Origin of the sequence: Paenalicyclobacillus macrosporangiidus (assembly GCF_900116805.1) — a bacterium.
Classification (GTDB): Bacteria; Bacillota; Bacilli; order Alicyclobacillales; family Alicyclobacillaceae; genus Alicyclobacillus_H; species Alicyclobacillus_H macrosporangiidus.
In genome coordinates this window covers 1-54,600 of sequence record NZ_FPBV01000017.1, presented here as the reverse complement: position 1 = coordinate 54,600, position 54,600 = coordinate 1, and the positions used below count along the sequence as shown (strand labels likewise).

General features: G+C 65.5%; 67 protein-coding genes and 1 rRNA gene (1 of these 68 only partly in view). 58 read left to right on the top strand and 10 right to left on the bottom strand.

Annotated features, from left to right (window positions below):
* Positions 1 to 632, top strand: partial view of a cytochrome c biogenesis protein gene (locus BM357_RS13725; protein WP_074954554.1) — the 3' portion only. The gene continues 67 nt to the left of window position 1, outside the view; the window shows 632 of its 699 coding nt (coding positions 68-699); its start codon lies off the left edge, out of view; the stop codon is at positions 630 to 632.
* Positions 633 to 636: 4 nt separating this feature from the next.
* Positions 637 to 816, top strand: coding sequence for a CcmD family protein (locus BM357_RS13720; RefSeq protein WP_074954551.1), 180 nt, complete (start codon positions 637 to 639; stop codon positions 814 to 816).
* Between the two features lie 72 nt (positions 817 to 888).
* Here BM357_RS13720 and BM357_RS13715 read toward each other — a convergent pair whose 3' ends face one another.
* Positions 889 to 2,226 carry a glycosyl hydrolase family 18 protein gene (locus tag BM357_RS13715; protein WP_074954549.1) on the bottom strand — a complete coding sequence of 446 codons (1,338 nt, stop codon included), beginning with the start codon at positions 2,224 to 2,226 and terminating at the stop codon, positions 889 to 891.
* 141 nt (positions 2,227 to 2,367) lie between these two features.
* On the opposite strand from BM357_RS13715, the gene BM357_RS13710 reads away from it, so the two are divergent.
* Entirely contained in the window at positions 2,368 to 3,354 is a 987-nt protein-coding gene (locus tag BM357_RS13710; RefSeq protein ID WP_175511539.1) for an MBL fold metallo-hydrolase, read from the top strand.
* 12 nt (positions 3,355 to 3,366) lie between these two features.
* Here BM357_RS13710 and BM357_RS13705 read toward each other — a convergent pair whose 3' ends face one another.
* A complete protein-coding gene (locus BM357_RS13705) occupies positions 3,367 to 4,038 on the bottom strand; it encodes a molybdenum cofactor biosynthesis protein MoaE (protein ID WP_074954543.1) in 672 nt (223 codons plus the stop codon).
* A gap of 82 nt (positions 4,039 to 4,120) precedes the next feature.
* Between BM357_RS13705 and moaC the strand changes: the two genes are divergently transcribed.
* The gene (gene moaC / locus BM357_RS13700) at positions 4,121 to 4,630 is read left to right on the top strand and encodes a cyclic pyranopterin monophosphate synthase MoaC (RefSeq protein ID WP_281245604.1); all 510 of its coding nucleotides are present in this window, start codon (positions 4,121 to 4,123) and stop codon (positions 4,628 to 4,630) included.
* 53 nt (positions 4,631 to 4,683) lie between these two features.
* On the opposite strand, the gene BM357_RS13695 is transcribed toward moaC, so the two are convergent.
* Positions 4,684 to 4,956 carry a DUF2627 family protein gene (locus tag BM357_RS13695; protein ID WP_074954540.1) on the bottom strand — a complete coding sequence of 91 codons (273 nt, stop codon included), beginning with the start codon at positions 4,954 to 4,956 and terminating at the stop codon, positions 4,684 to 4,686.
* 107 nt (positions 4,957 to 5,063) lie between these two features.
* Between BM357_RS13695 and BM357_RS13690 the strand changes: the two genes are divergently transcribed.
* The 21 genes from BM357_RS13690 (at position 5,064) to BM357_RS13590 (ending at position 27,589) form a co-directional block, all read left to right on the top strand.
* Entirely contained in the window at positions 5,064 to 7,118 is a 2,055-nt protein-coding gene (locus BM357_RS13690) for a sigma-54 interaction domain-containing protein (RefSeq protein WP_074954640.1), read from the top strand.
* Positions 7,119 to 7,367: 249 nt separating this feature from the next.
* Complete coding sequence (locus tag BM357_RS13685; RefSeq protein WP_074954537.1) at positions 7,368 to 8,477, top strand: Glu/Leu/Phe/Val family dehydrogenase; 1,110 nt, start codon at positions 7,368 to 7,370, stop codon at positions 8,475 to 8,477.
* Positions 8,470 to 9,897 carry a dihydrolipoyl dehydrogenase gene (gene lpdA, locus BM357_RS13680; protein ID WP_074954637.1) on the top strand — a complete coding sequence of 476 codons (1,428 nt, stop codon included), beginning with the start codon at positions 8,470 to 8,472 and terminating at the stop codon, positions 9,895 to 9,897. The genes BM357_RS13685 and lpdA overlap by 8 nt, the downstream gene beginning before the upstream one ends.
* A 30-nt stretch (positions 9,898 to 9,927) precedes the next feature.
* Positions 9,928 to 10,944, top strand: a complete 1,017-nt coding sequence (locus tag BM357_RS13675; protein ID WP_074954534.1) for a thiamine pyrophosphate-dependent dehydrogenase E1 component subunit alpha — start codon at positions 9,928 to 9,930, stop codon at positions 10,942 to 10,944.
* A complete protein-coding gene (locus BM357_RS13670; protein ID WP_074954531.1) occupies positions 10,934 to 11,917 on the top strand; it encodes an alpha-ketoacid dehydrogenase subunit beta in 984 nt (327 codons plus the stop codon). Before BM357_RS13675 ends, BM357_RS13670 begins: the two co-directional genes overlap by 11 nt.
* 36 nt (positions 11,918 to 11,953) lie before the next feature.
* The gene (locus tag BM357_RS13665; protein ID WP_074954528.1) at positions 11,954 to 13,243 is read left to right on the top strand and encodes a dihydrolipoamide acetyltransferase family protein; all 1,290 of its coding nucleotides are present in this window, start codon (positions 11,954 to 11,956) and stop codon (positions 13,241 to 13,243) included.
* Between the two features lie 183 nt (positions 13,244 to 13,426).
* Positions 13,427 to 14,413: a lipoyl synthase gene (gene lipA / locus BM357_RS13660; protein WP_074954634.1), complete on the top strand. Its 987-nt coding sequence runs from the start codon at positions 13,427 to 13,429 to the stop codon at positions 14,411 to 14,413.
* Positions 14,410 to 15,120 (top strand): lipoyl(octanoyl) transferase LipB, encoded by a 711-nt coding sequence (lipB, locus tag BM357_RS13655; RefSeq protein ID WP_245783997.1) that lies wholly within the window; start codon positions 14,410 to 14,412, stop codon positions 15,118 to 15,120. The genes lipA and lipB overlap by 4 nt, the downstream gene beginning before the upstream one ends.
* A gap of 143 nt (positions 15,121 to 15,263) precedes the next feature.
* Complete coding sequence (locus BM357_RS13650; RefSeq protein WP_074954525.1) at positions 15,264 to 16,925, top strand: acyl-CoA mutase large subunit family protein; 1,662 nt, start codon at positions 15,264 to 15,266, stop codon at positions 16,923 to 16,925.
* 31 nt (positions 16,926 to 16,956) lie between these two features.
* Complete coding sequence (gene mce, locus BM357_RS13645; RefSeq protein ID WP_074954522.1) at positions 16,957 to 17,796, top strand: methylmalonyl-CoA epimerase; 840 nt, start codon at positions 16,957 to 16,959, stop codon at positions 17,794 to 17,796.
* On the top strand, positions 17,793 to 19,334 hold the full coding sequence (locus tag BM357_RS13640) for an acyl-CoA carboxylase subunit beta (protein WP_074954519.1): 1,542 nt from the start codon (positions 17,793 to 17,795) through the stop codon (positions 19,332 to 19,334). The genes mce and BM357_RS13640 overlap by 4 nt, the downstream gene beginning before the upstream one ends.
* Positions 19,331 to 20,473: a M20/M25/M40 family metallo-hydrolase gene (locus tag BM357_RS13635; RefSeq protein WP_074954516.1), complete on the top strand. Its 1,143-nt coding sequence runs from the start codon at positions 19,331 to 19,333 to the stop codon at positions 20,471 to 20,473. The genes BM357_RS13640 and BM357_RS13635 overlap by 4 nt, the downstream gene beginning before the upstream one ends.
* A gap of 23 nt (positions 20,474 to 20,496) precedes the next feature.
* On the top strand, positions 20,497 to 21,048 hold the full coding sequence (locus tag BM357_RS13630) for an NUDIX hydrolase (protein ID WP_083430520.1): 552 nt from the start codon (positions 20,497 to 20,499) through the stop codon (positions 21,046 to 21,048).
* On the top strand, positions 21,045 to 22,205 hold the full coding sequence (locus BM357_RS13625; RefSeq protein WP_083430519.1) for an endonuclease Q family protein: 1,161 nt from the start codon (positions 21,045 to 21,047) through the stop codon (positions 22,203 to 22,205). Before BM357_RS13630 ends, BM357_RS13625 begins: the two co-directional genes overlap by 4 nt.
* A gap of 67 nt (positions 22,206 to 22,272) precedes the next feature.
* Positions 22,273 to 22,935, top strand: coding sequence for a stage II sporulation protein M (gene spoIIM / locus BM357_RS13620; protein WP_175511538.1), 663 nt, complete (start codon positions 22,273 to 22,275; stop codon positions 22,933 to 22,935).
* 31 nt (positions 22,936 to 22,966) lie between these two features.
* Positions 22,967 to 23,293 carry an RNHCP domain-containing protein gene (locus tag BM357_RS13615; protein WP_139234727.1) on the top strand — a complete coding sequence of 109 codons (327 nt, stop codon included), beginning with the start codon at positions 22,967 to 22,969 and terminating at the stop codon, positions 23,291 to 23,293.
* A 30-nt stretch (positions 23,294 to 23,323) separates the two neighbouring features.
* On the top strand, positions 23,324 to 23,557 hold the full coding sequence (locus tag BM357_RS13610; RefSeq protein ID WP_139234726.1) for a hypothetical protein: 234 nt from the start codon (positions 23,324 to 23,326) through the stop codon (positions 23,555 to 23,557).
* An 86-nt stretch (positions 23,558 to 23,643) separates the two neighbouring features.
* A complete protein-coding gene (gene xerD / locus BM357_RS13605; protein WP_074954501.1) occupies positions 23,644 to 24,534 on the top strand; it encodes a site-specific tyrosine recombinase XerD in 891 nt (296 codons plus the stop codon).
* A gap of 93 nt (positions 24,535 to 24,627) precedes the next feature.
* Entirely contained in the window at positions 24,628 to 25,824 is a 1,197-nt protein-coding gene (locus BM357_RS13600) for a phosphopentomutase (protein WP_074954498.1), read from the top strand.
* Positions 25,825 to 25,895: 71 nt separating this feature from the next.
* Complete coding sequence (locus tag BM357_RS13595) at positions 25,896 to 26,090, top strand: DUF1540 domain-containing protein (protein WP_074954495.1); 195 nt, start codon at positions 25,896 to 25,898, stop codon at positions 26,088 to 26,090.
* 218 nt (positions 26,091 to 26,308) lie between these two features.
* Positions 26,309 to 27,589 carry a D-alanyl-D-alanine carboxypeptidase family protein gene (locus tag BM357_RS13590; protein WP_074954492.1) on the top strand — a complete coding sequence of 427 codons (1,281 nt, stop codon included), beginning with the start codon at positions 26,309 to 26,311 and terminating at the stop codon, positions 27,587 to 27,589.
* A gap of 85 nt (positions 27,590 to 27,674) precedes the next feature.
* Here BM357_RS13590 and BM357_RS13585 read toward each other — a convergent pair whose 3' ends face one another.
* Positions 27,675 to 28,964 carry a tetratricopeptide repeat protein gene (locus BM357_RS13585; protein ID WP_074954489.1) on the bottom strand — a complete coding sequence of 430 codons (1,290 nt, stop codon included), beginning with the start codon at positions 28,962 to 28,964 and terminating at the stop codon, positions 27,675 to 27,677.
* 203 nt (positions 28,965 to 29,167) lie between these two features.
* Between BM357_RS13585 and spoIIAA the strand changes: the two genes are divergently transcribed.
* The 21 genes from spoIIAA to BM357_RS19925 all read left to right on the top strand — a co-directional run bounded on the left by spoIIAA (position 29,168) and on the right by BM357_RS19925 (position 43,119).
* On the top strand, positions 29,168 to 29,512 hold the full coding sequence (gene spoIIAA, locus BM357_RS13580; RefSeq protein WP_074954486.1) for an anti-sigma F factor antagonist: 345 nt from the start codon (positions 29,168 to 29,170) through the stop codon (positions 29,510 to 29,512).
* A gap of 48 nt (positions 29,513 to 29,560) precedes the next feature.
* Positions 29,561 to 29,983 carry an anti-sigma F factor gene (gene spoIIAB, locus BM357_RS13575; RefSeq protein WP_074954625.1) on the top strand — a complete coding sequence of 141 codons (423 nt, stop codon included), beginning with the start codon at positions 29,561 to 29,563 and terminating at the stop codon, positions 29,981 to 29,983.
* Between the two features lie 15 nt (positions 29,984 to 29,998).
* The gene (sigF, locus tag BM357_RS13570; protein ID WP_074954622.1) at positions 29,999 to 30,754 is read left to right on the top strand and encodes an RNA polymerase sporulation sigma factor SigF; all 756 of its coding nucleotides are present in this window, start codon (positions 29,999 to 30,001) and stop codon (positions 30,752 to 30,754) included.
* A 68-nt stretch (positions 30,755 to 30,822) separates the two neighbouring features.
* Positions 30,823 to 31,281, top strand: a complete 459-nt coding sequence (gene spoVAC, locus BM357_RS13565) for a stage V sporulation protein AC (protein ID WP_074954483.1) — start codon at positions 30,823 to 30,825, stop codon at positions 31,279 to 31,281.
* 28 nt (positions 31,282 to 31,309) lie between these two features.
* Complete coding sequence (gene spoVAD, locus BM357_RS13560; RefSeq protein WP_074954480.1) at positions 31,310 to 32,320, top strand: stage V sporulation protein AD; 1,011 nt, start codon at positions 31,310 to 31,312, stop codon at positions 32,318 to 32,320.
* Positions 32,321 to 32,338: 18 nt separating this feature from the next.
* Positions 32,339 to 32,689: a stage V sporulation protein AE gene (gene spoVAE / locus BM357_RS13555; RefSeq protein WP_074954619.1), complete on the top strand. Its 351-nt coding sequence runs from the start codon at positions 32,339 to 32,341 to the stop codon at positions 32,687 to 32,689.
* Positions 32,690 to 32,816: 127 nt separating this feature from the next.
* Positions 32,817 to 32,957, top strand: coding sequence for a hypothetical protein (locus tag BM357_RS19930; protein WP_175511534.1), 141 nt, complete (start codon positions 32,817 to 32,819; stop codon positions 32,955 to 32,957).
* A 124-nt stretch (positions 32,958 to 33,081) separates the two neighbouring features.
* On the top strand, positions 33,082 to 33,879 hold the full coding sequence (locus BM357_RS13550) for a spermidine synthase (RefSeq protein ID WP_074954477.1): 798 nt from the start codon (positions 33,082 to 33,084) through the stop codon (positions 33,877 to 33,879).
* Between the two features lie 129 nt (positions 33,880 to 34,008).
* Positions 34,009 to 34,659, top strand: coding sequence for a site-2 protease family protein (locus tag BM357_RS13545; RefSeq protein ID WP_074954616.1), 651 nt, complete (start codon positions 34,009 to 34,011; stop codon positions 34,657 to 34,659).
* Between the two features lie 17 nt (positions 34,660 to 34,676).
* The gene (locus BM357_RS13540) at positions 34,677 to 35,411 is read left to right on the top strand and encodes a segregation and condensation protein A (RefSeq protein ID WP_074954475.1); all 735 of its coding nucleotides are present in this window, start codon (positions 34,677 to 34,679) and stop codon (positions 35,409 to 35,411) included.
* Positions 35,408 to 35,977 carry an SMC-Scp complex subunit ScpB gene (gene scpB, locus BM357_RS13535; RefSeq protein ID WP_074954473.1) on the top strand — a complete coding sequence of 190 codons (570 nt, stop codon included), beginning with the start codon at positions 35,408 to 35,410 and terminating at the stop codon, positions 35,975 to 35,977. Before BM357_RS13540 ends, scpB begins: the two co-directional genes overlap by 4 nt.
* A 90-nt stretch (positions 35,978 to 36,067) precedes the next feature.
* Positions 36,068 to 36,793 (top strand): DUF2953 domain-containing protein, encoded by a 726-nt coding sequence (locus BM357_RS13530; protein ID WP_074954471.1) that lies wholly within the window; start codon positions 36,068 to 36,070, stop codon positions 36,791 to 36,793.
* Complete coding sequence (gene ytfJ / locus BM357_RS13525; RefSeq protein WP_074954468.1) at positions 36,711 to 37,139, top strand: GerW family sporulation protein; 429 nt, start codon at positions 36,711 to 36,713, stop codon at positions 37,137 to 37,139. Before BM357_RS13530 ends, ytfJ begins: the two co-directional genes overlap by 83 nt.
* Before the next feature lie 130 nt (positions 37,140 to 37,269).
* Positions 37,270 to 37,860, top strand: a complete 591-nt coding sequence (locus BM357_RS13520; RefSeq protein ID WP_074954613.1) for a nucleoside recognition domain-containing protein — start codon at positions 37,270 to 37,272, stop codon at positions 37,858 to 37,860.
* On the top strand, positions 37,860 to 38,414 hold the full coding sequence (locus BM357_RS13515; protein WP_074954465.1) for a spore maturation protein: 555 nt from the start codon (positions 37,860 to 37,862) through the stop codon (positions 38,412 to 38,414). The genes BM357_RS13520 and BM357_RS13515 overlap by 1 nt, the downstream gene beginning before the upstream one ends.
* 72 nt (positions 38,415 to 38,486) lie before the next feature.
* A complete protein-coding gene (locus BM357_RS13510; protein ID WP_083430530.1) occupies positions 38,487 to 39,299 on the top strand; it encodes a pseudouridine synthase in 813 nt (270 codons plus the stop codon).
* Positions 39,300 to 39,359: 60 nt separating this feature from the next.
* Positions 39,360 to 39,854 carry a YhcN/YlaJ family sporulation lipoprotein gene (locus BM357_RS13505; protein WP_074954458.1) on the top strand — a complete coding sequence of 165 codons (495 nt, stop codon included), beginning with the start codon at positions 39,360 to 39,362 and terminating at the stop codon, positions 39,852 to 39,854.
* A gap of 160 nt (positions 39,855 to 40,014) precedes the next feature.
* Entirely contained in the window at positions 40,015 to 40,395 is a 381-nt protein-coding gene (locus BM357_RS13500; protein ID WP_074954455.1) for a YhcN/YlaJ family sporulation lipoprotein, read from the top strand.
* 95 nt (positions 40,396 to 40,490) lie between these two features.
* Entirely contained in the window at positions 40,491 to 41,198 is a 708-nt protein-coding gene (locus BM357_RS13495; protein ID WP_074954451.1) for a response regulator transcription factor, read from the top strand.
* Positions 41,195 to 42,934: a sensor histidine kinase gene (locus tag BM357_RS13490; protein WP_083430514.1), complete on the top strand. Its 1,740-nt coding sequence runs from the start codon at positions 41,195 to 41,197 to the stop codon at positions 42,932 to 42,934. Before BM357_RS13495 ends, BM357_RS13490 begins: the two co-directional genes overlap by 4 nt.
* Before the next feature lie 20 nt (positions 42,935 to 42,954).
* Positions 42,955 to 43,119 (top strand): hypothetical protein, encoded by a 165-nt coding sequence (locus BM357_RS19925; RefSeq protein ID WP_175511537.1) that lies wholly within the window; start codon positions 42,955 to 42,957, stop codon positions 43,117 to 43,119.
* Between the two features lie 33 nt (positions 43,120 to 43,152).
* Here the strand turns inward: BM357_RS19925 and BM357_RS13485 are convergent, their stop codons facing one another.
* On the bottom strand, positions 43,153 to 43,563 hold the full coding sequence (locus tag BM357_RS13485) for a helix-turn-helix transcriptional regulator (RefSeq protein ID WP_074954448.1): 411 nt from the start codon (positions 43,561 to 43,563) through the stop codon (positions 43,153 to 43,155).
* Between the two features lie 123 nt (positions 43,564 to 43,686).
* Here BM357_RS13485 and BM357_RS13480 point away from each other — a divergent pair, with 123 nt between their 5' ends.
* A complete protein-coding gene (locus BM357_RS13480; protein ID WP_083430513.1) occupies positions 43,687 to 44,385 on the top strand; it encodes a Sir2 family NAD-dependent protein deacetylase in 699 nt (232 codons plus the stop codon).
* 36 nt (positions 44,386 to 44,421) lie between these two features.
* Here BM357_RS13480 and BM357_RS19920 read toward each other — a convergent pair whose 3' ends face one another.
* A complete protein-coding gene (locus tag BM357_RS19920; protein ID WP_175511536.1) occupies positions 44,422 to 44,586 on the bottom strand; it encodes a hypothetical protein in 165 nt (54 codons plus the stop codon).
* Between the two features lie 429 nt (positions 44,587 to 45,015).
* On the opposite strand from BM357_RS19920, the gene BM357_RS13475 reads away from it, so the two are divergent.
* On the top strand, positions 45,016 to 45,381 hold the full coding sequence (locus BM357_RS13475) for a hypothetical protein (protein WP_074954445.1): 366 nt from the start codon (positions 45,016 to 45,018) through the stop codon (positions 45,379 to 45,381).
* A 36-nt stretch (positions 45,382 to 45,417) separates the two neighbouring features.
* On the opposite strand, the gene BM357_RS13470 is transcribed toward BM357_RS13475, so the two are convergent.
* Positions 45,418 to 46,089, bottom strand: coding sequence for a PrsW family intramembrane metalloprotease (locus BM357_RS13470; protein ID WP_074954442.1), 672 nt, complete (start codon positions 46,087 to 46,089; stop codon positions 45,418 to 45,420).
* Positions 46,090 to 46,134: 45 nt separating this feature from the next.
* Between BM357_RS13470 and BM357_RS13465 the strand changes: the two genes are divergently transcribed.
* Positions 46,135 to 46,944, top strand: coding sequence for a DUF2797 domain-containing protein (locus BM357_RS13465; RefSeq protein ID WP_425426551.1), 810 nt, complete (start codon positions 46,135 to 46,137; stop codon positions 46,942 to 46,944).
* Here the strand turns inward: BM357_RS13465 and BM357_RS13460 are convergent.
* On the bottom strand, positions 46,926 to 47,183 hold the full coding sequence (locus tag BM357_RS13460) for a DUF1450 domain-containing protein (RefSeq protein WP_074954436.1): 258 nt from the start codon (positions 47,181 to 47,183) through the stop codon (positions 46,926 to 46,928). The two genes, BM357_RS13465 and BM357_RS13460, sit on opposite strands and share 19 nt — an antisense overlap.
* Positions 47,184 to 47,302: 119 nt before the next feature.
* On the opposite strand from BM357_RS13460, the gene BM357_RS19915 reads away from it, so the two are divergent.
* The 5 genes from BM357_RS19915 (at position 47,303) to BM357_RS13440 (ending at position 50,239) form a co-directional block, all read left to right on the top strand.
* Positions 47,303 to 47,473 (top strand): hypothetical protein, encoded by a 171-nt coding sequence (locus BM357_RS19915; protein ID WP_175511535.1) that lies wholly within the window; start codon positions 47,303 to 47,305, stop codon positions 47,471 to 47,473.
* A 145-nt stretch (positions 47,474 to 47,618) separates the two neighbouring features.
* The gene (locus BM357_RS13455) at positions 47,619 to 47,960 is read left to right on the top strand and encodes a DUF1450 domain-containing protein (RefSeq protein WP_074954433.1); all 342 of its coding nucleotides are present in this window, start codon (positions 47,619 to 47,621) and stop codon (positions 47,958 to 47,960) included.
* A gap of 193 nt (positions 47,961 to 48,153) precedes the next feature.
* Entirely contained in the window at positions 48,154 to 48,858 is a 705-nt protein-coding gene (locus BM357_RS13450; protein ID WP_139234725.1) for a S1C family serine protease, read from the top strand.
* Between the two features lie 95 nt (positions 48,859 to 48,953).
* Positions 48,954 to 49,835: a C40 family peptidase gene (locus BM357_RS13445; protein ID WP_074954430.1), complete on the top strand. Its 882-nt coding sequence runs from the start codon at positions 48,954 to 48,956 to the stop codon at positions 49,833 to 49,835.
* A 77-nt stretch (positions 49,836 to 49,912) separates the two neighbouring features.
* Positions 49,913 to 50,239 carry a rhodanese-like domain-containing protein gene (locus BM357_RS13440; RefSeq protein WP_074954427.1) on the top strand — a complete coding sequence of 109 codons (327 nt, stop codon included), beginning with the start codon at positions 49,913 to 49,915 and terminating at the stop codon, positions 50,237 to 50,239.
* Positions 50,240 to 50,281: 42 nt separating this feature from the next.
* On the opposite strand, the gene BM357_RS13435 is transcribed toward BM357_RS13440, so the two are convergent.
* A complete protein-coding gene (locus tag BM357_RS13435) occupies positions 50,282 to 50,632 on the bottom strand; it encodes a hypothetical protein (protein WP_074954424.1) in 351 nt (116 codons plus the stop codon).
* 136 nt (positions 50,633 to 50,768) lie between these two features.
* Here BM357_RS13435 and BM357_RS13430 point away from each other — a divergent pair, with 136 nt between their 5' ends.
* Positions 50,769 to 51,500, top strand: a complete 732-nt coding sequence (locus BM357_RS13430) for a class I SAM-dependent methyltransferase (protein ID WP_074954419.1) — start codon at positions 50,769 to 50,771, stop codon at positions 51,498 to 51,500.
* 54 nt (positions 51,501 to 51,554) lie between these two features.
* The gene (locus BM357_RS13425) at positions 51,555 to 51,824 is read left to right on the top strand and encodes a hypothetical protein (protein WP_074954416.1); all 270 of its coding nucleotides are present in this window, start codon (positions 51,555 to 51,557) and stop codon (positions 51,822 to 51,824) included.
* A gap of 33 nt (positions 51,825 to 51,857) precedes the next feature.
* Here BM357_RS13425 and BM357_RS13420 read toward each other — a convergent pair whose 3' ends face one another.
* Entirely contained in the window at positions 51,858 to 52,544 is a 687-nt protein-coding gene (locus BM357_RS13420) for a metallophosphoesterase (protein WP_074954413.1), read from the bottom strand.
* 153 nt (positions 52,545 to 52,697) lie between these two features.
* Here BM357_RS13420 and BM357_RS13415 point away from each other — a divergent pair, with 153 nt between their 5' ends.
* Together BM357_RS13415 and BM357_RS13410 are read left to right on the top strand one after the other, a co-directional pair.
* Positions 52,698 to 54,062, top strand: coding sequence for a UvrD-helicase domain-containing protein (locus tag BM357_RS13415; RefSeq protein ID WP_074954410.1), 1,365 nt, complete (start codon positions 52,698 to 52,700; stop codon positions 54,060 to 54,062).
* A gap of 466 nt (positions 54,063 to 54,528) precedes the next feature.
* A 16S ribosomal RNA gene (locus BM357_RS13410) occupies positions 54,529 to 54,600 on the top strand; the annotation flags it as partial.

The window sequence follows — 54,600 nt, the reverse complement described above, 5'->3', positions numbered from 1 at the left end:
CGCTCATCTGGTCGCCCCCTGAACAACAGATGGGGGACCTGGTGCGGATCATGTATTTTCACGTCGCCAGCGCGTGGACGGCGTTGTGTGCGTTTTTTGTCACGTTCGTGGCCGCGCTGGGGCTGTTGTTGCGTGGAGGGGAACGGTGGGATGTGGTGTCGGCCTGCTCGGCCGAGATTGGGTTGGTGTACACCACCATCACCCTGGTCACCGGGTCGTTGTGGGCACGCCCCATTTGGAACACCTGGTGGACGTGGGATCCGCGCCTGACGACGACGCTCATCCTCTGGTTCCTGTATGCCGGGTACCTGCTGCTGCGCGCCACCCTGACCGGGTTCGAGCGGCGGGCGAAGATTTCGGCTGCGTACGCCATCATCGCCTTCATTGATGTGCCCATCATCCACATGTCGGTGACCTGGTGGCGGTCCATCCACCCTTCCGTCGTGGATGACAGCGGGTTCCACATGCCCCCCTCCATGGCGGGTACGCTCATGTTCGGATTCCTGAGCTTTTTCTTGCTGTATCTGTTGCTCCTGTGGCTGCGGGCGCGCGGCGCATGGCAGAAGTTGGAGATCCTCCGGCTGGGGCAAGCCGTGCGGGGCCTGCGGTTGCGGGAAGAAAGGGGACGGTGAGCGGATGCAACACCTCGGTTTTCTGTGGGCGGTGTCGGCCGTGGTATGGGGCGGCACGCTGATCTACGTGTTCACCCTGCTTCGCAGGCAGAACCAGTTGCAGGCCGAGTTGGAACGGCTGAAAGGGGCGGTGGCGGATTGGGAAGGCGTCCGTTCCGGCGGGGATGCCTCCGGTTCACGGTGACGGTGATGGCGGTGGATGTCCCGTGAGGAGATGGCGTCGCATGGGATCCACCCAATCCTCCTCGTTGCCCCGCTAAGAGAGCGCCTGCCGGAGGGCTTCGGCCAAGCCGGACCCCGTCTGTTGGTCCGACAGGGCGAGCGACCAGATGGCGACGCCAGCCAAGCCCCGGTCACTGACCAGCGCCAGTTTTCGCTGCATCGTCTCGTCCGTCTCATACCACACTTCGACGTATCCGTCGTCGGCCGGGTAGCGGGCATACGCCACGCCGAGCGCATCGTCCCAGGTGGACTTGGCGTGTTGCCGTTGCAGGGCGGGCTGGATGTTGGGCGTCGCCACCGGGGTGCTCGTGACCGTCCCGTCGCGGTGGCGGTGCCAGAATTCGGTGTAAAACGGCAGCCCGAGGAGGATCTTTCCTGCCGGCACGCCGGTGCCGAGGAGGTCGTCGACCGCCTGTGTGACCCACGGCACGTCCGCAACCGGGCCCGGATCCGGATCTCCACCCCAGTGTTCGTCGTAGGCCATCAGAACGACGTAGTCGCACGACGCGGCGAGCCCTGCGTGGAAGAACGCGGCGTCGTCGCGCAGGAACGCGATGTCCGGGGTGACGTCGACGGACAGGACGGCGTGCATTGGGGTGAGCGCGGCGTGCAGCTCCTGGATGAACTGCGTGAATCGATCCCGGTCGTCCGTGCGCACATTCTCAAAATCGACGTTGACGCCATCCAGGCCATCCTGGCGGACGGCGGCGGCCACCTGTTGGACTACGCGCCGGCGGACGCTGTCGTCCGCCAGGACGGCGTGTGTCAGGGCGGCGTCAAATTGGTTGTCAAACATCGCCCACACGGATGTGTGGTGGTCGTGGGCATATTGAACGACCGTGTTCTGCGCGCGGTTGCGCAGGTCGCCTTTGGCGGATGTGAGGGTCAACCATCCTGGGCTGATGACGTTGACATCGGGATTGTCCTTCATCATCTGAATCGTTCGGCTGGCGGTGTTGTACGGGATCCATCCGAGGACGATGTGGTCCGTCCCCGACTCCCACGCGTCGATGGGCGCGAGCAGGCTGGCCTGATTGGGGGACGGGCTCCTCGACTGGGCCGGCTGCGGCAGTTGGGCGCCGAGCATCTGCACCGGGTCGGCCAGCGGCAGGTGCAGGACGCGTGCCGCCGCCTGCCACAGCGTCGGCGCATCGGGCGTGTCGGAGCGAAGATAGGCCGTCGTCCCCACCAGTTCCCGAACCTCCACGCCCGCCAGGTGAGATGCCTCCAACTCGGCGGCGGTGGCCCATGACCCTCCGCCGTACAGCAGCATCGTGCTGCAGACACAGGCGGCGGCCAACAGCACGACGGCGGCGATGGTGCACAGCCAGCGGATGGCCTCGGTACGGATGGCGCGATTCGGTGTATGCACAGGGATCCTCCTTCCACGCGGTCCTCGCCGTCCGGATTACAATCACTCTATGAGGACGAGCCCGCGTTTAGAAGAAAGGCTGGTGAATTGCGCCAGCGGGATCCATCCCGTATCATGAGGAAAAGAAGGGTGGTGATCCAGATGGCGGTTCAGACGTTGCGCGTTCACAGGCTGGAACTGCCGACGCCGTTTCCGGTCGGCACCGTGAATGCCTATTTGGTGGAAGATGGAGATCGGCGCGTGTTGGTCGACTGTGGTCCGCGTTGGGGGCCCGCCCGAGATGCGCTCGAGCAAGCCTTGGAGGAGGCCGGTGTGCGCGCTGACGCGTTGTCCGCCGTGGTGTTGACGCATGGCCATGTGGATCACGTGGGGCAGTCCGGCGCGTTCGCCCGGCTCGGCGTGCCGGTGTATGCGCATCGGGGGGTGGAGGCGTGGCTGCAGCCGGGGGGTGCCTCCGACGACTACCGATCCGCGTTCTTTCGGCGGCTGCATCGCATGATGGGGACGCCGGAACCGGAACTGGAGCGCTGTTTGAAGGAGCTTTTTTTGATGTCAAAATGGAACGACCGGTCGGTCGTCTCTCATCCGCTTCGGGAGGGGGATGTCTTTCCTCTGATGCCCGATTTCGAGGTGCTGGAGGTGCCGGGACACGCCCAAGCCGCCATCGCGCTGTGGAACCGCAAGGCGGGGATCTTCATCGGCGGCGACCAACTGCTTCCGCACGTCTCTTCCAATGCGTTTATCGAACCGGAACCCGGACATGAGCGCGGGGACCTGGCGCCGCGCACCCGGAGCCTGTTGCAATACCGGGAAAGCCTTCAGCAGCTGCGCAGGCTCGACCTCGGTACCGTGTATCCCGGACACGGCGATCCGTTCGACCATCCCGGCGCGCTCGTCGACCGGAGGCTGCGGGAACAGGAGCGGCGCCGCGATCAGTTTTTCGACCTGGTGCAAGCCCATCCGGGCGCGACGGCGTATACCCTTGCGAACACGTATTTCCCCCGCCACAGGGATCAACTGCAGCTGATCCTGTCCGAGACCCTCGGATTTCTGGACTGGTTGGAAGCGGAGGGGCGGGTGGTGAGCGAAACGAACGCGGACGGGGTGGTGCAGTGGCGTGCGGTGTAGCGGCGCCGCCCGTCACGGGCGGTTCGCCTGCCACACCGCTTCGCCATCGGCGTAGATCTCCTTCTTCCAAATCGGGACTTCCTTTTTCAGCCGTTCAATCAGCTCCCGGGCGGCTTCGAACGCGGTGCCTCGATGGGGAGCGGCGGCGGCGCAGATCACGGCGATGTCGGCGGGGTGAAGTCGTCCGACGCGGTGCCATTGCAAGGGAATGACGCCGGGCCAGCGGCGGCAGACGTCCTCGGCGATGGCCCGCATCTGGCGAAGGGCCATGTCCCGGTACGCTTCGTACTCGAGGTAGACCGTCTGCCTCCCCTTGGTCCACTCCCGTACGGTGCCGACGAACAGGACGGTCCCGCCGCAGCGGGTGTCCACGAGGTACTGGTACGCCTGGCCGACGTCGAGGGGCTGGTCGGTGAGGACGATGGATCCTGGTCCGTCGTCGCTCCCGCCCCCGACGGGCGGGATGAGGGCGATCTCGTCGCCATCCGACACGACCTGGTCATCGTCTGCGTACTGTTGGTTGACGGCGATGAGCGCGTGTTCGAGGTCGGACGCCAACTGGGGAAGGCGCTGTTGAAGCGCCCGGCGAATTTCCCCCGCAGTGGCCGGCGGGCCGAGCTCGATGGTGACGGCTGGCCCGGCGATTTCCGCAAGGCCGGCGAAGAGGTGAACGGTGAAGGTCACGGGACCCCCTCCTCTGATTGGGTGTGATACCATGGGTGTGACGCGCTGCATGACAGCGACAACCCGTGGGAGGTCGGTGAGCTTGACAGATTCCCATGAAACGTTGACACATTTCGACGAGGCCGGCCGCCCGCGCATGGTCGACGTCTCGGACAAGCCCGAGACCGCGCGTGAAGCGGTGGCCGAGGCCCGTATCCGGATGCAGGCCTCGACGCGCGAGAAGATTGAGCAGGGCCGGATGGTCAAAGGGGATGTGCTCGCCGTCGCCGAGTTGGCTGGCGTCATGGCGGCGAAACGGACGCCCGATCTCATCCCCTTGTGCCATCCCATCCCCATTTCGGGTGTGCGGGTCAAGACCGCTTGGGAGGACGCCGCGGGGGCGGGTGCGGTGCTCCGCATCGAGGCGGCGGTTCGGACCACGTACCGGACCGGCGTCGAGATGGAGGCGCTCACGGCTTGCAGCGTCGCCGCGCTGACGGTCTACGACATGTGCAAAGCCGTGGACCGCGGCATGGTCATTGAACAGATTGCGTTGGTGTACAAGGCGGGCGGCAAGAGCGGCGTGTTCCAGCGCACGGACGCCCAGGCCTGACGGTCCCCCGGCCGGACGGGGCGTCCGCCGGAGGGTGGCCGCCTTCCCGCCGGTCACCCCTGTTCGGGCCGCTTGCGCCGCTGGACGGGCCGGCCGCGCCACCCCTCGCGCGTAAGTTTGTTCCGCTTCTTGTCGCGGTAATAGACGAATCCCCCGAGAAAGGCCGTGCCGGCGAAGGCGGCGGCCAATCCCGCCAACATCCAGACCAGGTCGGCCGCGTGCCCGAACGCCAGCCAACGCTCCATCGCCTCGCGGAACAGATTGAGCCCCCAACCCGCAAACAGGAAGACGGCAATCAACACCGCCCACGCCATCAGGTGCCGCATGGCGCACGTTCCCCTTTGTTCCCGTCGTCCCTTCCATCATAGCACACAATGGCACGCACCCGGTCCCGCTTGCCCCGTGATACAATCGCACCGGAGGGATGGCCGTGATTCACGTGGTGATTGTCGGGGGAGGCCGCGGCGGACGGCGGTGGATTGAGGCGTTGGCGGATCACCCCGAGGTGGTCATCGACGCCGTGATCGACCTGCGCGAAGACGCGCCGGGGATGCAGTTGGCCCGGGCGTTGGGGTTGACCGTGGGCCGGGACTACCGGCGCGTGCTGGCGCGGCTCCCGGAGCCGGTGGACGTGGTGCTGGAGGTGACCGGGCAGCCGGAGGTGTACGCAGACCTGCTCGCACTGGTGCCCGGTGCGACGGTGATCAGCGGACCCGCGCTGCGCTTCTTCACCCTGTTCATCGAAGACAAGATGGCGTTGATCCGACAGCTGCAGGCGCAGCGGCGGGAGTTGGAGCGGGTGGTGGAGGCCACCCACGATGGCATGATTGGGGTCGACCGGGAGGCGCGCGTCGTCTTGTGCAACGCCGCGGCCGAGCGGTTGTTGGGACGGAACCGGGACCAGGTGCTGGGCCGTCCCGTGACCGACGTGATCCCGAATTCCCGGTTGGCGGAGGTGTTGGTGCACGGCAAGGAGGAACTCAACCAGGTCCAGAAGCTGGGCGAGATTGAGATTGTGACCAACCGGGTGCCGCTGTTCGACGACGAGGGGCGCATCGTCGGTGCCATCGCCACGTTCCGCGATGTGACCGAGCTGCGCGCTCTGGCCGCCGAGGTGACCAATCTGCGCGAGGTGCAGACGCTGCTGGAGGCCATCATTCAGTCGACCCAGGATGCGATCTCGGTGGTGGACAAGGACGGGCGGGGGCTGCTGATCAATCCGGCCTACACGCGCCTGACGGGGCTGCGGCCGGAACAGGTCCTCAACCAGCCTGCGGACGTGGACATCGCGGAGGGGGAGAGCATGCACCTCAAGGTGTTGCGCACCCGGCAGCCGGTGCGCAATGTGCCGATGAAGGTGGGCCCGATGCGCCGCGAGGTCCTGGTCGATGTGGCGCCCATCCTCGTCGGCGGGGAGTTGCGCGGCAGCGTCGGCGTGATTCACGACGTGTCGGAGATCAAGCGCCTGACTGAGGAGCTGGAGCGGGCCAACAAGCTGATCCGCACCATGCAGGCCAAGTACACCTTCGAGGAGATTGTGGGCAAGAGCCCGGCCATCGCCCTGGCGGTCGAACAGGCCAAACGCGCTGCACAGACGCCGGCGACGGTACTGTTGCGCGGCGAATCGGGCACGGGCAAGGAGCTGTTCGCCCACGCCATCCACAACGCCAGCGACCGCCGGTACCAGCCGTTCGTGCGGGTCAACTGCGCGGCGCTGACCGACAGTTTGCTGGAGAGCGAGCTGTTCGGCTACGAAGAGGGCGCGTTCACCGGGGCGAAGAAGGGCGGCAAGCGCGGGCTGTTCGAGGAGGCCAACGGGGGGACGCTGTTTCTCGACGAGATCGGCGAGATGTCGGTGGCCACCCAGGCGAAGGTCCTGCGCGCCCTGCAGGAGCGGGAGATCGTCCGCGTGGGGGGAACGCGGCCCATCCCTGTCGACGTCCGCGTGATTGCCGCCACCCATGTGAACCTGGAGCAGGCGGTCGCGGAGGGGCGGTTCCGGGAAGACCTGTACTACCGCTTGAACGTGATCCCGATTGTGATCCCGCCGCTGCGGTACCGTCTGGAGGACATCGAGGCGTTGGCGATGCACATCATTCAGCGGCAGAACCAGGCGTTTGGACGGAACGTCACGGAGATCGCCAAAGGCGCAGTGGAGCTGTTGCAGCGCTACCACTGGCCGGGGAACGTGCGCGAACTGGAGAACACCATCGGCAGGGCGATGATCCACATGCGCTACAGCGACACGGTCCTGGAGGCGCATCACCTGCCGCTGCTCAACACGCCGCCGGTTCCGCCGGGCCATGCGGACCAGGGCGGGGCGTTGACGTGGACCGGAGGGACGCTCGAGCAATTCCTCCGCCGGGCGGAACGGTCGGCCATCGAACAGGCCCTGCGGGCGACGGGCGGCAACAAGACGGAGGCGGCCAAACGGCTGGGCATCTCGGTGCGCAGCCTGTACTACAAGCTGAAGGCGACGGAGGAGTGAGGGAGAAAGCGGCACGTGTCGAATGAAAGCGTTTGCCTGCAATAGATTGCGCGATGCGCAAAATTTTGCACACCGACGCCGTCCATGTGCGCATGGACATGCAGCGTGCGGCCGGGTCGAATCTGGCATTTCACCGGCAGTTTGGCGTTGGCACGCGGTTTGCTTTATCCTGGAGGCGGCTGTGCCGTGGGGTTGGTTTGGATTTCCTGATCTTCATGGTATGCTTGTACACCGAGGAGGCAACCCGACATGGAGCTGTTCTCGTACCTGGAGCGGCACGATTATGAACAGGTGGTGTTCTGCCACGATGGCGCGGCGGGCCTGAAGGCCATCATCGCCATCCACGACACCACGCTTGGCCCGGCGCTCGGCGGCTGCCGGATGTGGACGTACGCCTCTGAGGAGGAGGCGCTGGTCGATGCGCTGCGTCTGGCGCGCGGGATGACGTACAAGGCGGCCGCCGCGGGATTGAACCTGGGCGGCGGCAAGACGGTGATCATCGGCAATCCCAAGACCGACAAGTCGGAGGCCCTGTTCCGGGCGCTCGGCCGGTACATCCAGAGCCTCGGCGGCCGGTACATCACTGCGGAGGACGTGGGGACGAACGTCCACGACATGGACCTCATCCACCTCGAGACCGAGTACGTCACCGGGGTATCGCAGGCGTACGGATCGAGCGGGAACCCGAGCCCGATGACGGCGCTGGGCGTGTTTCGCGGCCTGCAGGCGACCGCCAAGGTGGTGTACGGCAGCGACGACGTGGCCGGGCGGACGGTGGCCATCCAGGGGCTCGGCAGCGTCGGGTGGGCGCTGGCCGAACTGCTGCATCGGCACGGCGCGAAGTTGGTCGTCACCGACATCCATCCGGACGTGCTTCGGCGGGCAGAGGCGGAGTTCGGGGCGCAGGTGGTGGCTCCGGCCGAGATTTTCTCGGTGGCCTGCGACATCTTCTCGCCGTGCGCGCTCGGCGCCGTGCTCAACGACGAGACCATCCCGCGGCTGCGCTGCGAGGCCATCGCGGGTTCGGCGAACAACCAATTGGCCGAGGATCGGCACGGGGACATGCTGCATGAGCGGGGCATCCTGTACGCGCCCGACTACGTGATCAACGCCGGGGGGCTCATCAACGTGGCGGACGAACTGGAGGGCTACCAACCGGAACGGGCGCGCCAGAAGGTGGAGCGGATCTACGACATCCTGTTGAACCTGTACGACCTTGCCGAGCGGGAGGGCATTCCGTCGCACCGGGCGGCCGATCGCATGGCCGAGGCGCGCATCGCCCAGATGCGGCAGGTGCGGAGCACGTTCATCCGGGGAGAAAGAGACGCATTGAGCCGGAAGGGGGATGCGCGTGGCTGAGGAGAACTACGACCTGGTGGTTATTGGCGGCGGCATCGGGGGATACGCGGCGGCCATCCGCGCTGCGCAGCTGGGGTTGAAGGCGGCGGTGGTGGAGCGCGACAAGCTGGGCGGCACCTGCCTGCACCGGGGGTGTATCCCGAGCAAGGCGCTGTTGCGTACGGCGGAGGTGCTCGCCACGGCCCGCGAGGCTGCGGCATACGGGGTGGACGCCGGCGAACCTCGCCTGAACCTCGAACAGGCGATGGCGCGCAAGCAACGCGTGGTGGACCAACTGTACCAAGGCGTGCAGCATTTGATGAAAAAGCACGGCATCGACGTCTTCCACGGCACCGGGCGCGTGATGGGGCCGTCCATCTTCTCCCCGCAAGCGGGGGCGGTGGCGGTGGAACACGGCGGGGAGCGGCAGATCCTCACGCCGCGGTTCACCCTGATTGCCACCGGTTCCCGCGCGAAGGCGTTGCCGGGGCTGCCGTTCGACGGCGAGCGGATCCTCTCGAGCGATCACGCATTGGAACTTCCGCGCCTGCCGGGCTCTATGTTGATTGTGGGCGCGGGCGCCATCGGTGTCGAGTGGGCGTCGATGATGGCCGACTTCGGGGTGCAGGTCACCCTGGTGGAGGCGCTGCCACGGGTGTTGCCGCAGGAAGACGAGGACATCTCCCGGGAGGTGGCGCGCCTCTTGAAAAAGCGGCGGGTGCGGGTGCTCACCCGCGTGCGCGTCGAGACCGACACCGCCGCGTTGGACGGGGACGGTTTCTCGGTCGACGTGGTGCAGGCGGACAGCGGCGCCCGGGAGCGGGTGTCCGCGGAGGTGGTGCTGGTGGCCATCGGCCGAGAACCGGTCACGGACGGGCTCGGGCTCGAGGCAACCGAGGTGCGGACGGAGCGGGGCGCGATTGTGGTCGACGAACACTACCGCACCAAGGAACCGAACATCTTCGCCGTCGGAGACGTCATCGGCGGTGTGCAACTGGCGCACGTGGCGATGCACGAAGGCATCCACGCGGTCGAGGTGATGGCGGGCCGGGCTCCGCGGCCCGTCGACTACACCCTCATCCCCCGCTGCACCTACAGCCGCCCGGAGGTGGCGAGCGTGGGGCTGACCGAAGCCGAGGCCCGAGCGCGTGGCTGCGACGTCACGTGCGGCAAATTCTCCTTTCGCGCGAACGGGAAGGCGCTGGTATACGGCGAGCCCGACGGCTTCGTGAAGGTGGTGGCGGACCGGGAAACGGACGACGTGCTCGGGGTGCACATGGTCGGGCCGCGGGTGACGGACCTGGTGTCCGAGGCGGCCCTGGCCCGGGTGTTGAACGCGACGCCGTGGGAAGTGGCGCACACCATTCACCCGCATCCCACCTTGTCGGAGGCCCTGGGAGAGGCGGCGCTGGCCATCGATGGACGGTCCATTCATGGCTGAACCACCGGAATCGGAGAGAGGGGTTGTACGATGGCGGAACCGTTGAGGCACCGTGCGCTGGGCCTGACGGATGAAAAGGTGCTGGAGATGTACCGCTACATGGTGCTGACCCGCGCGCTCGACGAGCGCATGTGGCTGCTCAACCGCGCGGGGAAGATTCCGTTCGTGATCTCGTGTCAGGGGCAGGAGGCGGCACAGGCCGGTGCGGGATTCGCGCTGGACCGGGAACGGGATTGGCTGTGCCCGTACTACCGTGACCTGTGTCTGGTTTTGATCTGGGGGCACACCGCCCGGACGGAGCTGTTGGCGGCGTTCGCCAAAGCCGAGGATCCCAACAGCGGCGGCCGCCAGATGCCGGGGCACTACGGGGATCGGAAGCTGCGAATCCTCACCGGATCGAGCCCGGTCGGGACGCAGATCCCGCACGCGGTGGGCGTGGCGTTGGCGGCCAAGATGCGCGGCGAAAACACCGTCTGCTACGTGTCCTTCGGCGAGGGCACGAGCAACCAGGGGGATTTCCACGAGGCGCTCAACTTCGCCGGGGTGCATCGGCTGCCGGTGATCTTTTTCTGCGAGAACAACAGGTACGCCATCTCGGTACCGGAGCAAAAACAGCTCGCCTGCGCCAACGTCGCGGATCGCGCCCCGGGGTACGGGTTCGAGGGCGTCATCGTCGACGGGATGGATGCGCTCGAGGTGTACCGGGCGGTGAAGCAGGCGGCCGACAAGGCGCGCGCGGGGGGCGGACCCACCTTGATTGAGGCGAAGACGTACCGGTTGGCGCCCCATTCCAGCGACGACGACGACCGCACCTACCGCTCGCGGGAAGAGGTCGAGGAGGCCCGCCGAGGTGACGGGATCGCGCGGATGAAGGCCTACCTGATGGACGCGGGGCTGCTCGACGAGGCGGAGGACGAACAGTTGCGGCAGCGGATCCGGGCGGAGATCGACGAGGCGACGGAGTACGCGGAACGGGCGCCGTACGCCGATCCAGCGACGCTCACCCGGTATGTGTACGCCGAGGAGGGGTGGGCGGATGGCCGTTAAGCTGTACATCGAGGCGATCCACGATGCCCTCGCCGAGGAGATGGCGCGGGACGAGCGCGTGTTCATCCTGGGAGAGGATGTCGGGGTGCGCGGCGGCGTGTTCCGAGTGACGCAGGGGCTGCAGGAGCGGTTCGGGGAGTACCGGGTCCTCGACACGCCGTTGACGGAGTCGGCCATCGTCGGGGTGGCCATCGGGGCCAGCGCCGCCGGGCTCATTCCCGTGGCCGAAATCCAGTTCGCCGATTTCATCCTGCCGGCGGTCAACCAGATCATCTCCGAGGCCGCCAAGATCCGGTACCGGTCGAACAACGACTGGCACTGCCCGATTGTCGTGCGGGCCCCGTACGGCGGCGGTGTGCATGGGGCGCTGTATCACTCGCAGAGCGTTGAGGCGCTGTTCACCCACGTGCCGGGGTTGAAGGTGGTCGCGCCGGCGACGCCGGCGGACGCCGCGGGATTGCTGCGGTCCGCCATCCGGGATCCGGATCCGGTGCTGTACTTTGAACACAAGAAGCTGTACCGGTCGGTGCGCGGCGAGGTGCCTGAAGCCGGAGAACCGGTTCCCATCGGGCACGCAAAGGTCCAGCGGGAGGGGAGCGACCTGACGGTCATCACCTACGGGCTCGGCGTGCACCTGGCGTTGGAGGCGGCGGAACAGGTGGCGGCGGAGGGCGTGTCGGTGCACATCCTCGATCTCCGCACGCTCCGCCCGCTCGACGAGGAGGCCATCCTGGAGGCGGCGCGCAGAACCGGCAAGGTGTTGATTGTCCACGAGGACAACAAGGTGTGCGGCGTGGGGGCCGAGGTGTCCGCGCTCATCGCGGAACATGCCCTGTTCGATTTGGACGCGCCGATCCGCCGGTTGGCCGGTCCGGAGGTGCCGGCGATGGGGTATGCACCGACGTTGGAAAAGGCGTACATGCTGAGCGTGGACGGGGTGGCGGAAGCGATGCGGGCGATGGCCCGGTTTTGACGCAGGTGCCGCCAGGGCACGAGGAGGTGGCTGCACATGCCGGACGTGAAGATGCCTCAATTGGGCGAGAGCGTGACGGAAGGCACGATTGAAAAGTGGTTGAAGCGCGTCGGGGAGCCGGTCGCGAAGTACGAACCCTTGGCCGAGGTGGTCACGGACAAGGTGCGCGCCGAGATTCCGTCGGATTTCTCGGGCGTCTTGGCGGAGATCTTGGTGCCGGAAGGCGAGACGGTGGGCGTGGGCACCGTCATCTGCCGCATCGCGGAGGACGGGACGGACACCGGCGGGGAGGGCCGTACCGGCGAAGCCCCCGACCGGGAGACCGTTCGGGAGGAACGCGGACGGGCGGATGCGGAAGGCCGCGCGGGGGGTTCGGCCGGCGGGACCGCGCCCACCGGGCGGCTCCGGTACTCGCCAGCTGTCCTGCACCTGGCCCGCGAACACGGGATTGACCTGGAGAAGGTCACGGGCACCGGAGAGGGCGGGCGGATCACGCGCAAGGATGTGCTCGCGTACATCGACCGGATGCACGAGGCCCGGGCCGGTGAAGCCGCGGCGGAAGGCGAACGCGTTGCCGAACCGGCGACCTTAACCGAACGTCCTGCCGCAAGGAGGATACAGGCGCAGGACGACGTGGAGGTGATTCCCGCCAGCCCCGTTCGCCGCATCATCGCCCGCCGGATGGTGGCGTCCAAGCACGAGGCTCCGCATGCGTGGACCATGGTGGAAGTGGACGCCAGCGGCTTGGTCGCGCTGCGTGAACGGGTGAAAGCCGATTTCGAGCGCCGGGAAGGCGTGCCGCTGACCTATCTGCCCTTCTTCATCAAGGCGGCGGTGGAGGCGTTGAAGCAGTTCCCGACGGTCAACGCGGCGTGGATCGACGACGCCATCCACGTGCACCGGCGCATCCACGTCTCCATCGCGGTGGCGACAGACGAAGGGCTGCAGGTTCCGGTCATCCGCGACGCGGATCGGTTGAGCATCGCCGGACTGGCCCATGCCGTGCACGATTTGGCGGTTCGCGCCCGCGCCGGGCGGCTGACCCTGGCGGATGTGGAGGGAGGAACGTTCACCGTCAACAACACGGGGGCGTTCGGATCGGTCCTGTCCCAGCCGATCCTCAACGTGCCTCAGGCAGCCATCCTGTCGGTGGAGGCGATTGTGAAGCGGCCGGTCGTCATCGACGACATGATTGCCATCCGGAGCATGGTGAATCTCTGCCTGTCGCTCGATCACCGCGTGCTGGACGGCTGGGTGGCGGGGCAGTTCCTTCGTGCCATCAAAGAGCGGGTGCAGTCCTACGGGGAGGACACCGCTCTGTACTGAGACGAGGACCGGCGCGCACATCACCCGGTCCCTCCGGCGCCCCGGGGTGCTCGAACACTCCGGGGCTGCTTTGCTTTGGCCGGGAGATGGTCTACACTAAGGGGTGTTACCAGGCCGGTCCACCCCAACTTGCGGATGGGGTGGCGACACGGCACGAGGAAGGTGAACGGCGTGAACCCCAAGCTGCTCGAGAAACAACGCCTGAAGGAGGCGGCCATCCGGGAACAGGCGAAGAACCGGCCGGATTGGCTGAAGGTCCAAATCCGCACGGGCCCGAACTTCAAAGATTTGAAGAACATCATGCGCGGCCGCTCGCTGCACACGGTGTGCGAGGAGGCGCGCTGTCCGAATATCTACGAATGCTGGGAACACCGGACGGCCACGTTCATGATCCTGGGCGACGTGTGCACCCGCGCGTGCCGCTTCTGCGCCGTCACCAGTGGCCGCCCCAGTCATGTCGACCTGCTGGAGCCGAAGCGGGTCGCGGACGCGGTGGTGGCGATGGGGCTGCAGCACGTGGTGGTCACGAGCGTGGCTCGCGACGACCTGGAGGACGGCGGTGCCTCGGTGTTCGCCGCGACCATCCGCGCCATCCGCGAGCGCGTGCCCAATTGCGGGGTCGAAGTGCTGATCCCCGACTTCCAGGGGAATTGGGACGCCCTGCGCGTGGTCATGGATGCGTCTCCCGACATCCTCAACCACAACGTGGAGACGGTGCGGCGGCTGTCCGACCGGGTCCGTTCCAAGGCCAAGTATGACCGGTCCCTGGAACTCCTCCGGCGCGCCAAAGAGATGCGGCCGGACATCCGGACCAAATCGAGCATCATGGTCGGCGTCGGGGAGACCTTTGAGGAGATCCTCGAGACCATGGACGACCTGCGGGCGGTCCAGGTGGACATCCTGACCATCGGGCAATACCTGCAGCCGACGAAACAGCACCTGATGGTCGAGAAGTTCTACACGCCGACGGAGTTTTTGCGCCTGCGCGGCGAAGGCTTGAAGCGGGGCTTCGCCCACGTGGAGTCCGGCCCTCTGGTGCGCAGCTCTTATCATGCGCACGAGCAGGTCCTGCGCGCGGACGGCGTCCCGCTGCAGGCGCTGGCGCCCGAGGAGCGGGCGCGGCACCTCGCGGAGGCACAGGATGAGCGGGTGCAGGAGGGAACACGGTGAGTCACGAAAGATCGGTGCGTTGGGTCAGCTTGGGGCGTATGGACTACGACGAGGCCCTGGCCATTCAGACGCGCCAGGCCGAGCGGTTGTTGCAGGGGGAGGACGAGGCCCAAACGGTGTTCGCGGTCGAACACCCGCCCACCATCACGGTGGGCCGCAGCGGCACGTTCGATCACATCCTCGCCGGCCGGGAACGTCTGCGCGACATGGGCGTCGAGGTCCGCGAGGTCGACCGGGGCGGGGATGTCACCTACCACGGTCCGGGCCAGTGGGTGCTCTACCCGGTGCTCCATTTGGCGCCGTGGGGCAACGACATCGGCCGCTACGTGCGAATGCTGGAAGAGGTGGTGATCCGGGCCCTGGCGGAGGTGGGCATCACGGGAGACCGCGTCAAGGAGTACCCGGGCGTCTGGGTGGGGCGCGATAAGGTGTGCGCCATCGGCGTGCGGGCCCGGCGCCGGACGAGCGGCGAGTTCGTCACGTATCACGGGCTGGCGCTGAACGTCAATACCAACTTGGCCCATTTCAATCTGATTGTCCCGTGCGGCATCGCCGACCGCGGGGTGACCTCCGTGCAGCGCCTGCTCGGCCGGGAGCAGCCCTTTTCCGAATGGGAAGCCAGGCTGCGGGCGGCCTTTAACGCGGTGTTCCTCGAGGACGGCGCGGACGTGGATGTCGCCGCGGACGAAGCCGCGGAAGCGAGGTGATCGGTGCGATGTCCCTGGCGGTGACGGCGGCCATCATGGCCGCGGCGGCGGTGGTGATCATGGGCGTCATCTGGATCTTGGGCGGTGTCGTCGGGCGGAATCGCCATTGATTGGAGTGCGGACCGACAGAAGGGGGCGTGTGCATGGCGAATTTGGACGAACGGACACGGGCTTGGCAGGAGCGGGTGGAGCGCTCCCTGGAGCAGCGTCCGGAGCGCAAGGAACGCTTTGTCAACGGATCGGACATTCCCATCCAGCGGTTGTACACCCCCCGCGACGGGGTGCAGACGGAGGAGGAGTACCTCGAGAAGCTCGGCTTTCCGGGTGAGTACCCGTACACGCGGGGCATCCAGCCGACGATGTACCGGGGCCGCCACTGGACCATGCGCCAGTATGCCGGTTTTGGTTCGGCGGAGCAGACGAACCAGCGCTTCCGCTATCTGTTGGAGCAAGGCCAGACGGGATTGAGCACGGCGTTCGACCTCCCGACGCAGATCGGTTACGACGCGGACCACCCGATGGCCCGCGGGGAGGTCGGCAAGGTCGGGGTGTCCATCTCGTCGCTCGCCGACATGCAGACGCTGTTACAGGGCATCCCGTTGGACCGGGTGTCGACGTCGATGACCATCAACGCTCCTGCGTCCATCCTCCTGGCCATGTACCTGGTGGTGGCGGAGCAGCAGGGCGTGCCGTGGGACAAGGTGTCCGGCACCATCCAAAACGACATCCTCAAGGAATACGCCGCGCGCGGCACCTACATCTTCCCGCCCAAGCCGTCGATGCGGCTCATTACCGACATCTTCGAGTTCTGCTCGAAGGAGGTTCCGCACTGGAACACCATCTCCATCAGCGGGTACCACATTCGGGAGGCGGGCTCGACGGCGGTGCAGGAGGTGGCGTTCACCCTCTCGAACGCCATTGCCTACGTCCAGGCGGCGATTGACAAGGGCCTCGAGGTGGACGAATTCGCACCGAGGTTGTCGTTCTTCTTCAACGCCCACAACGATTTCTTCGAGGAGATTGCGAAGTTCCGCGCCGCCCGGCGGATGTGGGCGAAGATCATGCGGGACCGCTTCGGCGCGAAGTCGCCGCGCGCCCAACAACTGCGGTTCCACACGCAGACGGCCGGCAGCACCCTGACGGCGCAGCAGCCGGACAACAACGTCGTGCGGGTCACCGTTCAGGCGATGGCGGCCATCCTCGGCGGCACCCAGAGCCTGCACACCAATGCCCGCGACGAGGCGTTGGCGCTGCCGACCGAGGAGTCCGCCCGGCTCGCGCTGCGCACGCAGCAGATTCTCGCGTACGAAAGCGGTCTCACGGATACCGTGGATCCGCTCGGTGGCAGCTACTACGTGGAGGCGCTGACCGACGCCATCGAGGAGGCGGCGTGGAAGTACATCAATTACATCGATCAGTTGGGCGGCGCCGTGGCGGCGATCGAGCAGGGCTACATCCAGCAGGAGATCCGGCGCGCCGCCTACGACACGCAGATGGCGATTGAGCGCGGCGACCAGGTGGTGGTCGGCGTCAACCGGTTCACCGTGGAACAGGAGCGCCAGCCGGAGCTCCTGCGCGTCGACCCGAACATCGGCCGCGTCCAGGCGGAGCGCCTGGCGAAGCTGCGGGCGGAACGCGCGCAGGAACCCGTCCGGGAGGCTTTGGCCGACCTCCGGGCGGCGGCCGAGGGGACGGCCAACCTGATGCCGAAGATCATCCAGGCGGTGCGGGTGTACGCCACCTTGGGCGAGATCTGCGACACCCTGCGCCAGGTGTTCGGCGAGTACCGCCCGGCGGTGTTCTGAGGCGGGATCTGAGACAGATGGGGGCAGAACAATGCAGCAGATACGCGTGTTGATCGCCAAACCGGGCTTGGATGGCCACGACCGCGGGGCGCTCGTCATCGCCCAGGGGTTGCGGGATCAGGGCATGGAGGTCATCTACACCGGGCTGCGCCAGACGCCGGAGCAGATTGTCGACACGGCCATCCAGGAGGACGTCTCCTGCATCGGGCTGTCCAGCCTCTCGGGGGCGCACATGGAGCTGTTTCCGGAGGTGGTGCGGGTGCTCCGGGAGCGCCAGGCGGACGATATCCTCGTCATCGGCGGCGGCGTCATCCCGGAGGCGGATATCCCGGCCCTGCAGGCCGCGGGGATTGCGATGGTGTTCACGCCGGGAACCCGGATTGAGGACGTGGCGTCGTTCATCCGGTCGCACGTCAGGCTCCGCGACCTGGCGGACGTGCCGCCAGTGGAGCCGGTGGCGAAGCAGGTGGATCACATCGGCATCGCGGTGCGCAGCATCGCTGAGGCGCTGCCGTTTTACACCCGGCACCTCGGCCTGACCGTCGATCACGACGAGATCATCCCGGATCAGAAGGTGCGCGCGGTGTTCGTCCGCGCCGGGGATCTCCATCTGGAGCTGCTCGAGCCGACGTCCCCAGACAGCCCGATTGCACAATTTCTCGACAAGCGCGGTCCAGGTCTGCACCACGTGGCGTACCGCGTGGACGACATCGACCGGGCGCTGGAAGCCCTGAAGGAGGCGGGCGTGAGGCTGATCGACGAGCGGCCGCGACCGGGCGGGTTGGGCAAGCGGATCGCGTTCATCCATCCGAAGGAGGCCCACGGCGTGTTGACGGAGTACTGCCAGCGCACGGGGGAGGCCGCGGAATGACGGAGGACAAGGTGTACGAACTGCAGGACCGCCGGCGCCGCGCGGAGTTGGGCGGCGGCGACCGGCGCATTCTGCAGCAGCACGAGAAGGGGAAGCTGACCGCGCGCGAGCGGATTGAAAAATTGCTCGACGAGGGGACGTTCCGGGAGCTGAACCTGTTCTCGGCCACGCGCGTCCACTACGACGGGGAGCCGGTGGACGCCCCCGGCGAGGGGGTCGTCACCGGCTGGGGAGAGATTGACGGCCGGACGGTGTACGTGTTCGCGCAGGACTTCACCGTCTACGGCGGCGCCCTCGGCGAGGTGCACGCTCAGAAGATCGTCCGCGTCATGGACCTCGCGGCCAAGACCGGGGCGCCGGTCATCGGCCTCAACGATTCGGGCGGGGCCCGCATCCAGGAGGGCGTCGTGTCCCTCGACGGCTACGGCCACATCTTCTACCGAAACGCCGTCTATTCGGGCGTGATCCCGCAGATCTCCGTGATCATGGGCCCGTGCGCCGGAGGCGCCGTGTACTCCCCGGCCATCACGGATTTCATCTTCATGGTGGAAGGCACCAGCCAGATGTTCATCACCGGCCCCAAGGTGATTGAGACCGTGACGGGCGAGAAGATCTCGAGCGAGGACCTGGGCGGGGCGCGGGTCCAGGAGGGCGTCAGCGGGGTCGCCCACTTCACGGCGGCGAGCGAGGAGGAGGCCCTTTCTCAGGTGCGGCGGCTGCTCAGCTTCCTGCCCTCGTCCTGCAAGGAGCGCCCGCCGCACCGCGAGACCCCATTCACGTGGGCGCCGGACGACGCTCTGCTCGAACTGGTGCCGGAGGACGGCACGCGCGTGTACGATGTCAAGGACGTGATCCGCCGCGTGTTGGACGACGGGGATTTCCTCGAGGTGCAGCCGGCGTTCGCGCGCAACGCGGTGGTCGGGTTCGGGCGCATCGGCGGGTACGTCACCGGCGTGATCGCGAACCAGCCGAAATTCATGGCGGGCGGGCTCGACATCGACTCGTCGGACAAGATTGCCCGTTTCATCCGCTTCTGCGACTCGTTCAACATCCCGCTGGTGACGTTCGTCGACGTCACCGGATTCATCCCCGGCGTCAAGCAGGAGCACGGGGGTATCATCCGGCACGGCGCGAAGGTGCTGTACGCGTATTCGGAGGCGACGGTGCCGAAGGTGACGGTGATCCTGCGCAAGGCGTACGGCGGGGCGTACGTGGCCATGAACAGCAAGGCCATCGGGGCGGACCTGGTGTACGCGTGGCCGGGTGCGGAGATCGCGGTGATGGGCCCGGAGGGGGCGGCGAACATCATCTACGCGAAGGAGATTGCGCAGAGCGCGGATCCGGATGCCACGCGCCAGCGGCGCATCCAGGAGTACCGGGAGCGCTTCGCCAACCCGTATGTGGCGGCCGGAGCAGGGATGGTGGACGACGTGATTGATCCGCGGGAGACGCGCATCAAGCTGTACGAGGCGCTGCGCGTGTTGGCGGACAAGCACGAGACGCGGCCGGCGAAGAAGCACGGGAACATCCCGCTGTGAAGTCGGACGCGGTCATCGACGAGCGGGCGCTCGCGGAATGGCTCCTGGACCTGCTTCGCCTGGACAGCCCGCCGCTCCGGGAGGCCGCAGTCTGGCGCCGGTGCGCCGAGTTCCTGCGGGGGCTCGGCTTCGACGTGTGGGACGACGGCGCCGGGGCGCGCATCGGCGGGGCGTGCGGCAACCTGATGGCGGTGCGGCGGGGTGTTCCGGACCGGCCCGCCGTGCTGTTGTCGGGGCATCTGGACACGGTGGAAGACTGCGCCGGGGCACAGCCCTACGTCGACGCCGAGGGCGTCATCCGCAATCGCCTGCCGCGCCCGCTCGGCGCCGACGACAAGGCGGGGGTGACGGCCATCCTCTTCGGAATCGCCGGTGCGGTGCGCGGCGGCAACCCGCACGGCGATCTGTGGGTGGTCCTGACGGTGGCCGAGGAGCGCGGCCTGTTGGGTTCGCGGCACCTGCGGCGGGACGCCATTCGGGCGGAGGTGGGGCTCGCGCTGGACGGTGACGGGCCCCTCGGGACGGTCGTCACCCAAGGCCCGGCATTGGCCCGCTGGCGGGTGTCGTTTCGTCCGCGCGGGGAGTCGTCTGACGCGCCGGCCCTGCGCCGTGTCGCCATGGCGGCGGCATCGCGCGTCACCGGCGCGACTGCTGGGCAGGGCCTCCGCGTGCGCGTCACCGCCATTTCGCCGGATGCGGAGGCGGGGACGGGCGGGCTGGTGCTGCGCGGTGAGGTGAGCGCCGCCTTCCGGAGGGATGCGGTTCGCGCGTGGATGGAAGCGTTCGGCCCGCTTGAAGCGGCCGCGCGGGCGCTCGATTTTCGGTGGACGGCCTCGGTGTCCTGGCTGTCGCACGGATTCGCGCTGCCGGAGGATCACCCGGCGGTGGTGCGGGCGGAGGCGGCGCTGCGAGCGGCCGGGGTCCGCCCCACGCGCGTTGCGGCCGACGGCGCGAGCGACGCTGATGTGCTGTGCCATCTCGGCATCCCCACGGTGAACATCGGAATCGGCTGCGTGGACAGCCACAGGCCGGGAGAACACATCCGGATCGCGGACGTGGCGGCAGCCGCCCGAGCGGTTGCCGCCTTCGTCCACGAAGTCACACCGGATTCGGCCGGCCCTGCGAACGATCCCTCATGACGCACTTCGGAGAAGGTGGAAACATGGACAATTCTTTGCAGGAGCGGGTCCTGGAACGGACGCGCGTGTTCAGCGGCCGGATGATCCAGTTGGAGACGTGGCGGGTGCGGCTGCCCGACGGGCGGGAGGCGGGCCGCGAGGTGGTGCTGCATCCGGGGGCGGTCGCCATCCTTGCGGAGCCGGAACCGGGGGTGGTGCTGTGCGTGGAACAGTATCGGACGGCGACCGGGGAGACGCTGTTGGAGATCCCGGCGGGAAAACTGGAGCCGGGGGAGGCGCCGGCGGCGTGCGCCATGCGGGAGCTGGCCGAAGAGACCGGGTACACGGCCGAAACGCTCACGCAGATTGCGTCCTTCTTCACGAGCCCGGGGTTCGCGGACGAACAGGTCCACCTGTTTTACGCCACGGAACTCACCCGGGGCGACGCCCATCCGGATGCGGATGAGTTCGTGCGGCTGCGTCCGGTGACGAAAGACGAGGCGAGCGCGTGGGTGGCGGAGGGGCGCCTGCGGGACGCCAAGACCCTCGTCGCCTTCCTGTGGTGGCTCGGGCAGCCAGGAGCGGCGAAGCGGTGAACCGCTACTTCTGCGACTTTCACATCCACATCGGGCGGGCGATGGGACGGCCGGTGAAGATGGCGGCCGCGCCTTCGCTCACCCTCGATGCCGTCCTGGATCACGCCAGGCGGCGCAAGGGACTCCATCTGATCACCGTGATCGACGCCGTATGCACCCCGGTGCTGGCCGAGCTGGAGGCATGCGTGCGCGACGGGCGGCTGCAGCCGGTACCGGGCGGCGGCCTGGCGACGGAGCAGGGCCTCGTCATCCTGCTCGGGGCCGAGGTGGAGGTGGCGGGCCCGACGGGTGGCGCGGCGCACTTCGGGGCGTGGTTCGGAGACCTTGCGGCGGCGCGGGACTTTCATGACTGGCTTGCGACCGTGCAGACGAACCCGGGGCTCTCTTCCCAGCGCGCGAGCGTGGATGCGGTCCGGCTCGAGCGCGAGGTGCTGGACCGCGGTGGCCTGTTTGTCATCCATCACGCATTCACGCCGCACAAGGGAATGTACGGGAACTGCGTCGCGCACATGGCGGACATGGTCGATCCCGCCGGCGTCGCGGCGCTGGAGCTGGGCCTGTCGGCGGACACCGACATGGCGGATTGCCTCAGTGAACTTGAGGACGTCACCTTTCTCTCCAATTCGGATGCGCACTCGGTGCAGCGCATCGCCCGCGAGTACAATGCGCTCCACATGGCCCAGGCCTGCTTTGCCGAGGTGAGGCGGGCCCTGGAACGACGGGACGGGCGGGGCGTGGCGGCGAACTACGGGTTGACGCCGGCCCTCGGCAAGTACCACCGGACCGCGTGCGCTGCCTGCGGACGGCCATGGCCGGACGGGCAGGGGGTGTGTCCATGCGGCGGACGACGACGAACCGTGGGCGTGTTCGACCGGCTGCTCGAGGTTCGGGATCGGGAGACACCGGTCCACCCCGTCCACCGGCCGCCTTACGTCCACCAGATTCCCCTGGAGTTCGTCCCCGGACTCGGTCCCAAGTCGCGGGAACGCCTGTTTTCCGCATTTGGGACGGAGATGGCCATCCTGCACGAGGCGCCCGTGGAGGCCCTGGCGGAGGTGGTCGGGGAGGTGCTGGCCCGGCGGATCGACGACGCCCGTTCGGGCCGCCTCCCGGTGCGCACGGGCGGCGGCGGCGTGTACGGGAAGGTGTTGGCGTAAGCGCATGAATACGGGACGGGCCGCATAGGGATGGGGATAGGTTGGACAGGGAGGAGTGACGTGTCCCGTGATCCCCATCCCAGCGGCGGGCATCCCATGGGCCGGGCGCGCGGCGGACGGCTGGCGGTGGTTGTGCGCGCGCGGCCGGCCGTTTTGGCGCGCCTGGACGTTCTTGACCGCGGTGGTCCTGTGTGGGCTGGTGTTCGGGGGCCTGACCGCCGGGCAGCTCAATGCAGCGGATACCGCCGTGCTGGCGCGTTCGGTCCAGGAGCTGCTGACGGCCGTCGGCCAGCATCAGCTCGCCCCGGCGCACACCCTGTGGTGGCAGCGCATGATGGGGGACGCGCAGCTCCTCGCCCTGTTGTGGTTGTTCGGGGTGTCGGTCATTGGGCTGCCGTTCATCGTCATCGCCCTGTTTCTGCGCGCGTTCGGCGTCGGTTTTGCCGTGGGCTTCACCGTCCTGCAATTCGGCTGGCGCGGCCTGGTCGTCGCCGCCGTCGCCGTGTTCTTGCATCAGCTGCTCTCCATGACGGCGCTGTTGGGGGCGGCGGTGGCGGCGCTGCGCTTCTCGGCGGACATCCTGCGCCAAGTGCACACGCGCCCGCGGCTTCCCATGGCGCTCCTGCAGTACAGCGCCTGGTTCCTGGTCTGTCTCGGCGGCCTCATGGCGGGGGCGTCCGTGCAGGCGTACGTGGCGCCGACTCTCTTGACCGCGGCGTTCACCCCATGAGGCAAGCGTGATTTTCGACTGGCGAGGAGGCGTGGCTTTGAAGCGGTTCACCCACCGCAACGAGTCGTTCACCTGCGCCCACTGCGGCGCCGAGGTGCCGGCGGCAGCGCGCACCTGCCGAAACCATTGTCCGTTCTGTCTGTATTCGCTGCATTTGGACGTGTTCCCCGGTGACCGGGCGGCGGACTGCGGTGGCCTGATGGCACCGGTGCGCGTGACCTACCACAGCAAGAAGGGCTATCAGATTGTCCACCGGTGTGAACGGTGCGGTCACGAATCGGTGAACATCGCGGCGTTGGACGATCCGGTTCAACCCGATTCCCTCGACGCCTTGATGGCGCTGATGCGGCGAGGCTGATTCCCTGCGTGGATGAGGGAGGAACCCATGGTGGCGGGAAAATTGTGGCGCCTGGTCGGATGGCTTTTGAGCGGGTTGGTCATCGCCCTCAGCGTGTACACGCTGCAGCAGGCGGCGGGGCGGGTTCCTGCGCGCGATCCGTACGCACTCCCGCACGCCCCCTACGCCTCGGTCAGCCAAGGGAACCTGGGGGGCATGCGCGCGGCGGCACGGGCGTTCGGGCAGGCGGTCCTCTTCCGGTGGCGGGAAGACGGGTTGCGCTGACGGCCCCAGGGGGCCCGGGCAGGACTTTGGCTCACGATGTGGAATAGGGAATAGGCACGCAGGTGAGTCAAAGGAGATTTTTGCACATGAATGAGTGGATTCCCCGGTTTGCGGATTACCTGGCAGTGGAAAGAGGGCTGTCCGCCAACACACGAGAATCGTATCAACGGGACCTGAAGGCGTTCTGCCTCTACCTGCAGGACACGTGGCAGGTCACGCCCGAATGCGCCCGGCAGCCGCACATCGCGGGATACCTCGCGCATCTCCGGGCGCAGGGCCGGGCCGCGACAACCGTTTCGCGCAATCTGGCGAGTCTGCGCTCGTTCTATCATTTCTTGCTGCGGGAGGGTCAACTGTCCCAGGACCCCACCGTGCACATCGATTCGCCCAAGGTGGAGAAACGTCTGCCAAAGGTTCTGACGGTGCACGAGGTGGAACGCCTGTTGGACGCGCCGGACGTGGCGACTCCGAGCGGTGCCCGAGACAAGGCGATGCTCGAACTGCTGTATGCCACCGGCATCCGGGTGAGTGAACTGGTGTCCATCCGCGTGTCGGACGTCAACCTCAGCGCCGGGTTCATCCGCTGTATCGGCAAGGGGTCGAAGGAGCGGATCATCCCGGTGGGCGACATCGCCCGCAGGGCGCTCCTGCATTATCTGCAGTTCGGCCGCGGGCAGTTGGTGAAGGACGGCGATCCGCCGGAACTCTTTCTCAATCATCACGGACAGCCGATGTCACGCCAAGGTTTCTGGAAATTATTAAAAAAATACTCCCGTTCTGCCAACATCCTGAAAGACATCACGCCGCACACGCTGCGCCATTCGTTCGCCACGCACCTGCTGGAGCGCGGCGCCGATCTGCGCGCGGTCCAGGAGATGCTGGGGCACGCCGACATCTCGACGACGCAGATCTACACGCACGTGACGCGCACACGCCTGAAAGAGGTGTACCTGAGCGCCCATCCCCGCGTGAAGTGACGCCTGGCGGGGGATGGACGCGAGGACCGGAAGGACACAATGATCGGGGATGGGGCGCACCGGCGCCCCCTTTGTATTGCGGGAGGCGAGGGCATGGAGAAGAAACGGTGGATCTGGATTGTGCTGGACAGCGTCGGCATCGGGGCGGCGCCGGACGCGCATCGTTACGGTCCGGGCGACGCGCACAGCCACACGCTGCGCCACATCGCAGAGGCCGTCGGAGGATTGCGGGCCCCCCACTTGGCGGCGATGGGCCTGGGCTGCATCTCTGCCATCCCGGGCGTACCGTGTGAAACGTCTGTCGGCGCGTACGGGCGAATGCGGGAAAAGTCCTGGGGGAAGGACACCACCAACGGCCACTGGGAGTTCGTCGGGGTGGTGCTGGACCAGCCGCTGCCGGTGTATCCGGAAGGTTTCCCGCCCGAAGTGATGGAGCCGTTTGAACGGTACGTCGGAAAACCCGCATTGTGCAATCGCCCCGCGTCGGGAACCGAGGTGATTGAGCAGTACGGCCCGGAACACCAGCGGACCGGCCGGCCCATCGTCTACACGTCGGCCGACAGTGTGTTTCAGGTCGCTGCCCACGAGGAGGTGGTGCCGGTCGACGTGCTGTACGACTGGTGCCGCTACGCGCGCTCCATCCTCACGGGGCCGCACGCCGTGGGCCGCGTGATCGCGCGTCCGTTCACAGGGTCTCCGGGGCGGTACCAGCGGACGCACCGGCGGAAGGACTTTTCACTGACGTTCGGGGAGACGGTGCTCAACCGGGTGGCCGCCCGCGGATACCCGGTGACCGGCATCGGAAAGATCGCCGACATCTATGGCGGATCGGGCATTACGGAGGCAATTCACACGGAGAACAACATGGACGGCGTCGACAAGCTCATCGCGCAGCTCGACCGCCAGGACGAGGGCATCGTGTACGTGAACCTGGTGGATTTTGATATGTTGTACGGTCACCGCAATGACCCGGTCGGATTTGCGCGGGCCGTGGAGGCTTTTGACGCCCGTCTGCCGGAGATCCGGGAGCGGGTGCGGCCGGGCGAGGTGTTGTGCATCGTGGCGGATCACGGCTGCGATCCGACGACTGAAGGGACCGACCACACGCGCGAATGGGTGCCGCTCCTGTTGTGGACGCCGGGCATGCGCCGGGGCGTGGCCCTGGGAGACCGCGAGACGTTCGCCGATGTGGGGGCGACACTGGCGGAGTATTTCCAGGTGGACCCGCCCCCGGTGGGGCGAAGTGTGTTGGCGCAGGTGTTCGGTGCGGACGAGACGCCTTCCGTGTAGGCGGGTCTAGTCCCCGGCGTCCGCATACGTCCGCCCTCTCCGCGGCATCCTGTGAGGGGGAGGGATGGCAGATGCCAAAGGGTGTCCGATGCGTGGTCGAGGAGTGCGTGTTCAACGAACGTCACGACTGCGTGGCCGACGAAATTGAGGTTCGGTCCAACGGCAACGATATCGTCGGCACGCCGAAGGGGACGGAGTGCGGGACCTTCCGTTTCCGGGACTTCGACGACGGCCGGCCGGCCAGTCGGCCGCACGTCCACACATGACGAACCGGTTCGGGGGTCTGTCGGGGGGCAGAGCGAAATGCCAGGACAGCGGAATGCGAAGGCGCATTCCGCTTTTTTACGTTCGGCGGAGGCGTGATCCGTCGTGCCAACGGCCAGTCGGTCTGATAGAAACCGAGGGGGCCGCGCACACTACGCCCAGGGAGACCGGCGGAACCCGGGTCCGCCGGAGAACACGTGCATCGAAAGGGGCTGAGCAGATGGGACGTGGTGCAAGGCGCGGATGGCCGGCGGCTGGCGCGTTGGCCTTGTTGTGTTGTCTGATGTCGGGGACGGCGGGAGCGCAATCCATCCCGGCAGCGGTGGGCGGGACCTTGTCGGCGGCCGGGCACGGACCGGCTGCAGCGGCGAGCGTGGAGATCCGTCCGGTGCGCGAGGTGCAGCCGGATGCACAGGAGGATGGGACGGACCTGGCGCATGAGTCCAGAGCCGCGGTGGTGATGGACTACGCCACGGGGAAGGTGTTGTTCGAGAAGGACGCGCATGAGAAGTTGCCGATGGCGAGCATCACCAAGGTGATGACCCTCTTGTTGGTGGCTGAAGCGATTGACAGTGGACGGCTGCGCTTGACAGATTCCGTGAAGACCAGCGAGTACGCGGCCAGCATGGGCGGTTCCCAGATCTTCCTCGAGCCCGGGGAGACCATGAAGGTCGAGGATCTCGTGAAAGGGATCGCCATCGCCTCGGCCAACGACGCCTGTGTCGCCCTGGCGGAACACCTGGCGGGCAGCGAGGAGGCGTTCGTGCGCCAGATGAACCGCCGGGCCCGGGAATTGGGGATGGACGACACGCATTTCGCGAACTGCAACGGGCTCCCCGAGCCGGATCACTACAGTTCCGCCCATGACATCGCCATCATGTCGCGAGAACTGTTGAAGCACGAGTGGATCACGAAGTACACGTCTGTCTACAGCGACTATCTGCGCAAAGACACCGAACACCCGTTCTGGCTGGTCAACACCAACAAGCTCGTCCGGTTTTATCCCGGCGTGGACGGGCTGAAGACGGGATATACGGCAGAAGCGAAATACTGCCTGACCGCCACGGCGAAGAAGGACGGGTTCCGGGTGATTGCCGTGGTCATGGGCGCGCCGAAACCGTCCGTCCGCAACCGGGAGGTCAGCGAACTGTTGAACTGGTCGTTCAGCACCTTTACGTCTCAAGTCCTGTACAAAGCGGGCCAGCAGGTGGCCACCGTGCACGTCCTACACGGCACGCCGGAGACCATCCCGGTGGTGACGAGCGACACCGTCGGGGTCATCCACAGGCGGGGAGAACACCCTTCCTTGCAGACCCAGATGGCGATTGACGATCTTGAGGCACCGGTACGACCCCGACAGGTCGTGGGGGAACTGAAGGTCGTGGACGGTGAGGATGTCGTCGGGTCTTGCCACCTGGTCGCCGGAAGCGGTGCGCGCCGGGCGGGCCTGTGGGAGACCTTCGGTCGCACGGTCCGCGGCATGGTCACCTTTGGACGCTGAACCTGGCCCGTGCGTGAAGCGTCAAACGCGTTCGCGGACGTGCCGCTCCGCTGAAGTGAGCGTGAAGTGAGCGCCCGTCCGTGCGTCACAGGGCCGGGAAAGGGTGCGGGAAGGCGCCTTTCAGCTGGCCGGCCAGCTGGAGGGCCGTCTCCCGTGCCCGGACCGTGTCGCCCAGCGCGGCGTACGCCCGGCGGATCACGTTGAGCAGTTGGACTTTCTGCGCCGTGTCGGCGTCCGGCGCCCACCCGGCCAACGCCTGTTCGGCGACCTGCCGCGCTTCCTGGGGCCGGCCCAGGGCGAGACAGGCGGCGGCGCACGTCGCCCGCGCGCTCAACTGCAGGGACTTGGTGTACCGATCCAACCCCAGCGCCATCCGCGCGTCCTCCTCGGCCCCCGTGTAGTCCCCGCTCAACAGCCGGCACAGGGCGCGTTCGCTGTATGCGTTTGCAAGGCGGATACTGTCCCGCTGCAGTTCATGGTCCTCCACACACCGGTCGAAGTGCGCTCGTGCGCCAGGGATGTCTCCCGCCAGCCGCAGGTTCACCCCGAGATTGACCAAGCACTGGTTGTATCCGCGTTGGTTGCGGGTCCGGGCGTAGAGCTCCATGGCATGCTCCAACGCCTGCCGCGCCTCCTCGTGGCGTCCGGTTTCCATCAGGACGTTCCCCATGGTGTGCCGGATGGTGGCCAAGTCCAGGCTGAGCCCGCGCACTTCCGCCAGCCGTGCGGCGGCCTCCAGGTGCGTGAGCGCGGCCGGGTATTCTCCCAGGAGATAGTGAGTCCGCCCGAGATGGGTCCGCACCTTCACTTCCAGCGGCATCTCGAGCCCCGGGTGGCGGCTCAACAGCTCCACGGCGCGCTGCCAGTACATCCTCGCCATCGCCAGGCGGTTTTGTTTCCGGAACAAATGCCCCAATGAATAATAGGCGTGCACGGCGCTGGGTACGTCGTCCTTCTCCAAGGAAATCCGCACCACCTGCTCGTACGCGTCGCAGGCTTCGTCCCAACGTTCGAGCGCCTCGTAACACTCTGCCAAATCTCCGTAGAGCACTTCGTCCCGCACCAGATGATGCGGATGGCGGATGACCTCCAACAAGAGCGGAAGCGCGGCGTCGTAGCGCTGGGTTTCCAAGAGACTGCGCGCCCGCCGGTAAGCCTGCGCGAGATCGGTGTGTTGTGTGAAATCGTCGGCGAAGTACGACGGTTGCACACCCAGCCGTCGTGCCAACTCCTCCAACAGCTGGGGCGAGGGGGCGACTCGGTCGGATTCGATTTGGCTGATCATGCTGGAGGTGACCAGACCAGCACACAATTCCTGTTGTGTCATGCGGCGCTCCTTGCGCAGAGCACGCAGTTTTTGCCCGAGTGAAGCCATCGCCAACCCTCCTGACAGTTCTTCTCAATGCGGATTCTACGTTGCATTCTACTACAGGTTCGGAATTGCGGAAACTCCGACGGTCTGTCGAAGGAAGGCAGATCCGCACGAGTTTTGTCTGCCTGCAGGATTTTCCGATCCGGACCGGAAAACTCCTACCGTACGATCGGCTCTGCCGGTTGCCGGCGAAAGGAGCGTTGCGAATGAGCATCGAGACGAACGTGAAGGACGGCATTCTGGTGGTGCGCCTGCGGGGAGACTTGGATCACCATGCTGTCGAATCGATACGCGACCAGATTGAGGCCGCGCTCGAGGAGACGCATTATCGCGGATTGGTGTTGTCGTTCCGCGGGATCGAATTCATGGACAGCTCCGGGCTGGGGTTGATTCTCGGGCGGTACAGAACCCTCTCCCAGCGCGGCGGGCGAATGGCCATCTGCGAGATCACCGCGCCGCTCCGGCGCATCTTCGAAATGTCCGGTCTGTTGAAGATCCTGCCGGTGTACGACCGGGAAGACGGCGCCATCCGCGCCGTGAAGGAGGGTTGATTCACCGTGGACAAGCCGTTGGGCAACGCTGTGCTCCAGAAGAACTACATGCACCTGCAATTTCCGAGCCGCTCCGAGAATGAAGCTCTTGCCCGGGTGGCGGTGGCGGCCTTTGTCGCAGAGTTGGACCCGACACTGGAACAAATCACCGAATTGAAGACCGCGGTATCGGAAGCGGTGACGAATGCCATCATCCACGGGTATGAGGACAGCCCCGGCGAGATCCGCGTCTCTTGCGCTATCCACGGGGGCGTGGTCGAAGTGGTGGTGGAAGACGACGGCGTCGGGATTGAGGACATCGAGTTGGCCCGCCAACCCCTGTACACCTCCCGGCCGGAGCTGGAGCGGTCCGGGATGGGCATCACTATCATGGAGAACTTCGTCGACGAGTTGGTCATCGATTCCACGCCCGGCCGCGGAACCCGCGTGCGCATGCGCAAGGTCATCCGCCGCGACCCAGACTGCCAGTGAATGGAGCGGCCCGCGATGGATCGCGCGAAGGGGCTGGATGACCGGGGACACAAGCCCACGGACGAGGAGACCCGTGGCCTGATTGCCCGAAGCCAGGCCGGAGACAGCGAAGCCAGGGACCAACTGGTCCTCGGCAACCAACGGCTGGTGTGGGCGGTCGTGCAGCGGTTTCTCGGCCGCGGGTATGAGGCCGACGACCTGTTTCAGATTGGGTGCATCGGATTGCTCAAAGCGATTGACAAATTCGATCTTTCCTACGACGTCAAGTTCTCCACTTACGCCGTCCCGATGATCATCGGCGAGATCCAACGGTTCCTGAGGGACGACAGCACGGTGAAGGTGAGCCGGAGCCTGAAGGAGACCGCCAAACAGATTCGCCGGGTGCGGGACGAGTTGGCCAAGCGGTTGGGACGGCAGCCGCACATCACCGAGATCGCGCGGGAGCTCGGCATCGAGCCGTCGGAAGTCGTGTTCGCCCAAGAAGCGCTGCGCACGCCGGCGTCCATCCACGAGACGGTATACGAGAACGACGGCGACCCCATCTACCTCATGGATCAGATTGCGGATGAGGAGCAGGGGGAGTGGTTGGACAAGATCGCGTTGCACGAGGTGTTGGGCAAGCTTCCGGAGCGCGAGCGGCTGATTGTCTACCTGCGCTTTTTCAAGGACAAGACCCAGGCGGACGTGGCGCGCGTGCTGGGCATCTCGCAGGTGCAGGTGTCGCGCTTGGAGAAGCGCATCCTCAACGCCATTCGAAACCAGTTGTCCTGAGGGTATGAGTACCGTCCCCCTTCCGAGGCAACACTACAGGCGATGTCTGACTTCGGGAGGTGGGGTGCGTGGCCGTACAGTCGAAGGGACGCCACGTGAGTTACCAACAGATTGTGGAACGACACACTCCGCCGCGGCCCATCGTTCGCAACACCATCCGGGCGTTTGTGGTCGGCGGCGGTGTCTGCGTCCTCGGCCAGGCGGTGCAGACCCTCTTCGTCCGGTTCGCCGGCTTCAGTCCGCAGGAGGCGTCCAACCCGACGGTGGCGGTGATGATCCTTCTGTCCGTCATCGCGACGGCCTTCGGCGTGTACGACAAATTCGCCCAGTGGGCGGGTGCGGGTTCCGCAGTGCCCGTCACCGGATTTGCCAACACGATGGCGTCCGCTGCCATCGAGCACCGCAGCGAAGGATGGGTGCCCGGTGTCGGCGGCAACATGTTCAAATTGGCGGGTCCCGTGATTGTGTACGGCGTGGTCGCCGCATTTTTTGTCTCACTGGTCCGATATGCCGTGATGCACCTGTAGGACGCGCCGGTGAAGGAGGAGGAGGGGCATGCCCAAAATCGGCCAACAGACATGGTTGTTTCCGAGCGAACCGCGCATCGAACAGGTGGCGACCGTGGCGGGGAAGTTGGAAGGCGAGGGCCCGTTGGGGGCGTGCTTCGACGTGCGCAAAACGGATGATTGGTGTGGTGCAGACACGTGGGAACACGCCGAACAGGGCCTGTTCCGGGAGGTGGTTCAGGTCCTGTTTCAGAAAGCGGGGGTTCGCGCTCAGGACGTCGACCTGTGTTTCGGGGCGGATCTGAATGCCCAAGTCACATCCTTTCACTTCGGAACGCGCGAGTTCGACATTCCCAAGATCGGTCTGTACAGTGCCTGCGCGTCGTCGACGGCGGCAGTGGCGCTGGCCGCCGCATCCGTGGAAGGCGGCTTCGCGCAACGGGTCCTGGCCGGCACGTCGAGCCACACGTCGACGGCCGAACGGCAATTCCGGTTCCCCACGGAGTATGGCGCACAAAAGCCGCCCACCGCACAGCGGACGGTCACCGGAGCGGGCGCCGCGTTGATTGGGAAGCGCGGACGCGTGGCCGTCACGTCGGCGACCATCGGGCGGATCGTCGACTACGGGGTCACGAACGCCTGGGAGTACGGTGCCGCGATGGCTCCGGCGGCGGCCTCGACCATCTTGTCCCACCTGCGCGATACCGGGCGCAAGGTCTATGACTTCGACGCCATCGCGACGGGGGATCTGGGGCGGGTCGGCCACGCCATCCTGCGCGATCTCTTGGCACAGCGCGGGGTGGAGCCCGGGGACCGCCTGCTCGATTGCGGGATGCTCATCTACGCGCCCGACCAGCCGGAGGTGTTCGCCGGGGGCAGTGGGGCGGCGTGCAGCAGTCTGGTCATGTTCGGCCATTTCATCAAAAAGCTGGAATCCGGCGAGTGGAATCGGATCCTGGTCGCGGCCACCGGTGCGCTGCTCTCCATGGTGAGTTCGCAACAACAGGACACCATTCCGGCGGTCAGTCACGCCGTCGTGTTGGAGAGAAAGGATGGGTAGCGGATGGCGGGTGCGTGGATGACATTTGTGTGGGCGTTCGTCGTCGGGGGCATCATCTGTGCCATCGGGCAGGTCATTATGGACGTGTCCAAGCTGACCCCGGGGCACGTCATGGTCATCCTGGTCGTCGCAGGGGCCATCCTGGACGGACTCGGTCTGTACGATCCGCTGATCCGGTTTGCGGGCGCCGGCGCGACGGTGCCCATCACCAGCTTCGGCAACGCGCTGGTGCACGGGGCGCTGGCGGAAGCGGAGCGCCACGGGCTCATCGGGATCATCACCGGCATCTTCGAGGTCACCAGCGCCGGCGTGTCGGCCGCCATCGTATTCGCCTTCCTCGCCTCGGTCTTCGCCCGTCCCAAGGGGTGAGGGCGCTGCATCCGCTCTGGCCGCCATGCGCGAGACGGGCAGACGCCCGGACACCGGAGGGGGACCGGGCATAACGTGCAGGACGGGGGTGTCGTCCCGAAGACGCGGGAGTGAGGTGGTTGCGGTGATGCACATGTTGTTGTGGTTGCCTCGCCTGTTCCGTTACTTCGGCTGGTTTCAGGCCATCGTCGGTTTTGTCCGGCCGCTGTGGCCGCGGCTGAGCCGGATGTTGCCGGGGCGAGTCCCGGCCGCTGCGCCCGCGGCGTGACTGGGTCCGGGGACCCGGCCGCGGGGACCTGGCCGCCCGCAGGGCCGCGGCTCGCGGCGGCGGGCGGCGTCCGGTATACTGAACATAGCCGCTTCGCGGTACTCCACACGGAAAGGTCTCCCAGATGGTGAACCCAGACCAGTTGTTGTACGAGACGTCCGGGGTGGTGCATCCGAGCATCCAGGTGCGCCAACGGGGGGACGTCCGGTATCTGCGCTTCGGAACGTCCGGGGGTTGGCAGGGCGCCGTGCGCTGCGGCGGCGGTTTTCAACGGCCGGTCTTCGCCTATCAGCGCGCCTTCGCATCGTTGGCGGAGAGCTTGCCCGCCCCGGAGGCGTTCCTGTCGCTCGGCGTGGGCACCGGGACGGCCATGCACACCGTCGGGCAACTCCACCCCGCGTGCCGGTTGGACGGCGTGGACATCGACCAAGCGGTGATTGAGCTGGCCTTGCACTACTTCGGCGCGCCGGACCCGGGACAGGCCCGGTACTATGTGCACGACGCCGTGGTGTTTTGCGATCACTGTGAAGGTGTCTATGACCTCGTGTTCGTTGACGTGTACCAGGCGCGTGCGGTGGATGGACGCGTCCTGGCGCCATCCTTTGCGGATCGGCTTCGCCAGATCCTCCGGCCGGGGGGCGTGGTCGTGTGCAACTTCATCGGCCGTCTGCCGGTCTCGCACGCGCTGAGGGCGTTTGCCCGTGCGGCGTCTGACCGTTTTCCCGCTGTCTGGGTGCTTCCCGTCGGTTCCGCTCCGGCGTTTGTCGAGCAGAACCAGCTGTGGGTGCTGTGCGATGACGAAGATTCGGTGGCCCGTTGGCGGACGAGGATGCGGACAAGCCTGTGGCTGTCGCCGTGGGAGCGCGCGCTGTGGCCGCTGCGGTTGCGCCGCATGAGCGCTCAGGTTGCCGAGGACGCCTGACGCAGGTCCCCGCCGCCGCATGGACCGATTGCCGCCCTGCCGTGTGCTATAATGGGGGCGACGAGCGGCAGGGTGCAGAAGCACCCGCGAGGCATCCCCCGCGAGGCCGCTCACAAAGGAGCGGACGGCTTGCTGCAAAATATCATCAGCCCGGTATTTATTTTTCAATTTGTGGCAGTTGTCGTAAGTTTGACCGTGCACGAGTTTGCTCACGCCTGGACTGCAGATCGGCTGGGCGACCGGACGCCGCGCGTCGCCGGACGCGTGACCCTCAATCCGGTGGCGCACCTGGAGCCGCTGGGGCTCATCATGATCCTGTTCGCCCCCATCGGGTGGGCGAAGCCCGTTCCGTTGAACGGGGCGAACTTTCGGCATCCCCGCCGTTCCCTGTTGTTGGTGGCGGCGGCCGGCCCGGTGGCGAACCTGATCCTGGCGGCCATTTGCGTGACCCTGCTGCGCTTCGTGCCTCCGCCGACGTCGTTCGGCGCCAGTGTCAACGATTTTCTGCTGCAGCTGTTGCGCTGGGGATTCATCGTCAACGTGTCCTTGTTCGTATTCAACCTGATTCCCATCCCGCCGTTGGACGGTTCGCGCATCGTGGCCAGCTTGCTGCCGTCGCGGCTGGCGTACTCATACAGCCGGCTGGAGCTGTACGGCCCGTTCATCCTGTTTCTGTTTGTGTTGATCCCGCCCCTGCGCAACCAGATCTTTTTGCCGCTGTTCGCCACGGCTCTCAATTGGGTGGCCTCGTGGTTGGCTTTGGCGCCGTGGATGGTCTGACGCCGGGAGGGGTGTCCGTGGCCTTAGAAGTTGTGCTCGACACGTTCACCGGACCGTTGGATCTGTTGCTCCATCTCATTCAGACGCAGGAGATCAACATCCACGACATTCCCATCGCCACCATCACGGATCAATACTTGGCTTATCTCCATACGATGGAAGAGCTTTCGCTGGAAATCGCCAGCGAGTTTCTCGTCATGGCGGCCACGCTGCTGGCCATCAAAAGCCGCATGCTGCTCCCGCGCCCGACCCGGACGGACGAGCCGGAAGAGGAAGCGGAAGATCCGCGGGCTGAACTGGTCCGCCAGTTGTTGGAATACCAACGCTGCAAGTGGGCGGCCGAACAACTCAAGGAACGCCACCTGCTGCAAAGCCAGGTGTACGCGCGGCCGCCCCTGGACCTGGGGCCGTTTGCGCCTCAGGAACCGCCTCCGCTGACGGGGGTCAGCCTGTGGCAGTTGGTGGACGCCTACCGGCGCCTGGTGCAGCGCATCCCAAAGGAACGCCGTGTGGCGACCATCGAGGGCACGGTGATCTCCGTCGAAGAGGAGATGGAACGCCTCTTGGACAAGCTTCGTTTGTACAAAGAGGTCACGTTCCTTCAACTGTTTGGTGGGGTACCTTCGCGCCGGTACCTGGTGGCCGCGTTCCTGGCCCTGTTGGAGCTCGTCAAGGCGGGGGCCGTCCGGTGTTGGCAGCCGGAACCGCTCGGAGATATCGTGGTTGTGTTGCAGGAAGGGGACGAGAGATGATCTTGCCCATGCTGGGAGCTTTGGAAGCGATTCTGTTCGCCGCGGGCAGCGAAGGGGTCACCGACGAAGAGCTCGCCGAGATTCTGCAGCTCCCCGTCCACGAGTGCCGGTCTCTGTGTGAGGCGCTTCAGGAGGCGTACGACGAGCGGGGGAGCGGGTTGCAGGTGGTGCAGCTCGGAGGTTCCTGGCAGTTGCTGACGCGCCCGGAGCACGCCGTCTACCTGCGGCGGATGGCGGCGTCTCCCATGTCCACCCACCTGAGCCCGGCGGCTCTCGAGGTGTTGGCCATTGTCGCGTACCGGCAGCCCATCTCCCGCGCGGAGATTGAAATGGTGCGCGGCGTTCAGTCGGATCGCGCCATCCACACCCTGGTGCATCGCCAGCTCATCGCCGAAGTCGGCCGTCAGGACGCCCCCGGCCGGCCGATTTTGTATGGGACGACGCAGACGTTTTTGCAGGCGTTCGGGTTGCGCAGCCTGGACGATCTGCCGCCGCTGCCGCCGGAACCGGAGGACCCGGAGGCGCTGTCGCTCTTTCAAAAGCCGCCCGCCTGGCCTCGCGACTGAGCCCCTGCCCGGGGCCTCGCGTCCTGCGCGCGGAATACCGCAGAGATTCCGGGGAATGCTAGAACCGTTCCAAGAAGAGGTGGGACGGTTTTGTTGATCTCGTGGGCTGTCATCGCAATCGCCGCGGTGGGGGCGCTGGTGGCCTTGGGCCTGTGGCAGCCCATCCGCATCACGGTGGAATGGACGCAACAGCAATCGGACACGGACGGCAGGCTGTCCGTCCGCACGCTGTTCGGGCTGGTCCGGTTGGAGCGAAAGCTGACCGCCATCGACACGCTCTTGACAGAAGACGGCCCTGCCCTCCGATTCCGGCACCAGCCGGCCGCGGGGGATGGCGGAGGAAACCAGTCCACCGTCCTCACCCCCGGAGAGGTGATGCACGTCTTCCGGAATTGGGACCGCTGGAGCCGGTTCGTGCGCGCCGTCCTCCGCGACATCCGGTGGGTCCTGCACCGCATGCATGTCGAAGAGCTGTCGTGGCGGATGCGCATCGGCACCGGGGACGCCCCCGCCACCGGGATGGCCTGCGGCGCTGCGTGGGCGCTGGCGGGGACGCTCGTCGGGTGGCTGGCGTCCCATACCCGGATGGCGGCGCCCGGGGACGTGCGGATTGATCCGGATTTCGAGCGGAAGTCGTTCCAGTCGCGGTTCCGCTGCATAGTCTGGGTTCGCGCCGGTTATGCTATTCTGGGCGGCATCGGTGTGGCACGGGCATGGAGGAGGAGACAGACGCATGGAACACCCCATTCAAGGTCTCATGAAGACGGCCATGGAGAACATTCGCGGGATGGTCGACGTCAACACCATCATCGGTGATCCGGTCGAGACGCCGGATGGCACCGTGATCCTTCCGGTCAGTCGGGTGGGCTTTGGATTTGCGGCAGGTGGAAGTGAGTTCCAGGCGGATATCGACGGGAAGTCGGGCACCGGGGGTGGCAATGGCGGCCTTCCGTTCGGTGGCGGGTCGGGCGGCGGCGTGTCCATCCGTCCGATTGGATTTCTGATCGTCAGCAAGGAGGGCGGCGTCCGGCTGTTGTCGACCGATCACCAGAATCAGTTGTACGATCGCCTGATTGACATGGCCCCGACCGTCGTCGAGAAGATCCAAGCCCTGTTGAAAGGGGATTCCGTCCCCACGCAGCTTGCGGACAAACCGATGTGACGTCGCGGGCGCGGCAGGCTGCGTCCGGCCGCTCGCGCCGGCCTGGCGAACGGCCGGACGGACCGTCTGTCCTAAGTGGACAAGAGCCGACATATCCTGCAGAGAAGAGCGCTCTGTGGGGGGTGTCGGCTTGATTGATCTCATCTGGCTGATGCTGTTTCTATCCGGGATCGTCACGGCGGCGTTCACCGGGCGGATGCAGGCCGTCGCCCAGGCGGTGCTGGGCGGGGCGGAATCGGGCGTGGCCCTGGCGATCGCGCTGATCAGCATGGTCTCGCTGTGGTTGGGGCTGATGCGGATCGCGGAGTTGGCCGGACTGGTGCGGTTGATGACGAATTGGCTGCGGCCCGTGGGGCGGTTCCTTTACCCGTCGGTGCCGCCGGATCACCCGGCGATGGGCTCCATCCTGGCGAACATGGCCGCCAACATCCTCGGCCTCGGCAATGCCGCCACGCCGCTCGGCCTCAAGGCCATGCAGGAGTTGCAGACGCTCAACGGGGACAAGGACACGGCCAGCGATGCCATGTGCACGCTGTTGGCCATCAACACCGCGAGCATCACGCTCATTCCGACGACTGTGATTGCGGTGCGCATGCAGAGTCACTCGGCCGATCCGACGTCCATCGTCGGCACGACGCTGTTCGCGACCTGCATTGGGACGGTCGCGGCCATTGTCTTCGATCGCCTGTTCCGCGCGTGGTCCAGCCGGAGGCGGGCGTGATGCAGCAGGTCCTGTCCACCGTCTCGGCGTGGCTGTTGCCTGTGTTGGTCGCGGCGGTACTGGTGGCGGGCTACGCCCGCCGCGTCCCCATTTACAATGCGTTCGTGGAGGGAGCGAAGGCGGGGTTCGGCACCTCCATCCGCTTGATTCCGCACCTGGTCGCCATGATGGTGGCGGTGCAGGTGTTCAGCGCCTCGGGGGCGATGGATCTGGTGGTCCGGGCGCTGGCTCCGGCGGCACACTGGCTCCACCTGCCGCCGCAGGTGGTTCCGATGGCGCTGCTGCGCCCCATCAGCAGCACCGGATCACTTGCCTTTCTCAAGGACATCTTTCAAAATCCGCGCTTTGGCCCCGATTCCTGGGTAGGGCAGTTGGCTTCGACCCTGCAGGCCGCGTCCGACACCACGCTGTACGTCATCACGGTGTACTTCGGCAGTGTCGGCATCAAGAACATCCGCTACGCGCTGAAGGTGGGCTTGCTGGCGGATGTGGCGAGCGTCGTCGGCAGCGTGATCGCCGTGCGGATCTTGCTCGGGCCCATGCCCGGTTCATGACCCCCGATTTGTCGCGCCGTTTCACCCGGGGTATAATGGGCGCGGTCACAGACGAGGACAGGAGCCGTGGCGATGGAAGAGCGATTGCAAAAGGTGTTGGCACGGGCTGGCGTGGCGTCCAGGCGCCAGTGTGAAACGTTGATCCGGGAAGGCCGGGTGACCGTCGACGGCGTGGTGGTCACGGAATTGGGCACGAAGGTCGATCCCGCGCGTCAGGAGATCGCGGTCGACGGGCGGGTCGTCTCGCTGGAGCGCCCGGTGTGCGTGATGCTCCACAAGCCCACCTCCTACGTGACGACGGTGCGCGATCCCCAGGGCCGGCGGACGGTGATGGACCTGGTCGCCGACGTGGGGGTGCGCCTCTACCCGGTGGGGCGGCTGGACTACGACTCGAGCGGACTTCTTCTACTCTCCAATGACGGGGACCTGACGTACCGCCTGTTGCATCCGTCGCGTCACGTGGACAAGACGTACCGGGTCACGGTGCTGGGGATACCCGACAAGGAAGGGTTGCAGCGACTGCGCCGCGGCATCGAGCTTGAGGACGGGCCGACACAACCCGCGCAGGTCAAGGTGCTCCGGCAGCATCCTCTGGAATCGGTGCTCGAGATCACCCTCCACGAGGGACGCCACCGGCAGGTGCGGCGCATGATGGATGCCATCGGGTGCCCCGTGAAACGGCTCAAGCGCGTCTCCTTCGGTCCGCTGGTATTGGGGGATCTGCCGCCCGGGCGTTGGCGCATGCTGACGCCCGAGGAGTGGGCGGCGTTGTACACGTCGGTCGATCTCCCGGTCCCTCCTTACCCCGGCGAGGAGAAGGCGGCCGAGGACCGGCGGGATCGTCCGCGGCGGTCACCGGCACCGCGCAAGGGGCGGAAGAGCTGACCAGCGATGCATGAGCTTTCCGCGCTCCGCAAACCCTACTTGGGAAAGGAGCGTGGTGTCATGCGGCGTGGGTTGACGTATCTTTGGACCACGGCCTTGATCATCGCCTGTTGTACAGGGTGTACCGGGCCGTGGCAGGCGGTGGACCGGGGGACCGGAACTGCGGCGGATGCGATGCGCACGACAAATCTCACGGCGCGCACGCGAACGGCCGCGGATCCCCGGCTACAAGTCGATCAACGGGTGGCGGACCGGGTGGCGCGCGTCCCGGGGGTGCGCCGGGCGGCCGTGCTGGTCGCGGGGAATACGGCGTACATCGGCGTGGAGCTCGCCGGAGGCACTCAGGCCGGGCTGGCGGAGCAGAAGAAGCTGGCCATCATCTCGGCGGCCAAGGCGGTTCACCCTGGCCTCCGCCGGGTCGCGGTGAGTGCGAATCCGGATGTCTATCATCATGTTCAGGGCTTCGCGCGCGACCTGGCGGCCGGGCGACCGGTGGACGCGGTGTGGCGCAATTTTCGCTCCATGGTGGAGCGCGTGTGGCCGGACGTGAAATAACATGCGGAGCGCTGGAATGTGGATTGGGCTGTCCGTCGTTTTCCTGTGCGCCGCGTGTACGCCGAATGCCCCGCGGGCAGGGGCGTCTCTCTCCGGTGCCACCGCGCCCCGCGTCGCCGCTTGGGGGGATGCCCATGCGCCCGCGGCGGTACGCGGGAGGATGGATTTTCCCACCGGGCAGCGAATTCTGGCCCGGCCGGATGTGGCGGCGTCGCTTCGGGACGGGGACCGCGTGGCGGATGCGGTGGTCCTTCTGGACGACGGACGAGGTTACGTGGGGCTGCGCCTGATGCCGGACGCACGGCTGACCGCCGCCTTGACGGATCGCGTCCGACACACGGTGCGGCGTTTTGCGCCTGGGGTGGGGCCGGTGTTCGTGACGGCCGATCCGCACGCGTTCGCGGATCTTGCGGCGTTTCAACGGTACCTGGTCAGCGGCCGCACGGTGACCGGCATCTTGATGACGTGGCGTTCCATCTTGCAACGGACGTGGGGGATGCCAAATCCGTCCTCCGGCGGGCCCCCATCCACCGGGCGGTGACACCGTCCGGTATTTTTGTGTCGACCGGGGTTCGGTTGCCGGTGTGGACCTGCCCAAGGCATAATGAGGGAGAATGAGCCGGGAGGTGCATGGGGATGGAGAGCCAACCGCGTGTTCTGGTGGTGGACGACGAGGAACGCATCCGCCGGTTGGTCCGGATGTACCTGGAGCGCAGCGGATTCGCTGTCGAAGAGGCGCAGGACGGCAAACAGGCGTTGGAGATGATGCTCACCCGCTCCTACGCCTGCGTGATCCTGGACTTGATGCTGCCCGGAATGGACGGGCGGGACGTGTGCGCGCATGTGCGGCAGCATTCCGACGTGCCCATCATCATGCTCACGGCGGCCGGAGATGAGACGCAGCGCATTCACGGGTTTGAGCTCGGCGCGGACGACTACGTCGTCAAACCGTTCAGTCCGCGCGAACTGGTGATGCGCGTCAAGGCGTTGCTCAAGCGTGCCGGCGACCAGGAGTATCTCCGTACGGACCTGCAACAGATTCTGTCCTTCCCGGATCTGGTGATCCGTGTGGACGCCCGGAAGGTGGAGGTCGCGGGGCAAGACGTCAGCCTGACGCCGAAGGAATTCGATCTCCTCGTCTACATGGCACAGCGCCCGGACAAGGTGTTTACGCGCGAGGAGCTGCTGCGGGACGTGTGGAATTACCAATTCTACGGCGATCAGCGTACGGTCGACACCCATGTCAAGCGTCTGCGTGAAAAACTGGGCCACGCTTCGGAACGGGTGAGCCAGTACATCGTGACGGTCTGGGGCGTGGGCTACAAGTTTGAGGTTAGCTCGTGATCCGGAACAGCATCGTCGCCAAGTTGTGGTTGACCATCGTCGCGATGGTCGTGCTGGTGTTGGTCCTGTTGTCCATCCTGCTGCAGCAGGTCTTCGACAACTACGTCTACGAACAACAGGTCAGCGAGTTGACCCGCCTGGCCTCGACCGTAAAGACGCTCGTCCTGGAAAACGACGAGTCACTGGCAACCCACATCGCATCCGAACTGGCGGACGTGCAACAGGCGCACATCGCCATCTACGGTTCCATATCCGAATCCGGTGACGGCCGCGCGATGTACCAACGGCTGAGCGCCGACCAACAGGAAGCCCTGTCGGCCGGCCAGACGGTCACGGTCCGGGGCGTGTACAACGGTGCCGACACGGTCGCCGTGTACGCACTCATTCCGGGGGCTTCCCCCGGATTGCTGGAAGTGCGCCAACGCATGAGCGTTCTGCACGATCCGCTGGCGCGCATGCGCAATCTCATCCTGTTTGCGATGGCGTTGGGCGTGATCCTCACCACCGGGTTGGCGTTTGTCATCTCCAAGAACCTGTCGCGGCCGCTCGTGCAGATGAACCGGGCGGCCGAACTGATGGCGCGGGGCAATTTCAGCGGCGAGATTGAGGTCGTGACGCGGGATGAGGTGGGGCGCCTGGGGCGGACCTTCAACGCGCTCGCCAGCGAACTGGAGCGTACCATTGCGGCTTTGACACAGGAAAAGTATCAGCTCAGCAGCATCCTTTCCTCCTTGCGGGATGGCGTCGTGGCGGCAGACCTCGACGGATATGTCACGCTGATGAACCCGCCCGCCCAGCGCACCCTCAGCCAGTGGGCGTTGGCTGACCGCGGTGTTCCGGAGGTCACGCGCCTGCCCGGCCTGTTGCTCCGTGTGACCGAACATGTGCTGGAGCGCAAGGAGACGCGGTCTGAGGAGCTCATGGTGCTCGGCCGCCAGATGGTTGTCACCACGACCCCGTTGTATACATCGGACGGCCGGACCGTACGCGGGACGGTGTCCGTCCTGCGGGACGTCACCGAGGAGCGCCGGCTGGATCGCCTGCGCAAAGATTTCATCGCCAACGTCTCGCACGAGCTGCGCACACCGTTGAGCATGATGCAGGGCTACGCGGAAGCCCTGCTGGACGAGTTTGGCGACGATCCGGAGCAGCGCCGGGAGTTGGCCTGGATCATCCACGATGAAACCCTGCGCATGAAGCGGCTCGTCAATGACTTGCTCAACCTCGCCCAGTTGGAGTCCGGCCAGTTCCACATGAACTTCGAACAGGTGGATCTGGTCTCCGTTGTCCGCCGGGTCGCGAGGAAGTTTCAAACGCTGGCGGCGGATCGGGGATTGGATCTTCAAGCTTCCGTGCCAGGTTCGCCGGTGTGGGTGTGGGGAGATCCGGATCGGCTGGAACAGGTGTTCACGAATCTGGTCGACAACGCCATCCGCCACACCCAGCCGGGAGGCCGCGTCCGCATGGAGGTCGCCGCGAGTCCTCACCACGCCCGGGTCAGGGTGTCCGACACGGGAAGCGGGATTCCGCCGGAAGATATCCCATACATCTGGGAACGATTCTACAAGGCGGACAAAGCGCGGACCCGCGGTACATCCGGCACAGGGCTCGGATTGGCCATCACCCGCCATATCGTCCTGGAACACAAGGGGGATGTGGTGGTCGAGAGCCGGCTTGGATCGGGGACCACGTTCACCGTTTCCTTGCCGTTGTACACCGGGGATTCGCGCATGTGAAGGAGAAGGAGGACGCGAGCATGGGATGGGTATACTATCTTCGGCTCGTCGATACCCGGTTTCACGCGAACTGCCTGAAGGCACGGTTCGAAGCCGCGGAGGGTTGGATGTACCGCCGCGTACCGAAGTACGTGGGCGTCTTCCAAACTCCCCGCGGCCGGTATGGCGTCAAAGTGCTGTGGTGAGCGGGATACGACCCGTTACGGTGTGGCCACGGTTCAGCCGATGGGTGTCGGTTGCGAGTTGTGCCGCCGCTGGGCGACCAAATCGATGAGCATGGTCAGAAATTCGCGGTCCGGTTCCGGCAGCGTGCTGATCTTGTGGGCCGCCTGCAGGTACGGGGTTGCCGCTTCGTTGAGAATGAAATTTTGCAGATAGACGGGCAACTCGTCCGGGGAAGACCGCATCTTGGGCGGTTTCAACGCCACCGATTCGTCGCACAACGCGGTCAGGGGCACGCCCAGAGCGGCTGCCATCCGCAGGGCGTAATCGAGGGACGGATAGCGTTTCCCGCGTTCGATGGAAGAAATATGGGGCGTGGAGATGCCGGACCGCAGGGACAACTCCTGCTGTGACCAACGTCTGGCGAGGCGAAGCCGCCTGATCCTGTCACCAAAGCGTTCATCCATGGGATTCAATACCCTCCTGATAAGTTGGAAAGATGATTGTGTCTATAATGTAGTATTTTCCTTTTCCGTTGTAAATATCATCTGTTGAAATCTATTTAAATTTTGAATAGTGGAGGACGGTTTATGCAGGATATCCACGTCTCGCCAGACAATGTAAAGGAGGTGGAACCACACATTCGCGGGGCGCTCCGCCGAGCGCGCTTCTCCGTGGCAGTCACGGGTGCAGGCATCAGCTGCGCCAGCGGCCTGCCCCTGTTGCGCGAGCGGGTGGAGGGGGTACCGCTGAACGAATTTTTTCGCGCCGAGTTGTGGCGTGCGCGGCCCGACGTGTATTACCGCTTATACAGGCGGCTGTTGTCGGAATGGCGCCGCGCTCGCCCAAACGCGGCGCATGATGCGCTGGCCCGGCGAGGCGTATGGGTGATCACACAGAACATCGACGGGCTGCACCGGGACGCGGGCACCCATCACCTGATTGAATTGCACGGCAATCTGCGGGAACTCCGTTGCATAACATGCGGACACGTGTATGGAACCGATTTGGTCTGGCGCTTTCCGGTTCCGCGTTGTCCGCGTTGTCACCAGGTCCTGCATCCCGGCATCAGTTTGGAAGGGGAGGAGATCCGGCACTACAGCCTGGCCGTCGATTGGGTGGGGCGGTGCGAGGTCCTGTACGTGGTCGGAACCTCGCTTCAAAAGGATCCCGTGCGGCGCCTGCCGGAGTTGGCCCGCCGTCGCGGGGCTCTGGTGGTGTGGCTGAATGACGAGGCGGAACGCCTGTTGCCCCGGCTCCTCACCGGGGCAACTGTGTCCAGTGGCTGACGCGGGGCAAAGGGACGGGATCTCCCGGGCCCCGTGTCACCAGCGGGATTCCGGTCCGGATGTGACGAACCCGATGGCGATGAAGGCGGCCGCCATCCCCATGAAAATGGTCGCCAGCGTCGCGGCGTTGGCAGAGAAAAAGAGGGCCAGAACGGCGAAGATGACGCACATGATGGCGATTCCCGCGTAATACTTGAACAAGGCGCTCAGCCTCCCTGTCGTGCATACCCTTTCCTATCATCATACCATGACCTGGTGTGGCCGGCAATTCGCATCGCGGACGGGCGTTGCGGTCCCGGTTCCGTCCATTGCCTAGGCGTTGCCTATTCCGTTCTCGAACCAGATTGGTTATAATAAGATCAGACTTTCCCATACCCTTTTTTGCCGAACGCCCCCTAATCTGGTTGGTTTACCGCAGGGGGCGTTCGTCTTGTTCTGAGGGTAGCATGCTTGGTTTCGTCGGTTTTATGCATGTTCGCGAGCATGTGTGCAGGTGGTCGGTGGCGGGCTGCCCGACGGGCCGTGCAACCTATGGCGTCGCGAAGATGAAGTCTCAACTGGCTCCCAACTGGCGTCGCAGAGCGTTTCCAAGTATGATGACGGTGAGCGAACTCGCGGGAGGCGAACCGTTTGCTTCACTACGGATTGGTTCTCGAGCAGAGCCGCAAGGCCAAATCCGTACGCCATCTGTACGAACATTTACAGCACAAAGTGCACAGGCGAGAATGGATCCCATCCATTCAAATAGACAACTGGTTCGGGGAGAATGGCATCCGTGTGCCGCCCCAGGAGCGCTACCGGGTGCTCAATCTCAGGCTGCTGGACGAGCACCTGAGCCCTTACTTCAAGACCAATCTCAACTTGTTCCAGATGCACATGATGGACGATAAGGTGGAGGTCACGGTCTACCGGGCGCCGAGGGGCTGGTTGTTCGTCTTTGAAGACGTGCCATCGGGACCGAAGCCATTCGGGCAGAACGGGTATGACACGCGATGACGACGTGAGGGCGCGGCGCTTCGTCCTGGACCATGCTCAGCCGTGCGCGGTGCGCGGCTGGCGCATTCGCGCCGCCCAGTCGATGTTTCGGAGGCAGACCTCAAGCAGCAGGATGAGGTAGACGAACAGCAGTACGTCCCCAATCCACGAGTTGGACAGCGCAAAGCTGTCGTACAGTCCGTGCGCGGCGGCGGGGACGATGTACGCCCAGGCCCGGCTCTTTTCGTACCAGATGGAACGGGCGAAGGCCGCACCCATGAGGATGCCGAACATCAGGTGGGCGGGCACGGCGGTGACGGCTCGCAGCAGCGCGGTCGACCAGCCTTCGCTGGTGACATAGAGGATGTTCTCCACCGCCGCAAAGCCCAGAGCGCACGCGCCGGCGTACACCATGCAATCGATGGGTGCGTGCACCCAACCTTTTTGAATGGCAGCCCGTTCCACGATGGCCGCCTTGAGGAACTCTTCCACCATTCCGGCGACAAAGAAGGCGGTGACGAACACCAGCTGCCAGGACGCCAGGGTGGGGGCCGATTCAGCGCCGAGCATCATGCGCTCGATGATGCCCGCTGGCAGAACGATGGCGGCACCGCGCAGGAACACGCCGTACACCGCACGGCGAGGTTCCGGATGGAGCCTGTCCCGAGTGTACAACCAGCTTAACAAAAGAAACGCAGGCAAGAGGGCGATGACCGCAATCCAGAGCAACCGAATCCCTTCTTTCCGGCGGACGTCGTCAGGGAGGTCGTGATGTTGGGCCAGCAGATGACCGGATATTTGCGCGAACTGGATCACCATCCATCGGATCCGGTGTGGTACCGGCTCGTCATGGGGGAAACCGTGCACGATTTGAACGATTTCTTGGGCCGGCGGATCGCCATCGCCTTCACGGGCGACCGGGCCTGCATTCATTGTGGCAGGCGCGTGAAAAAGTTATACAACAACGGCTACTGCTACCCTTGCTTCACGACGCTGGCCGAGTGTGACCTGTGCATCGTCAAGCCGCACGAGTGCCACTTTCACAAAGGGACGTGCAGGGACGAGACGTTCGCGTCCGAACACTGCATGATCCCACATTACGTCTATCTAGCCTACTCCAGCGGCGTGAAAGTGGGATTGACCCGCAAGGGGCGGGAATACAAGCGGTGGATTGACCAGGGAGCGAGCGCGGCGGTCCTGTTGGCCGAAGTCCCCACGCGCAGACTGGCGGGCGAATTGGAGGTGGAGATCGCCAGGAATCTGCCAGACAAGACCGATTGGCGGAAAATGCTGCGGGTCAAAGACGAGGTCGACGTCGACCTGCTGCAAATCCGCGAGGAGGTCATCGCGCGGCTCCCCGACACGTGGCGTCCGTACGTGCTGTCTAAGGGGATCGCCGTGCGGCGCTTTCGCTATCCCCGCCTCCATGACGAAGAACCGAATCTGAACCAGGTGTCGCTGGACAAGCAGACGGAACTCGAGGGCACCTTGGTCGGGATCAAAGGCCAATACCTGATGTTCGATTGCGGCGTGTTCAATGTCAAGCGCCATGCGGGATACGCCGTTCAGATCTCTGACCTCTGATCCGCCATTCGCCGGGCCAGTTCCTCGCGCACCTTGTCGAACAACGCGGTGGTGTCCGGAGCGGTCACCATTTCCCCGTCGAGGAGCACGTACGGCGAGCTTGCACATAGGTCACAGTGGCTCATGCATGCCGTCTCCAACACGGAGAGTCCGGGGAACTCCTGTTCCAGGGCGAACAGCTCAGGGCAATCCGCCGGGTTCGCGTCGCAGACCTCTATCAACATCCAGTCCCACGCCATGTCCATCGCCTCCGTCTTAGTGTAACACGGCCGCCGTCCTCGCGCGTCGGCCCCCCTTGATGCCCGGAGTACAATTCCTGGCATCTGGACACACTAACCCGTGCAAAGGGGGAGAGTGGATGTCTTGGATTTACGAAGCGCGTTTGTTCGATTCGAAATCTGTGGCATCGTACGTGGCCATGTGCGTCCGGGATGATCACCTGCTGCGGGGCAAGAGCGGCGTGAAAGTGCAGGTGTTCCGGACCCGCAAAGGAAACTACGGCATCCGGTACCGCGATCACGCGCTGTGAAGCGGAACACCCGGTCTGCAACGGCCTTCGGCGTCCGGTTCTGTACACACTTCATGCACCTGTTCCGTCTGCCGGCGCACCTCTTACATTCCGGTCCACCTTCAGGTAAGATGGAGAGGACGAACGACCGAAGGGGTTGGAGACCATGGCATCCTCGATGGGCCTCAAGTGGTGCAAAAAGAACCTGGAGCGCTTCAGTCAACCCGTCTACGACATGCTGCGCGAAGAGTATCCAGATCTGCCAATGGAGATCGCGGACTGCGTCGACCTGTGCGGTCTTTGCACAGACGTGCCGTTTGTGTTGCGGAACAACGCGATTGTGTGCGCACGGGATGCGCGTGGCCTGTACGTGAAGTTGAAACAGGGGATGTCGTTCATGACGGAGCCCGCCCTGCCGGGCACGTACGCCGCCGTCGTCGCGCAGGCGGCCGCGGGGCAGGACGGCGGCCACGACCAGCCGGCGGGCCAGCCGAAGGACGAGACATAACGCCACTCCGCGCCTCGGGCACGGGATGAAGCAGGCCGTTCAGCGGTGTACCGCTGGACGGCCTGCTTGCATGGATGGGCGGTCACGTGCGGGGTGGGCAGACGTGGAATGTCGGCCGTGCATCTCACGCCCGCCATGAGGGTGGAATACGATCGTAAGGCAATTGGATTCGAGTTCGCCCGAGGTGAACGACATGGCGCGACAGGTGAAACGCACGGCCCGCAGACGTGCCCGGGCCGCCTGCGCCGGGTTGCCTGACTTTGTGGCGCTGGTGGAACGGTTCAAGAAGGCGGTCGTCGGCATCGAGGTCGTTCACGAACGGCCCCCCAACCGCCCGTTTTCTTTCGGCATGCCTTGGGAGCGACCCGAGTCCACGTACCGGACCGTCAATATCGGGACCGGTTTCATTTTTGATCCGAGGGGGTATATCCTGACCAACGAGCACGTCGTCCATGGCGCCTCGCGCGTACTGCTTCGCCAGTACGGGAAGAAGCGGGCTGTGCCGGCGACCATCGTCGGCACGGACTACCGGCATGACATCGCCATTTTGAAAGCTCCCATACCGGTTCCGGACACGGTGCTCAAGGTCGGCCGGTCGAAAGACACGAAAGTCGGTGAGTGGGTGGTCGCCATTGGATCGCCCCTCGGATTGGACCACACGGTGACGGTCGGGATCATCAGCGCCACCGGACGGCCCCTTCAGATCGGGGACCGGGAATATCCCAACCTGCTGCAGACCGACGCCGCCATCAACCGAGGCAACAGCGGTGGCCCGCTCATCAATCTGCGCGGGGAAGTGATTGGCATGAATACGGCGGTGAGCCAGAGCTCTCAAGGGATTGGGTTCGCCATCGCGGCGGACGTGTTGCGCGAGACCATCAAGCGGATCCTCGGTTGACCTTGGAGAACCTTCCGGTCACCGGCACGGGACAATTTCTAAGGGTGCGCACCACGCCATAGAATGCGGTAAGTCGGCGTGAGAGGAGGAAAGACATGGTGTTCAAGCGCGCCCTGATGTATGTGTGTTCCGTCGTGGTGGCGGGTACCGGGCCCGCGTGGCCGCCCTCCTCGGCCCCGGGCAACCGTGCGGTCACCCCGCCATCGGGGGCTCCCTCCGGATCGGGCGAGGACGTTGAGGCGGGGAAGGACGTCACCTCGGGGAAGGACGTTCCGGCCAAAGCGCGATGGGTGGGGTGGATTCCGCGCACGGTGCCAACCGTGCGAAGGACGCCCGAGACCGCACCCGGGCTGGCCCTGGACCACCGCCTCAGCCGCATGCACTACGCGGTCACCGAGACCGAGATGGTGCCTCTGTGGCAGGACCGCCGCCTGTTTCGGGCCCAGGTCCAGCAAGCCAACGCAGCGCAGACGCCACCCACGGCTCAACCGCCTCACGACGCGGCTCCCAATTCCCGTTCAGCTCCCCACCGCAAGGCCACCACGGCGTCGTCCCCTGTGCGTCAGACCTTGTCCTCCCGTTCCGTCACGGGGGTCATCCAGATGGATGCGGGCGTGCGCATCGCGGCGATCGCGCTCAGCTTCATCGGCGCCCGGTACGTGTGGGGAGGCGAGAGCCCGGATGGGTTCGATTGCTCCGGGTTTGTGCAGTATGTGTACGGCAAGGCGGGGGTGGTGATTCCGCGCACGTCGTACGAGCAGTTTCAGGTGGGCCAGGCTGTGGGATGGGGGGATCTGAGGCCAGGGGATCTGCTGTTCTTCAACACGGGCGGCGGGGGGGCTTCCCACGTGGCCGTGTACGTGGGAAACGGGCTGATGGCGCAGGCGTTGAACGCGCGGACCGGCGTGATTGTCACGCACATCGACGCCCCGTACTTTCGGTCGCGGTTTGTGGGTGCGCGGCGTCCGGTCTATTGACCTCGGCGCATCAGATTGACTTCAGGGGGGTGGCGTGTCAGTATACTGGTGACACTGACCCCAGCGAGGTGACCGGGATGCCTTTTGAACGCGACGGCATCGTCCAGTATTCGGTAGACGAGCTGAAAGAGATCCTGCGCACGGGGACCGCTCAGGTCATCGATGTGCGCACCGAGGAAGAATATCGCAACGGGCACATTCCGAACGTGCCCCTGAAGCCGATGCAGCAGTTGGCCGAATGGATGGACGACCTGGACCCTGAGAAACCGTACGTGTTTGTGTGCCGGAGCGGAAATCGATCGCAGAAAGTTGCAGAGTTTCTGTTCCTGAACGGTTTCCGCCGCGTCGCCAACTTCGACGGCGGAATGCTGGCGTGGGACGGCGATCTGGCGTACGAGGAGTGACGCGGATGCCACGGCGGGGATGCGCACAGGCGCACCCCGCGCTCACTGGGGTGAAGAGACCAGGCGCCTCAGGAAGTGCAGGTGCTTGGGGTTCTCTTGGTACAAGTGGGCCAACAGCGCCGGAATGGACGACGTATCCATCCAACCTCGCCGATGGATGTCCGGCGTGATGTCGGCCAGGCGAATGCCGGTGTCGCGAAAGACGACTCCGCGTTCCAACTCCTCCCATGTGAACTTGTTGAGCGCCGCCCGGTAGCGGTTATGACTGGCGTTCGGACAATAGAGGCGAAAATGTCCGTTCTCCAGCAGCACCACGACGCCATCGGGCGTGAAGATGTAATCCCCCGCCTCCTCGACGGACAGGAGGTACACCCGTTTGAGGCGAATTTCCACGCGTCCACCCCTTCCCATTTGCCACTCACTGTACACGCGGTGCGCTGAAAACGCAACGGCCTCGCCCGGGCGTCCTGCCGAGCGGGTTCATATCATGGGCAAGAGGCATGCAAATCGGCCGAAATGGGGGATTTGCGTGGACTATCAGGACGCATTGGCGGAGGTCGGTGCCGCCGTCGCCCATCCGGGCGGCTGGCGGAGCACCGAACGGTGGATGCAGGCCATCCCGTGGGAACCGGGGTTTCGGGTCTTGGACGTCGGCTGCGGGACGGGGCGGACGCTGGTGGCGTTGGCGCAGCGGTATGGTGTGGAGGTCTGCGGGATCGACGTGAGGAAAAAGATGATCCGGCATGCACGCCAAAGGGCCCGCCTGGCCGGAGTGCGCGCGGACTGGCGCGTCGCGAGCGCCGAGCGGTTGCCGTTTCGGGATGCGTCCTTTGACGTCGTGGTGACGGAGTCGGTGAACGTGTTCCTCGACGCCAGGCGGGCGCTGGCGGAATCCTTCCGGGTGCTCAAACCAGGCGGATATTACGTGGATGTCGAGATGTTCGTGCGCGTACCAGTGGACGAAGCGTGGCGAGCTCACGCAGCCCGGGTGTACGGGGTTCGAACGGTGCCCGATCAAGCCGGCTGGCGGTCGCTGTACCGCGAGGCGGGATTCACGGACATCGAGGTGCTCGAGGCCAGACCGGTGCGACCGGAGGAGATGATGGCGGCCGACGAAGGGGACCAGACCGAGTGGTCTGGTGCGGCGGCTGCGTACCGCAATCCGCAGGTGATGGCCGTTCTGCAGGCAAATACCGAATGGATGGAATCGTACCACCGGAGCCTTGGCTATTCGGTGTTCCTGTGCCGGAAACCGGCATAGATGCGCTGGCGGACGGGCATGGTAGGACTGACATTCCTGCGAGGAGGCGGTTGCATGGGGGATGAACAATCGGCCCGTTTCGGGGCCATACGGGACCTGGCGCAGCAAGCCCGGGAGGCGGTGGACAACATCGCGCAGTGGGCTCGCGACGAGTTGGTGTCCGTCGACAACGATTCTCCTCGGCAAGCCGAGCACCTGCAGCGCATCCAGCAGGCGGCTGGGACGGCGGTGCAGGCGTTGACGCAATTGGCGGACACGGCGCGCCACGCGCGCTCGTATCAAGCCCAGGCGCATCAGCGGCACTCCGGCGACAAGCCGCGTTGATGACATGGCCCCGCGCTGCGGGGCCTTTTCGCGTCACAAGAGGCGTACGGGCTTGAATCCGACGTAGTCGGCACTGACCAACCGGTATGTGACGCCGCCGTATTCGCCCTCCACGGCGAACCGGTGCGCGGGGCCGTGGAGATGTCCGTATACGCACAGCTTCACCCCGTAGGCACTGAGCAGTTCCGTGAACAGGGTCTGTTCCTCGGGATGGCTGCAGGGTGGGTAGTGCATCATGGCGACCATCGGCAGCTGAAGTTTGCGCGCCGCCTCGAGGGACAGTTTCAGGCGGTTGGCTTCGCGGAGGTAGATGACCTCGTCTTCTTCGGTGAACTTGGGGTGCGAAGGCAGGACCCAGCCGCGCGTCCCGCACAGCGCCCAGCCTCCCGCGGCCAGCGCGTCGTTCTGAATGGCGTAATGGTTCAGGGCCAGCGCGCGGCGCACTTTTCCGATGCCGCTCCACCAGTAGTCGTGATTCCCTCGGATCATCACCTTGATTCCGGGGAGATCGCCGATCCATTTGAGATCGGGCAATGCCTCGTCCAGCGTCATGGCCCACGAGATATCGCCAGGAATCAGGACGACATCGTGATCGTCCACAGAGGCGCACCACGCTTCACGAATTCGCTCCGCGTGGTGGTCCCACTCAGGTCCGAAGACGTCCATCGGTTTGTCCACCGCCTGCGCCAAATGCAGGTCGGCGAGCGCGAACAAGCCCATGCCCATGCCCCTTTCTGCACACCGATGATAGCACGGCCACAGGATGGACACCAATCCAAGACCGTATGCGGAGGAGGTTTTCCTGAAGGAGAGGCTCCCGGCCAAACGGAGTGGCGCCGTCGTCCGTTCGCCAGCATGATGAAGGCGACGGGGGTGACGGGGGTGTGGACAGACGAACAGCGGGCGATCATCGATCGAGCACCTGCACCGACCGTGGTCTTCGCCGCACCGGGGAGCGGGAAGACGAGCGTGCTCATGGCGCATGTGGCGATGCAGTTGGCGCATCGCAGGGTGGCGCCGGCGGAGCTGATGGCGGTCACCTTCACCCGGCAGGCGGCTCTGGAGATGCGCAGAAGGCTGGGCCGGGACCGGCGTGTGTCCGATTCTCAGGCGGAATCCGTGCGGATCGGCACGTTTCACGCGCTCTTGTTTCGGTGGTTGGCGAAAGCGGGGATTCCGGTGTCGATCCCGCTACAGGGCGATGAACAGCGCGCGCTCGCGCGCACGGCGCTGGCCCGGGAAGGACTCCGGGATCCGCGGCAGGTTCGGGAATTTCTCAGTTGGATGAGCCGGATGAAATCCAGATGGCCTCCGGCGCGGCCGGAGGGGAGAGGGCCTCGCGAGATGAGGGCCTTTACCCGGGCGGGTCGGACGTATGAAGGTGCCAAGACGCGAGTGGGGCGGTGGGATTTCGACGACATCCCCGTCACGTTCGCACGGGTCTTGGAAGAACATCCCTCGCTCTTGACTCGGTCGGAGCAGCTGGCCTATCTGGTCGTCGACGAATTTCAAGACACGAATCCGGTCGAGTGGCATGTGGTACAGGCATTGGCCCGGACCTATCATTGCCCGGTGTTTGTGGTCGGTGATGATGATCAGGCCATTTACGGGTTTCGAGGCGCCTCCCCGAGATGGTTGCTCGAATTTGGGGGCGTCATGGGGGCAGATGCCCATTGGTTGTCGACAAACTTTCGGTCGGACGCCGGGATCGTCGCCTGCGCCGAACGGTTGATTGGACACAATCGAATGCGAATGCCAAAACGCGTCCGGCCGGCGCGTTCAGATCCGGGGACCGTACGCGCGTGCACGGCGGCGGATGAGGCTGAAGAAGCGCGGCAGGTGGCGGCTTGGCTCGAGGACCTGCGCCGGCGGCATCCATCATGGCAGTTCGCGGTGATGGCACGCACTCGTGTGCAATTGCTGCACGCGTGGCGGGTGTGCAGGGAGAAGGCCGGGGGAGTGGAATGGCGGACGTTTCACGACGGGAAAGGCCGCGAATGGGACGCCGTCGCCATCCTGGGCGCCGTCGAACCCAATCCGTACCTTGCCAATCAACCGGAAACCACGTGGCAGTGGGAGGAGGAGCGGCGGCTGTTTTACGTGGCGCTGACCCGGGCGCGGCACGTGTGCGGGATTTGGACGCCGGTCCGCGTCTCACGGCAAGCGGTCAGGCCGATTCGGTTTGTGCATGAAATGGGGTGCGAACTGGACGTGGAGTCTCCAGGCAGCGAGGTTTGAACCGGGTTGGATCACGGATGGCCTAGCGCATCCGGTGGATGCCTCCACGGCAGGCCGAACATCTAAGGAGATGGGGCGGCATTTGCCCGGAGGGTTTGCTGGAGGGTGTGCCACGTTTTTCTCGCTTGCGCACATGTATCCTATTGCACATGCAGCTGAGCCGTGGTATATTACTCGACGTCGCTGCTGCGACGGCTTCGCCGCATCGGCCACAGCGCAGGTCAGGCGCTCGGTGGCGAGCGGTTCGGATGCCTGCTGCGGAACCATCCAGTGAGGAGCATTCCAGAGCGAGCCTTCCAGTGAGGGCTGCCAAGTGAAGGTCCTCCAAACACTCCCGCTTCCCTTCGGGGTTGCGGTGTGGTAAGATGGATGGCGCCGCTTGGCGGCAGGGAAAGCGACTGGTTCCTTGAAAACTGAACACGCCCTGAGAGCGAACGTACGAAGTGATTCGAAAGAGTCACAGGATAGGTTTGAGAGTTTGATCCTGGCTCAGGACGAACGCTGGCGGCGTGCCTAATACATGCAAGTCGAGCGGGTT

Excerpts from the sequence above, each read along its gene's own strand:
- BM357_RS13440 (WP_074954427.1), top strand. The coding sequence starts at position 49,913 with ATGCCTTTTGAACGCGACGGCATCGTCCAGTATTCGGTAGACGAGCTG.
- BM357_RS13505 (WP_074954458.1), top strand. The coding sequence starts at position 39,360 with ATGCGGCGTGGGTTGACGTATCTTTGGACCACGGCCTTGATCATCGCC.
- BM357_RS13455 (WP_074954433.1), top strand. The coding sequence starts at position 47,619 with ATGGCATCCTCGATGGGCCTCAAGTGGTGCAAAAAGAACCTGGAGCGC.
- BM357_RS13425 (WP_074954416.1), top strand. The coding sequence starts at position 51,555 with ATGGGGGATGAACAATCGGCCCGTTTCGGGGCCATACGGGACCTGGCG.
- BM357_RS19925 (WP_175511537.1), top strand. The coding sequence starts at position 42,955 with ATGGGATGGGTATACTATCTTCGGCTCGTCGATACCCGGTTTCACGCG.
- BM357_RS13450 (WP_139234725.1), top strand. The coding sequence starts at position 48,154 with ATGGCGCGACAGGTGAAACGCACGGCCCGCAGACGTGCCCGGGCCGCC.
- BM357_RS13665 (WP_074954528.1), top strand. The coding sequence starts at position 11,954 with ATGCCGGACGTGAAGATGCCTCAATTGGGCGAGAGCGTGACGGAAGGC.
- BM357_RS13585 (WP_074954489.1), bottom strand. The coding sequence starts at position 28,964 with ATGGCTTCACTCGGGCAAAAACTGCGTGCTCTGCGCAAGGAGCGCCGC.
- BM357_RS13485 (WP_074954448.1), bottom strand. The coding sequence starts at position 43,563 with ATGGATGAACGCTTTGGTGACAGGATCAGGCGGCTTCGCCTCGCCAGA.
- BM357_RS13460 (WP_074954436.1), bottom strand. The coding sequence starts at position 47,183 with ATGGCGTGGGACTGGATGTTGATAGAGGTCTGCGACGCGAACCCGGCG.
- BM357_RS13600 (WP_074954498.1), top strand. The coding sequence starts at position 24,628 with ATGGAGAAGAAACGGTGGATCTGGATTGTGCTGGACAGCGTCGGCATC.
- scpB (WP_074954473.1), top strand. The coding sequence starts at position 35,408 with ATGATCTTGCCCATGCTGGGAGCTTTGGAAGCGATTCTGTTCGCCGCG.
- spoVAE (WP_074954619.1), top strand. The coding sequence starts at position 32,339 with ATGACATTTGTGTGGGCGTTCGTCGTCGGGGGCATCATCTGTGCCATC.
- BM357_RS13445 (WP_074954430.1), top strand. The coding sequence starts at position 48,954 with ATGGTGTTCAAGCGCGCCCTGATGTATGTGTGTTCCGTCGTGGTGGCG.
- BM357_RS13630 (WP_083430520.1), top strand. The coding sequence starts at position 20,497 with ATGGACAATTCTTTGCAGGAGCGGGTCCTGGAACGGACGCGCGTGTTC.
- BM357_RS13650 (WP_074954525.1), top strand. The coding sequence starts at position 15,264 with ATGGCGAATTTGGACGAACGGACACGGGCTTGGCAGGAGCGGGTGGAG.
- BM357_RS13720 (WP_074954551.1), top strand. The coding sequence starts at position 637 with ATGCAACACCTCGGTTTTCTGTGGGCGGTGTCGGCCGTGGTATGGGGC.
- spoIIAB (WP_074954625.1), top strand. The coding sequence starts at position 29,561 with ATGCACCTGCAATTTCCGAGCCGCTCCGAGAATGAAGCTCTTGCCCGG.
- BM357_RS13670 (WP_074954531.1), top strand. The coding sequence starts at position 10,934 with ATGGCCGTTAAGCTGTACATCGAGGCGATCCACGATGCCCTCGCCGAG.
- spoIIAA (WP_074954486.1), top strand. The coding sequence starts at position 29,168 with ATGAGCATCGAGACGAACGTGAAGGACGGCATTCTGGTGGTGCGCCTG.
- BM357_RS13695 (WP_074954540.1), bottom strand. The coding sequence starts at position 4,956 with ATGCGGCACCTGATGGCGTGGGCGGTGTTGATTGCCGTCTTCCTGTTT.
- BM357_RS13480 (WP_083430513.1), top strand. The coding sequence starts at position 43,687 with ATGCAGGATATCCACGTCTCGCCAGACAATGTAAAGGAGGTGGAACCA.
- spoVAD (WP_074954480.1), top strand. The coding sequence starts at position 31,310 with ATGCCCAAAATCGGCCAACAGACATGGTTGTTTCCGAGCGAACCGCGC.
- sigF (WP_074954622.1), top strand. The coding sequence starts at position 29,999 with ATGGATCGCGCGAAGGGGCTGGATGACCGGGGACACAAGCCCACGGAC.
- mce (WP_074954522.1), top strand. The coding sequence starts at position 16,957 with ATGCAGCAGATACGCGTGTTGATCGCCAAACCGGGCTTGGATGGCCAC.
- xerD (WP_074954501.1), top strand. The coding sequence starts at position 23,644 with ATGAATGAGTGGATTCCCCGGTTTGCGGATTACCTGGCAGTGGAAAGA.
- BM357_RS19915 (WP_175511535.1), top strand. The coding sequence starts at position 47,303 with ATGTCTTGGATTTACGAAGCGCGTTTGTTCGATTCGAAATCTGTGGCA.
- BM357_RS13675 (WP_074954534.1), top strand. The coding sequence starts at position 9,928 with ATGGCGGAACCGTTGAGGCACCGTGCGCTGGGCCTGACGGATGAAAAG.
- BM357_RS13515 (WP_074954465.1), top strand. The coding sequence starts at position 37,860 with ATGCAGCAGGTCCTGTCCACCGTCTCGGCGTGGCTGTTGCCTGTGTTG.
- BM357_RS13510 (WP_083430530.1), top strand. The coding sequence starts at position 38,487 with ATGGAAGAGCGATTGCAAAAGGTGTTGGCACGGGCTGGCGTGGCGTCC.
- BM357_RS13590 (WP_074954492.1), top strand. The coding sequence starts at position 26,309 with ATGGGACGTGGTGCAAGGCGCGGATGGCCGGCGGCTGGCGCGTTGGCC.
- BM357_RS13495 (WP_074954451.1), top strand. The coding sequence starts at position 40,491 with ATGGAGAGCCAACCGCGTGTTCTGGTGGTGGACGACGAGGAACGCATC.
- ytfJ (WP_074954468.1), top strand. The coding sequence starts at position 36,711 with ATGGAACACCCCATTCAAGGTCTCATGAAGACGGCCATGGAGAACATT.
- BM357_RS13420 (WP_074954413.1), bottom strand. The coding sequence starts at position 52,544 with ATGGGCTTGTTCGCGCTCGCCGACCTGCATTTGGCGCAGGCGGTGGAC.
- BM357_RS13500 (WP_074954455.1), top strand. The coding sequence starts at position 40,015 with ATGGATTTTCCCACCGGGCAGCGAATTCTGGCCCGGCCGGATGTGGCG.
- BM357_RS13710 (WP_175511539.1), top strand. The coding sequence starts at position 2,368 with ATGGCGGTTCAGACGTTGCGCGTTCACAGGCTGGAACTGCCGACGCCG.
- BM357_RS13685 (WP_074954537.1), top strand. The coding sequence starts at position 7,368 with ATGGAGCTGTTCTCGTACCTGGAGCGGCACGATTATGAACAGGTGGTG.
- BM357_RS13550 (WP_074954477.1), top strand. The coding sequence starts at position 33,082 with ATGGTGAACCCAGACCAGTTGTTGTACGAGACGTCCGGGGTGGTGCAT.
- BM357_RS13640 (WP_074954519.1), top strand. The coding sequence starts at position 17,793 with ATGACGGAGGACAAGGTGTACGAACTGCAGGACCGCCGGCGCCGCGCG.
- BM357_RS13595 (WP_074954495.1), top strand. The coding sequence starts at position 25,896 with ATGCCAAAGGGTGTCCGATGCGTGGTCGAGGAGTGCGTGTTCAACGAA.
- BM357_RS19930 (WP_175511534.1), top strand. The coding sequence starts at position 32,817 with ATGCACATGTTGTTGTGGTTGCCTCGCCTGTTCCGTTACTTCGGCTGG.